51 protein-coding genes, 1 pseudogene and 1 riboswitch (1 of these 53 only partly in view) are annotated in these 57,671 nt (G+C 56.0%); of the genes and pseudogenes, 33 read left to right on the top strand and 19 right to left on the bottom strand.

What is annotated here, in order from left to right:
- On the top strand, positions 1 to 622 hold the 3' portion of the coding sequence (gene araC / locus IM267_RS16085; protein WP_028015490.1) for an arabinose operon transcriptional regulator AraC. The gene continues 224 nt to the left of window position 1, outside the view; only the last 622 of its 846 coding nucleotides appear in the window; its start codon lies off the left edge, out of view; the stop codon is at positions 620 to 622.
- Between the two features lie 128 nt (positions 623 to 750).
- Positions 751 to 1,518 carry a DedA family protein gene (locus IM267_RS16080; RefSeq protein WP_017383796.1) on the top strand — a complete coding sequence of 256 codons (768 nt, stop codon included), beginning with the start codon at positions 751 to 753 and terminating at the stop codon, positions 1,516 to 1,518.
- Between the two features lie 28 nt (positions 1,519 to 1,546).
- On the opposite strand, the gene thiQ is transcribed toward IM267_RS16080, so the two are convergent.
- From thiQ to sgrR, 4 genes are all read right to left on the bottom strand, one after another.
- Positions 1,547 to 2,245, bottom strand: coding sequence for a thiamine ABC transporter ATP-binding protein ThiQ (gene thiQ, locus IM267_RS16075; RefSeq protein WP_107534683.1), 699 nt, complete (start codon positions 2,243 to 2,245; stop codon positions 1,547 to 1,549).
- Positions 2,229 to 3,839, bottom strand: a complete 1,611-nt coding sequence (thiP, locus tag IM267_RS16070; RefSeq protein ID WP_193033807.1) for a thiamine/thiamine pyrophosphate ABC transporter permease ThiP — start codon at positions 3,837 to 3,839, stop codon at positions 2,229 to 2,231. The genes thiQ and thiP overlap by 17 nt, the downstream gene beginning before the upstream one ends.
- Entirely contained in the window at positions 3,815 to 4,798 is a 984-nt protein-coding gene (thiB, locus tag IM267_RS16065; RefSeq protein WP_193033806.1) for a thiamine ABC transporter substrate binding subunit, read from the bottom strand. Before thiB ends, thiP begins: the two co-directional genes overlap by 25 nt.
- A gap of 31 nt (positions 4,799 to 4,829) precedes the next feature.
- Positions 4,830 to 4,930, bottom strand: a riboswitch (TPP riboswitch).
- Positions 4,931 to 4,966: 36 nt separating this feature from the next.
- On the bottom strand, positions 4,967 to 6,622 hold the full coding sequence (sgrR, locus tag IM267_RS16060) for an HTH-type transcriptional regulator SgrR (RefSeq protein WP_193033805.1): 1,656 nt from the start codon (positions 6,620 to 6,622) through the stop codon (positions 4,967 to 4,969).
- Between the two features lie 88 nt (positions 6,623 to 6,710).
- Between sgrR and sgrT the strand changes: the two genes are divergently transcribed.
- Positions 6,711 to 6,863 carry a glucose uptake inhibitor SgrT gene (sgrT, locus tag IM267_RS16055; RefSeq protein ID WP_003856388.1) on the top strand — a complete coding sequence of 51 codons (153 nt, stop codon included), beginning with the start codon at positions 6,711 to 6,713 and terminating at the stop codon, positions 6,861 to 6,863.
- A 120-nt stretch (positions 6,864 to 6,983) separates the two neighbouring features.
- Positions 6,984 to 8,162, top strand: a complete 1,179-nt coding sequence (locus tag IM267_RS16050; protein ID WP_193033804.1) for a sugar efflux transporter — start codon at positions 6,984 to 6,986, stop codon at positions 8,160 to 8,162.
- A 280-nt stretch (positions 8,163 to 8,442) separates the two neighbouring features.
- On the opposite strand, the gene leuD is transcribed toward IM267_RS16050, so the two are convergent.
- The 5 genes from leuD to leuL all read right to left on the bottom strand — a co-directional run bounded on the left by leuD (position 8,443) and on the right by leuL (position 13,302).
- Positions 8,443 to 9,048: a 3-isopropylmalate dehydratase small subunit gene (gene leuD / locus IM267_RS16045; protein ID WP_045141617.1), complete on the bottom strand. Its 606-nt coding sequence runs from the start codon at positions 9,046 to 9,048 to the stop codon at positions 8,443 to 8,445.
- Positions 9,049 to 9,058: 10 nt separating this feature from the next.
- Complete coding sequence (gene leuC, locus IM267_RS16040; RefSeq protein ID WP_063450670.1) at positions 9,059 to 10,459, bottom strand: 3-isopropylmalate dehydratase large subunit; 1,401 nt, start codon at positions 10,457 to 10,459, stop codon at positions 9,059 to 9,061.
- 2 nt (positions 10,460 to 10,461) lie between these two features.
- Entirely contained in the window at positions 10,462 to 11,553 is a 1,092-nt protein-coding gene (gene leuB, locus IM267_RS16035) for a 3-isopropylmalate dehydrogenase (RefSeq protein WP_063450669.1), read from the bottom strand.
- A complete protein-coding gene (leuA, locus tag IM267_RS16030) occupies positions 11,553 to 13,124 on the bottom strand; it encodes a 2-isopropylmalate synthase (protein WP_063867449.1) in 1,572 nt (523 codons plus the stop codon). The genes leuB and leuA overlap by 1 nt, the downstream gene beginning before the upstream one ends.
- A 91-nt stretch (positions 13,125 to 13,215) precedes the next feature.
- The gene (gene leuL / locus IM267_RS21565; protein WP_057979999.1) at positions 13,216 to 13,302 is read right to left on the bottom strand and encodes a leu operon leader peptide; all 87 of its coding nucleotides are present in this window, start codon (positions 13,300 to 13,302) and stop codon (positions 13,216 to 13,218) included.
- A gap of 627 nt (positions 13,303 to 13,929) precedes the next feature.
- Here leuL and leuO point away from each other — a divergent pair.
- From leuO to mutT, 23 genes are all read left to right on the top strand, one after another.
- Positions 13,930 to 14,874 (top strand): transcriptional regulator LeuO, encoded by a 945-nt coding sequence (gene leuO, locus IM267_RS16020; RefSeq protein ID WP_063867450.1) that lies wholly within the window; start codon positions 13,930 to 13,932, stop codon positions 14,872 to 14,874.
- Positions 14,875 to 15,251: 377 nt separating this feature from the next.
- On the top strand, positions 15,252 to 16,976 hold the full coding sequence (ilvI, locus tag IM267_RS16015) for an acetolactate synthase 3 large subunit (RefSeq protein WP_193033802.1): 1,725 nt from the start codon (positions 15,252 to 15,254) through the stop codon (positions 16,974 to 16,976).
- A gap of 1 nt (position 16,977) precedes the next feature.
- Positions 16,978 to 17,472: an acetolactate synthase small subunit gene (ilvN, locus tag IM267_RS16010; protein ID WP_001252742.1), complete on the top strand. Its 495-nt coding sequence runs from the start codon at positions 16,978 to 16,980 to the stop codon at positions 17,470 to 17,472.
- Between the two features lie 175 nt (positions 17,473 to 17,647).
- On the top strand, positions 17,648 to 18,652 hold the full coding sequence (gene cra, locus IM267_RS16005) for a catabolite repressor/activator (RefSeq protein WP_003856369.1): 1,005 nt from the start codon (positions 17,648 to 17,650) through the stop codon (positions 18,650 to 18,652).
- A gap of 590 nt (positions 18,653 to 19,242) precedes the next feature.
- Entirely contained in the window at positions 19,243 to 19,701 is a 459-nt protein-coding gene (gene mraZ, locus IM267_RS16000; RefSeq protein ID WP_014830641.1) for a division/cell wall cluster transcriptional repressor MraZ, read from the top strand.
- 2 nt (positions 19,702 to 19,703) lie between these two features.
- Positions 19,704 to 20,645, top strand: coding sequence for a 16S rRNA (cytosine(1402)-N(4))-methyltransferase RsmH (rsmH, locus tag IM267_RS15995; RefSeq protein ID WP_107534689.1), 942 nt, complete (start codon positions 19,704 to 19,706; stop codon positions 20,643 to 20,645).
- Positions 20,642 to 21,007 (top strand): cell division protein FtsL, encoded by a 366-nt coding sequence (gene ftsL, locus IM267_RS15990; protein WP_063450662.1) that lies wholly within the window; start codon positions 20,642 to 20,644, stop codon positions 21,005 to 21,007. The genes rsmH and ftsL overlap by 4 nt, the downstream gene beginning before the upstream one ends.
- 15 nt (positions 21,008 to 21,022) lie before the next feature.
- Complete coding sequence (ftsI, locus tag IM267_RS15985) at positions 21,023 to 22,789, top strand: peptidoglycan glycosyltransferase FtsI (RefSeq protein ID WP_063450661.1); 1,767 nt, start codon at positions 21,023 to 21,025, stop codon at positions 22,787 to 22,789.
- Positions 22,776 to 24,263, top strand: coding sequence for a UDP-N-acetylmuramoyl-L-alanyl-D-glutamate--2,6-diaminopimelate ligase (gene murE / locus IM267_RS15980; RefSeq protein ID WP_193033801.1), 1,488 nt, complete (start codon positions 22,776 to 22,778; stop codon positions 24,261 to 24,263). Before ftsI ends, murE begins: the two co-directional genes overlap by 14 nt.
- On the top strand, positions 24,260 to 25,618 hold the full coding sequence (gene murF, locus IM267_RS15975; protein ID WP_193033800.1) for a UDP-N-acetylmuramoyl-tripeptide--D-alanyl-D-alanine ligase: 1,359 nt from the start codon (positions 24,260 to 24,262) through the stop codon (positions 25,616 to 25,618). The genes murE and murF overlap by 4 nt, the downstream gene beginning before the upstream one ends.
- Complete coding sequence (gene mraY, locus IM267_RS15970) at positions 25,612 to 26,694, top strand: phospho-N-acetylmuramoyl-pentapeptide-transferase (RefSeq protein ID WP_003856353.1); 1,083 nt, start codon at positions 25,612 to 25,614, stop codon at positions 26,692 to 26,694. Before murF ends, mraY begins: the two co-directional genes overlap by 7 nt.
- 2 nt (positions 26,695 to 26,696) lie before the next feature.
- Positions 26,697 to 28,013: a UDP-N-acetylmuramoyl-L-alanine--D-glutamate ligase gene (gene murD, locus IM267_RS15965; RefSeq protein ID WP_107534692.1), complete on the top strand. Its 1,317-nt coding sequence runs from the start codon at positions 26,697 to 26,699 to the stop codon at positions 28,011 to 28,013.
- Positions 28,013 to 29,257, top strand: coding sequence for a cell division protein FtsW (gene ftsW / locus IM267_RS15960; RefSeq protein ID WP_063450657.1), 1,245 nt, complete (start codon positions 28,013 to 28,015; stop codon positions 29,255 to 29,257). The genes murD and ftsW overlap by 1 nt, the downstream gene beginning before the upstream one ends.
- A complete protein-coding gene (murG, locus tag IM267_RS15955) occupies positions 29,254 to 30,318 on the top strand; it encodes an undecaprenyldiphospho-muramoylpentapeptide beta-N-acetylglucosaminyltransferase (RefSeq protein ID WP_193033799.1) in 1,065 nt (354 codons plus the stop codon). The genes ftsW and murG overlap by 4 nt, the downstream gene beginning before the upstream one ends.
- A gap of 59 nt (positions 30,319 to 30,377) precedes the next feature.
- The gene (gene murC, locus IM267_RS15950; protein ID WP_063450655.1) at positions 30,378 to 31,853 is read left to right on the top strand and encodes a UDP-N-acetylmuramate--L-alanine ligase; all 1,476 of its coding nucleotides are present in this window, start codon (positions 30,378 to 30,380) and stop codon (positions 31,851 to 31,853) included.
- A complete protein-coding gene (locus tag IM267_RS15945; RefSeq protein ID WP_193033798.1) occupies positions 31,846 to 32,766 on the top strand; it encodes a D-alanine--D-alanine ligase in 921 nt (306 codons plus the stop codon). Before murC ends, IM267_RS15945 begins: the two co-directional genes overlap by 8 nt.
- Before the next feature lies 1 nt (position 32,767).
- Positions 32,768 to 33,607 (top strand): cell division protein FtsQ, encoded by an 840-nt coding sequence (gene ftsQ, locus IM267_RS15940; RefSeq protein WP_063450653.1) that lies wholly within the window; start codon positions 32,768 to 32,770, stop codon positions 33,605 to 33,607.
- On the top strand, positions 33,604 to 34,860 hold the full coding sequence (gene ftsA, locus IM267_RS15935; RefSeq protein ID WP_003856340.1) for a cell division protein FtsA: 1,257 nt from the start codon (positions 33,604 to 33,606) through the stop codon (positions 34,858 to 34,860). Before ftsQ ends, ftsA begins: the two co-directional genes overlap by 4 nt.
- A gap of 60 nt (positions 34,861 to 34,920) precedes the next feature.
- On the top strand, positions 34,921 to 36,072 hold the full coding sequence (gene ftsZ / locus IM267_RS15930; RefSeq protein WP_003856338.1) for a cell division protein FtsZ: 1,152 nt from the start codon (positions 34,921 to 34,923) through the stop codon (positions 36,070 to 36,072).
- Between the two features lie 101 nt (positions 36,073 to 36,173).
- Positions 36,174 to 37,091 (top strand): UDP-3-O-acyl-N-acetylglucosamine deacetylase, encoded by a 918-nt coding sequence (gene lpxC, locus IM267_RS15925; protein WP_006810110.1) that lies wholly within the window; start codon positions 36,174 to 36,176, stop codon positions 37,089 to 37,091.
- A 281-nt stretch (positions 37,092 to 37,372) separates the two neighbouring features.
- Positions 37,373 to 37,876: a secA translation cis-regulator SecM gene (gene secM / locus IM267_RS15920; protein ID WP_074161027.1), complete on the top strand. Its 504-nt coding sequence runs from the start codon at positions 37,373 to 37,375 to the stop codon at positions 37,874 to 37,876.
- 58 nt (positions 37,877 to 37,934) lie between these two features.
- On the top strand, positions 37,935 to 40,640 hold the full coding sequence (secA, locus tag IM267_RS15915; RefSeq protein ID WP_063450652.1) for a preprotein translocase subunit SecA: 2,706 nt from the start codon (positions 37,935 to 37,937) through the stop codon (positions 40,638 to 40,640).
- 56 nt (positions 40,641 to 40,696) lie between these two features.
- Positions 40,697 to 41,098 (top strand): 8-oxo-dGTP diphosphatase MutT, encoded by a 402-nt coding sequence (mutT, locus tag IM267_RS15910; RefSeq protein ID WP_193033797.1) that lies wholly within the window; start codon positions 40,697 to 40,699, stop codon positions 41,096 to 41,098.
- A 25-nt stretch (positions 41,099 to 41,123) separates the two neighbouring features.
- Here mutT and yacG read toward each other — a convergent pair whose 3' ends face one another.
- From yacG to coaE, 3 genes are read right to left on the bottom strand one after another with little or no spacing between them, the layout of a single operon-like run.
- Entirely contained in the window at positions 41,124 to 41,318 is a 195-nt protein-coding gene (gene yacG, locus IM267_RS15905) for a DNA gyrase inhibitor YacG (RefSeq protein WP_003856332.1), read from the bottom strand.
- Positions 41,319 to 41,327: 9 nt separating this feature from the next.
- Positions 41,328 to 42,071 (bottom strand): cell division protein ZapD, encoded by a 744-nt coding sequence (gene zapD, locus IM267_RS15900; protein WP_193033796.1) that lies wholly within the window; start codon positions 42,069 to 42,071, stop codon positions 41,328 to 41,330.
- A complete protein-coding gene (gene coaE, locus IM267_RS15895; RefSeq protein ID WP_193033795.1) occupies positions 42,071 to 42,691 on the bottom strand; it encodes a dephospho-CoA kinase in 621 nt (206 codons plus the stop codon). The genes zapD and coaE overlap by 1 nt, the downstream gene beginning before the upstream one ends.
- Before the next feature lie 228 nt (positions 42,692 to 42,919).
- Here coaE and IM267_RS15890 point away from each other — a divergent pair, with 228 nt between their 5' ends.
- Complete coding sequence (locus IM267_RS15890; protein WP_131636674.1) at positions 42,920 to 43,963, top strand: GMP reductase; 1,044 nt, start codon at positions 42,920 to 42,922, stop codon at positions 43,961 to 43,963.
- Positions 43,964 to 43,996: 33 nt separating this feature from the next.
- Here the strand turns inward: IM267_RS15890 and hofC are convergent, their stop codons facing one another.
- From hofC to nadC, 4 genes are all read right to left on the bottom strand, one after another.
- On the bottom strand, positions 43,997 to 45,181 hold the full coding sequence (gene hofC, locus IM267_RS15885; RefSeq protein WP_193033794.1) for a protein transport protein HofC: 1,185 nt from the start codon (positions 45,179 to 45,181) through the stop codon (positions 43,997 to 43,999).
- On the bottom strand, positions 45,171 to 46,550 hold the full coding sequence (gene gspE, locus IM267_RS15880; protein WP_193033793.1) for a type II secretion system protein GspE: 1,380 nt from the start codon (positions 46,548 to 46,550) through the stop codon (positions 45,171 to 45,173). Before gspE ends, hofC begins: the two co-directional genes overlap by 11 nt.
- 12 nt (positions 46,551 to 46,562) lie before the next feature.
- A complete protein-coding gene (gene ppdD / locus IM267_RS15875) occupies positions 46,563 to 47,000 on the bottom strand; it encodes a prepilin peptidase-dependent pilin (RefSeq protein ID WP_131636677.1) in 438 nt (145 codons plus the stop codon).
- A 175-nt stretch (positions 47,001 to 47,175) separates the two neighbouring features.
- Complete coding sequence (gene nadC, locus IM267_RS15870) at positions 47,176 to 48,069, bottom strand: carboxylating nicotinate-nucleotide diphosphorylase (protein WP_063867463.1); 894 nt, start codon at positions 48,067 to 48,069, stop codon at positions 47,176 to 47,178.
- 87 nt (positions 48,070 to 48,156) lie between these two features.
- Between nadC and ampD the strand changes: the two genes are divergently transcribed.
- Both ampD and ampE read left to right on the top strand, forming a co-directional pair.
- Positions 48,157 to 48,720: a 1,6-anhydro-N-acetylmuramyl-L-alanine amidase AmpD gene (gene ampD, locus IM267_RS15865; protein WP_193033792.1), complete on the top strand. Its 564-nt coding sequence runs from the start codon at positions 48,157 to 48,159 to the stop codon at positions 48,718 to 48,720.
- Complete coding sequence (gene ampE, locus IM267_RS15860; protein WP_064910129.1) at positions 48,717 to 49,571, top strand: beta-lactamase regulator AmpE; 855 nt, start codon at positions 48,717 to 48,719, stop codon at positions 49,569 to 49,571. Before ampD ends, ampE begins: the two co-directional genes overlap by 4 nt.
- An 18-nt stretch (positions 49,572 to 49,589) precedes the next feature.
- Here ampE and IM267_RS15855 read toward each other — a convergent pair whose 3' ends face one another.
- The 3 genes from IM267_RS15855 to aroP form a co-directional block, all read right to left on the bottom strand.
- On the bottom strand, positions 49,590 to 50,540 hold the full coding sequence (locus IM267_RS15855; RefSeq protein ID WP_193033791.1) for a family 43 glycosylhydrolase: 951 nt from the start codon (positions 50,538 to 50,540) through the stop codon (positions 49,590 to 49,592).
- Positions 50,541 to 50,550: 10 nt separating this feature from the next.
- Complete coding sequence (locus IM267_RS15850) at positions 50,551 to 51,948, bottom strand: glycoside-pentoside-hexuronide (GPH):cation symporter (RefSeq protein ID WP_193033790.1); 1,398 nt, start codon at positions 51,946 to 51,948, stop codon at positions 50,551 to 50,553.
- Positions 51,949 to 52,112: 164 nt separating this feature from the next.
- On the bottom strand, positions 52,113 to 53,483 hold the full coding sequence (gene aroP / locus IM267_RS15845) for an aromatic amino acid transporter AroP (RefSeq protein ID WP_063450640.1): 1,371 nt from the start codon (positions 53,481 to 53,483) through the stop codon (positions 52,113 to 52,115).
- A gap of 536 nt (positions 53,484 to 54,019) precedes the next feature.
- Here aroP and pdhR point away from each other — a divergent pair.
- The 3 genes and pseudogenes from pdhR to IM267_RS21325 form a co-directional block, all read left to right on the top strand.
- The gene (pdhR, locus tag IM267_RS15840; protein ID WP_006173806.1) at positions 54,020 to 54,784 is read left to right on the top strand and encodes a pyruvate dehydrogenase complex transcriptional repressor PdhR; all 765 of its coding nucleotides are present in this window, start codon (positions 54,020 to 54,022) and stop codon (positions 54,782 to 54,784) included.
- A 123-nt stretch (positions 54,785 to 54,907) separates the two neighbouring features.
- Complete coding sequence (aceE, locus tag IM267_RS15835; RefSeq protein ID WP_063867468.1) at positions 54,908 to 57,571, top strand: pyruvate dehydrogenase (acetyl-transferring), homodimeric type; 2,664 nt, start codon at positions 54,908 to 54,910, stop codon at positions 57,569 to 57,571.
- A 14-nt stretch (positions 57,572 to 57,585) separates the two neighbouring features.
- Positions 57,586 to 57,671: pseudogene (locus tag IM267_RS21325) on the top strand (hypothetical protein); the annotation flags it as partial.

Raw genomic sequence — 57,671 nt, 5'->3', positions numbered from 1 at the left:
GCCGGGGGAGATCCACCACTACGGGCGTCACCCGGATGCCAAAGAGTGGTATCACCAGTGGGTCTATTTCCGCCCGCGCGCCTACTGGCAGGAGTGGCTCTCATGGCCGGCTATTTTCGCGCAAACCGGTTTTTATCGTCCGGATGAGGCGCATCTGGCGCAGTTTCGTGAGCTGTTCGCACAAATTATTGAGGCGGGGCAGGCGGGCGGGCGCTATGCCGAGCTGCTGGCGATCAACCTGCTTGAGCAGGTGCTGCTGCGCCGCATGGAGGCGATCAACGAATCGCTTAACCCACCACTGGACAACCGCGTCCGTGATGCCTGTCAGTATATCAGCGACCATCTGGCCGACAGCCAGTTTGATATTGCCAGCGTTGCCCAGCACGTCTGTCTTTCGCCGTCCCGCCTGTCACACCTGTTCCGCCAGCAGCTTGGCGTGAGCGTGCTCAGCTGGCGCGAGGATCAGCGCATCAGCCAGGCGAAACTGCTGCTCAGCACCACCCGAATGCCTATCGCCACCGTCGGACGTAACGTGGGCTTTGAAGATCAGCTCTATTTCTCTCGCGTGTTTAAGAAGTGCACCGGCGCCAGCCCCAGTGAATTTCGCGCGGGATGTGAATAATCGGTAAAAAAAGCTAAACATACAGGTGAACTCAGAAAGCACCCTGTAAACTATTCAGACAATTGTTGCCTTGACGCGGTGCAGGGCGCTAAGCAGAATCGCTGATTCGTTTTCTGACCGGAATAGTTATGCAGGCATTGCTGGAACATTTTATTACCCAGTCCGTTATGTATTCGCTCATCGCCGTGGCGCTGGTGGCGTTTCTGGAATCGCTGGCGCTGGTCGGGCTGATCCTGCCCGGCACCGTGATGATGGCGGGGCTTGGGGCGCTTATCGGCAGCGGTGAGGTCAATTTCTGGCAGGCGTGGATGGCCGGGATTATCGGCTGTTTGCTGGGGGACTGGATCTCCTTCTGGCTGGGCTGGCGCTTTAAGAAGCCGCTGCACCGCTGGTCGTTCATGAAGAAGAACAAAGCGCTGCTGGATAAAACCGAGCATGCGCTGCATCAGCACAGCATGTTCACCATCCTCGTGGGGCGCTTCGTTGGCCCAACGCGTCCGCTGGTGCCGATGGTTGCCGGGATGCTGGACCTGCCCGTCGCGAAATTCGTGGTGCCGAACATCATTGGCTGCGTCTTCTGGCCGCCGTTCTACTTCCTGCCGGGTATTCTGGCAGGCGCGGCCATTGATATTCCTGACGGTATGCAAAGCGGTGAGTTCAAATGGCTGCTGCTGGGAACGGCGGTGCTGCTGTGGCTGGCGGTCTGGCTCTGCTGGCGGCTATGGCGCAGCGCGAAAGCCAGCGTCGATCGCCTGACGCGCTATCTCCCGCGCACGCGCCTGCTCTGGCTTGCCCCGCTGACGCTGGGCGTGGCGGTGGTGGCGCTGGTCGCGCTGATTCGTCACCCGCTGATGCCGGTGTATGGTGAGATCCTGTTGAAGGTGGTAAGCCGTTAAACGCCGGGCGGCACTGCGTTTGCCCGGCCTACGGTTTTATACCCAGTAATCCTGACGCGATTTCTTTCCCGCTCATTAAGGCGTCGGTCGTGCCATCCCACAAAATCCGTCCCTCCGCGATCACTACCGATCGCGGCGCGATGCGTGCGGCATCTTCAATGCTGTGCGAGACCATCAGCATCGTGATCTGCTGGCGCTGGCAAACCTCCTCAACCAGCGATAGCATCTCCTGTCGCAGGGCCGGATCAAGGGCCGAGAAGGGTTCGTCGAGCAGCAGCAGCGGCTGTTCGCGCACCAGACAACGCGCCAGCGCCACGCGCTGACGCTGGCCGCCGGAAAGCTCGCCGGGCAGTCTGGTAATCAACGCGGACAGGCCCATTTGTTCGGCAATCGCCGCCAGCTTCTGACGCTGCGCAGCGTTGAGCTTTAACCCCGGATCGATTCCCAGCGCGATGTTCTGCCACACCGTAAGGTGATTAAACAGATTGTTTTCCTGAAACAGCATCGACACCGGGCGCTTAGCCGGCGGAGCGTAGGTATACTCGCCATTATCAATGACTATCGACCCGCTGGCAGGCTGCAAAAAACCGGCAATCAAATTGAGCAGGGTACTTTTTCCGGCCCCGCTTGGGCCAAGCACCGCAATTCGCTCCCCCTGACGAACGGAAAGGGTAAAACGCATGGGCAGGTGCTCGTAAAGCCAGGTTACATCAGTCAGTTTTAACATCACGCCCCGGAAGTTTTTCGATAACGGTAAATAAGGCAAAGCACAGCAGTAACAGGAGCAGCGCCGTGACGGCACCGTCCTGGCTGCGGTAGGAGCCAATTTGTTGATAAAGCCAGAACGGCAGCGTGCGGAAATCCTCGTTGCCAAAGAGGGCCACCACGCCAAAATCCCCAATCGACAGCACGCAGGCGAAGGCCATCGCCTGGGCGAGCGGCCGTTTCAGGGCGCGTAGTTCGACCACTTTCAGCCGCCGCCAGCCCATAATGCCAAGGGACTGGCACAGGGCGCTGTATCGGCTGTTAACATCCCGCATCGGGTTTTCCAGCACCTTCAGCGCATACGGGATGGCCATTAAGGCGTTGGTAAAAATGACGATGCCGTCGGCGCTTTCCGGCAGGCCGATGGTGCTGTTAAACAGTAAAAAGAAGCCGGTCGCCAGCACGATGCCCGGCATCGCCAGGATCAGCATACCCGTCAGCTCCAGCGCGTGTCCGGCTTTGCGGGCATGGCGCGCGTACAGCTCGCGGCTGCTCCAGAGCAGCATCATGGTCAGGATCACGCACAGGAGCCCGGCTGCCAGCGCGATGTGCAACGAGGTCCTCGTGGCCTGCCACAGGACCGGCTGTTGCAGTACCGACACCACATTCCTGTTGAGGCCATCGGCGATCACGGCCAGCAGCGGCGGCAGCAGAAGCAGGAGCGCCAGCGCGATCAGCATCACGTCCGCGATGCGGCTGTGCAGGCTGTCCTGCGGATCGCGCCAGCCGGAAAGGGTATTGCTTCCTGCGGGGATCGCTTTGCTCAGCCGCTGGCTGAGTAATACCAGCGCCAGGCAGCACACCATCTGCACGATCGCCAGCAGCGCGGCGCGCCCCGGATCGTAGTCGTAGCTTAACGCCTGATAGATCGCCAGCTCAATGGTGGTGGCCTGCGGGCCGCCGCCGAGCGAAAGGACGGTGGCAAAGCTGGCGAAGCAGAGCATAAAGATCAGCGCGGCAACCGGGGCGATCTGGCGTCGCAGCCACGGCCATTCGACAAAACGGAAGAACGACCAGCCGCGCATGCCAAGCTGGGCCGCAATCTGACGCTGCTCGCCGGGAATGTTCTCCAGCGCCTGTAAAAACAGGCGCGTCGCCATCGGCATATTGAAAAAAATATGCGCCAGCAGAATGCCCTTCAGGCCGTAAGGGGAGAAGGTCCATTCCAGACCAAGCAGGTTGAAGAGAGAGGCCAGCCAGCCCTGGCGACCGTATACGCTCAGAATCCCGAACACCGCCACCAGTACGGGCAGGATCAGCGTCATGGCACACAGGCGCAGCAGGGCCAGCCTGCCGGGAAAACGTCTGCGATAGAGGGCGCGGGCGAGGAAAATGGCCGGGATGACTGACAGCAGCGCGGAGAGAAACGCCTGCCAGAAGGAGAACCGGATGACGTGCCAGAGATAGCTATCGTGCCAGAGCGCGAGCAGATCGCTCTCTGGCGCGTTAAACCACAGCGCGAGAAACGCGCCCAGACTGACGACCACCATCAGTATGGCGGCAATCAGTCCGGGCACTAACCAGCCGGGGATCAACGGCTGACGGCGCGTTGCCATTCGCTTATCCATGCGGCGCGCTGAGCGGCAACCTGCTGCGGCGTAAATTCAAGCGCGGTATGCGGTTTGTCCAGCTTCTCAAAGCCTGCCGGCAGCGCCGCGTCGGTAACCGGGTACATCCAGTTGCCCGTCGGAATGGCGTTCTGGAATGCCGGGGAGACCATAAATTTCAGGAATTTTTCGGCCAGTTCCGGCTGCTTGCTGGCAGCGGTCCGCGCCGCCACTTCCACCTGGAGATAATGCCCTTCGGCAAAGTTCGCGGCGGCGTAGTTATCTTTCTTCTCGGCAATAATGTGGTAGGCCGGAGAGGTGGTGTAACTCAGCACCAGGTCGCTTTCGCCTTTCAGGAACAGGCCATAGGCTTCGCTCCAGCCTTTCGTGACCGTAACGGTTTTCGCAGCCAGCTTCTGCCACGCCTCCGGCGTTTGGTCGCCGTAGACTTTCTGCATCCACAGCAGCAGGCCCAGACCCGGCGTGCTGGTGCGCGGATCTTCATAAATCACGCGCCATTTCTGGTCGCTTTCGACCAGCTCTTTCAGGCTCTTCGGCGGATTCTTCAGCTTGTTTTTATCGTAGACGAACGCAAAGTAGCCGTAATCGAAGGGAACGAAGGTGTCGTTTTTCCAGCCGCCCGGCACGTTGACGGCATCTGCCGCTACGCCGCTTTTGGCAAACAGTCTGGTTTGCGTGGCGGCTTCCAGCAGGTTGTTATCCAGCCCGAGCACCACGTCGGCCTTGCTATTTTTGCCTTCCATGCGAAGACGGTTGAGCAGCGACACGCCATCTTCCAGCGCCACGAACTTCAGCTCGCAGTTGCAGTCGGCTTCAAAGGCTTTTTTCACCACCGGGCCGGGGCCCCAGTCGGCGGAGAAGGAGTCGTAGGTATAGACCGTCAAAACAGGTTTAGCAAAAACAGGCAGCGCAAACAGCGCCAGCAGAGGAAGAACGTTTTTTAACACTTTGCACCTCAGGGTTGAGTGGCAAAGGATTTTGAGAAACAGCCTCAAATCCCTTCGCCGGCGTTATCCGGATCAGGTTCGACGGGTATTATCTCAGCGCACATCAGTGATGCAGCACCCCGTTGAGAACGGCGCTATTGTAATGATTTGGTGAATATTACGAAAGCGTTATGGCTCCGGCGGCGCAAACCACGCGGATTTAAAATCAAACCAGCCCAGGGTGTTCATCCGCAGGCCGCGCATGCTGCGCTGCCCCTGGATCAGCAGCCAGTGGTGAATTAACGGTACGATCGTCTGCCCGGCCAGCAGCTCCTGGCACCAGGCGGCCAGATCCATCTCTCCTGCCCGCCACCTTGCGGCGTCCTGCTGCCAGTCCCGGCTGATGCAGTGCTGAATAAGAGGCACTTCATACAGGTGTGAAAAGAGCGAGAAATCCAGCGGCAGCGTGAAGTTCGCGCTATTGAGCCAGATATCGCTGACCACATCCCCGCGGTGCCATTCATCATAGTCCACTTCCTGTATCGCCAGCGTCACCCCCTCGGCTGCCAGCAGCTTACTCATGATCCTTGCGATAAACCGGTGCTCAATGTGATCGCGATAGTAGCTGAGGGTGATGGTCTCCAGTCCGGCAGGTTTCTCGCTGCGGACCGGCTGTGCATGGTGCCAGCGCGGAAGCAGGCCATAGGCCGGGAACCACCAGGTCTGGTATTGCTCTTCAGCGTGATAAATCAGGTTAGCGGGAGCCAGAATATGACTGATCCACTTGCGGACGTCGTGATTCGCCCCGCGATGACTGCGGCTGTCAAAAAGCAGATAGTAGCAGCCCTCTTCCAGGCGACTTTCGAACGCCTTTTCGCTGGTTGTTGGCCCTTCCAGGGTGAGGCCTGCGCTCAGCTCTTCGTTGAGGTCCGGTAACACCCAGACGTTCACTTCGTCGATCAACGCCCGATAGCCAAAATAGTCATCGAAGGCGCGGATCTTCAGCTGATTGCTGTTATTGCGCGTAACGGAGTAGGGGCCCGTACCAATCGGCTGGCTGGAAAAATTGTTCAGGGATCGCCACTCGGCAGGCAGGATCATCGAGGGCACGTAGCCCAGAAGCCACGGAAGCCAGTTGTCCGGCTGCGATAGCTCAATATCCAGCGTCCAGGCCGTTGGGGAGTGGATCCGCGTGATATGCGAATAGAGCGGCAGCGTGCGGGCGCGCTCTAAAGAGGCGATGACGTCACGCATCTCCAGCTCGCGTCCATGGTGGAAATGAATGCCGGGTCGTAAAAAGAAGCGCCAGTGCAGCGAGGAAAGCTGCTGCCAGTGGTGCGCGATATCCGCTTCCAGTTCCCCGTTTTCCTCATTTATTTTCGTCAGGCCGCTGAATATCTGCCGGGCCATGTGGGTTTCAGAGCGACGCAGGGCCGTACCGGGCAGCAGATTTTTCATTGGGCGGTAGTAAAGCACCCGCAGAATGTGGCGTCCCTGGCGAAAGCTGCGTCCCAGGTGTGAGACCAGCATCTGGCGCACGGCGGCTTTGTCGCCCACCAGCTGGACCAGCTGATCGATGCGGTCCTGCTCCAGCAAATCCTCCGCCCGCTGCTGCTGCAACGCCAGGCCGGTATAAAGGAACGTCAGGCGCGAGCGCTTGCCGCGTCCCGCCTCCGCTTCCCAGCTGAGCCAGCCGTGCTGTTGCATGGTGTTGAGGAGGGTGCGCATATGACGCCGGGAGCAGTTAAGCAGCTCGGCCAGTTCATTCAGCGTGGTCTCCTGCGACTGCCCCTCGCAGCACTGCCACAGGCGGATGAATTGTTGTTGCAGACGACCGGAAGGCATAAAAGGGGAACTCCTGACAAAAAACCAGCAATTTATTTATCCCTATATTAGGCCAATAATTCTTCCCGATGAAGCGAGGAGGTAAATTATGAAGAGGTCTACCGCACGTCAGTTTTATCAGCACTATTTTTCAGCGACAAAGGGAGTGTCCTGGCTGGCCCGCCAGTGCGCAGAGCAGCGGCTGAGAATCCTGGAAGATCTGATGCAGTGGGACGTTACGAAACCGACCTCTTCTCGCTAACTCGCCTCGATCATGTGTGACTGAGTATTGGTGCTAATCACCCGCCAGCAAAATGTTTTTGCTGGCTTTTTTCGTTTACTATTTCACCCAAATTCGATTCGCTTTCACAAGGACTTGCGCATGCTCTGGTTGATGACTATGGGGCGACGCCTGAACGGCGTGTACGCCGCTTTTATGCTGGTGGCCTTCATGATGGGCGTGGCCGGTGCGCTACAGGCACCGACGCTGAGCCTGTTTCTCAGCCGTGAGGTGGGGGCGCAGCCGTTTTGGGTGGGTCTGTTCTATACCGTCAACGCCATTGCCGGGATCCTCGTCAGCCTGTGGCTGGCGAAACGATCCGACAGCCAGGGCGATCGCCGCAAACTGATCCTCTTTTGCTGCGCCATGGCCGTGGGCAACGCGCTGCTGTTTGCCTTTAACCGCCATTACCTGACCCTCATCACCTGCGGCGTGCTGCTGGCTTCTCTGGCAAACACCGCCATGCCGCAGCTGTTCGCTCTGGCCCGGGAGTACGCCGACAACTCGGCGCGGGAAGTGGTGATGTTCAGTTCGGTGATGCGTGCCCAGCTCTCTCTCGCGTGGGTCATCGGCCCTCCGCTGGCGTTCATGCTGGCGCTGAACTACGGTTTCACCGCCATGTTCTCCTTCGCCGCGGGGATTTTTGCCATCAGCCTGGCGCTGATTGCCTTTGCGCTGCCGTCGGTGGCGCGCGTGGAGCAGGCGTCGGACAAACCCATCACGCAGGTAAGCGGCTGGCAGGATAAAAACGTCCGCATGTTGTTTATCGCCTCCACGCTGATGTGGACCTGCAACACCATGTACATCATCGACATGCCGCTGTGGATCAGCAGCGATCTGGGGCTGCCGGACAAGCTTGCGGGGATCTTAATGGGTACCGCTGCCGGGCTGGAAATTCCGGCAATGATTCTGGCGGGATATTACGTCAAGCGCTTCGGAAAACGCAAAATGATGGTGATGGCGGTTGCCGCCGGGGTGATGTTCTATATCGGGCTGATCTTCTTCCACTCGCACAACGCGCTGCTGGCGCTGCAACTGTTTAATGCCGTGTTTATCGGGATTGTCGCCGGGATAGGCATGCTCTGGTTCCAGGATTTAATGCCTGGACGCGCTGGCTCGGCGACCACGCTGTTTACCAACAGTATTTCGACCGGCGTGATCCTGGCGGGTGTAATTCAGGGGGCGCTGGCGCAAAGCTATGGCCATGCATCCGTGTACTGGGTGATTGCGGCGATTTCGATTGTCACGCTGATGTTGACGTGCCGGGTTAAAGACGTTTGATTCTGGAAGGCGGCTTCACGAAATGAAACGATTTTCTGACAGGTGCAAAGAAGGCGCATAGAGTGCGTGACGGGTGCTTGAGGCTGTTTGCCTCAGGCTTTCGCAAGAGGCAAACAGTGGAGAGTCCCACATCAAAAAACTGATGGGGAGACCAACTTCACAACGATCATTGCGAGGTTAGTCTCTTCATTGCCGAAAAGCAATAAGGAGGCTGGAATGCCAAAACGTACTTGCCTCAACGCACCCTTATCAATGGCCCGCGCCCTGCGGGCCATTGCTTCTACCCCATAAACGCAGGCTGTTTTTTCTCGTAGGCGGAGATAGCCTCTTCGTGTTGCAGCGTCAGGCCAATGCTGTCCAGACCGTTCAGCATGCAGTGGCGACGGAACGCGTCAATGCTGAAGCTATAGGTTTTATCCCCGGCTTTCACCACTTCCGCTTCCAGATCCACCTCAAACGAAATCCCCGGATTCGCCTGCACCAGCGCAAACAGTTCATCGACCTGCTCGTCGCTCAGCGTCACCGGCAGCAGCTGGTTGTTGAAGCTGTTGCCGTAGAAGATATCCGCGAAGCTCGGGGCGATAACCACCTTAAAGCCGTAGTCGGTCAGCGCCCAGGGCGCGTGTTCACGCGACGATCCGCAGCCAAAGTTTTCCCGCGCCAGCAGAATCGACGCGCCTTTGTATTCCGGAAAGTTCAGGACGAACTCCGGGTTGGGCACTTCGCCTTTATCGTCAAGGAAACGCCAGTCGTTGAACAGGTGCGCGCCAAAGCCCGTGCGCGTCACTTTCTGCAAAAACTGCTTAGGAATGATCGCGTCCGTATCGACGTTCGCGGCGTCCAGCGGGACAACACGGCCCGTATGTTGGGTAAATTTCTCTGCCATGATTGTCTCCTTATTTCAGGCTGCGAATATCGGCGAAATGACCGGTGACTGCCGCGGCGGCGGCCATTGCCGGGCTGACCAGGTGGGTGCGTCCACCCCGGCCCTGTCGGCCTTCGAAGTTACGGTTGCTGGTGGATGCGCAACGCTCGCCCGGATTCAGGCGGTCGTTGTTCATCGCCAGACACATGGAGCAGCCCGGCAGGCGCCACTCGAAGCCTGCATCGATAAAGATCTTATCCAGACCTTCCGCTTCCGCCTGGGCTTTTACCGGACCGGAACCCGGCACAACCAGCGCCTGCACGCCGGGCGCCACTTTGCGGCCTTTAGCAATCTCTGCCGCCGCGCGTAAATCTTCGATACGGGAGTTGGTGCAGGAGCCGATGAACACCTTATCAATGCTCACGTCGGTCAGCGGTACGCCGGGTTTCAGCCCCATATAAGCCAGCGCTTTTTCCGCACTGGCGCGTTCGACCGGATCGGCGAAGGAAGCCGGGTCAGGAATGCTGTCGTTGACGGAGATGACCTGACCCGGGTTGGTGCCCCAGGTGACCTGGGGGGCGATCTCTTCCGCCTGCAACGTCACCACGGTATCAAAAACTGCCCCCTCATCCGTTTTGAGGGTTTTCCAGTACGCGACCGCGTCGTCAAAATCCTGTGCTTTCGGGGCATGCAGACGCCCCTTCACATAGTTGAAGGTGGTTTCGTCTGGTGCAACCAGCCCTGCCTTGGCACCCATCTCAATGGCCATATTGCACAAGGTCATACGACCTTCCATGCTCAGCGCCTGGATAGCGTCACCGCAAAATTCAACCACGTGACCGGTGCCGCCTGCGCTGCCGGTTTTGCCGATAATCGCCAGCACGATATCTTTCGCGGTGATACCCGGTGCGGCTTTGCCCTTCACCTCAATCTTCATGGTTTTGGCGCGGCCCTGTTTCAGGGTCTGCGTCGCCAGAACGTGTTCAACTTCAGAGGTGCCAATCCCGAACGCCAGCGCGCCAAAAGCGCCGTGCGTCGCGGTATGGGAGTCGCCGCAGACTATGGTCATGCCCGGCAGCGTAATACCCTGCTCAGGTCCCATCACGTGGACGATCCCCTGATACGGGTGGTTCAAATCGTACAGCTCCACGCCAAATTCGTTGCAGTTCTTGATCAGCTCCTGCATCTGGATGCGCGCCATCTCGCCGGAAGCATTAATGTCTTTGGTCTGGGTGGAGACGTTGTGATCCATCGTGGCAAAGGTTTTACCCGGCTGACGCACCGGGCGCTTGTGCGCACGCAGTCCGTCGAAGGCCTGAGGGGAGGTCACTTCGTGCACCAGATGGCGGTCAATGTACAGCAGCGGGGTTTCGTCTGGCGCCTCGTGGACAACGTGCGCATCAAACAACTTCTCATATAACGTTTTAGCCATGATTACACCCCTTCAGCGACATAGCGGGCAATGATGTCGCCCATTTCATCGGTACTGACTGCCGCCGTGCCGCGTGCTAAATCACCGGTACGGACGCCTTCTTCTAACGCGCGGTTAATGGCGTTTTCAATTGCGGTTGCTGCATCGCCTGCATCCAGGCTGTAGCGCAGCAGCAGGGCCAGCGAAAGAATTTGCGCAATCGGGTTGGCAATGTTTTTGCCGGCGATATCCGGCGCGGAGCCGCCCGCCGGCTCGTACAGGCCAAAGCCTTCTTCGTTCAGGCTGGCAGAAGGCAGCATGCCCATCGAGCCGGTAATCATTGCGCACTCATCCGAGAGAATATCGCCGAACAGGTTGGAACACAGCAGGACGTCAAACTGTGACGGGTCCTTGATCAGCTGCATCGTCGCGTTGTCGATGTACATGTGCGACAGCTCAACGTCCGGGTACTGCTTAGCCACTTCGCTGACGATTTCGCGCCACAAAATAGACGACTGGAGTACGTTTGCCTTATCAATGGAGGTCACCTTGCGGCGGCGTTTGCGCGCCGACTCAAAGGCGATATGGGCGATACGTTCAATTTCAAAACGGTGATAGACCTCGGTATCAAACGCTTTTTCATGCTGACCGCTGCCTTCGCGGCCTTTTGGCTGACCGAAGTAGATGCCGCCGGTCAGCTCACGCACGCACAGGATGTCGAAACCGTTGGCCGCGATATCCGCGCGCAGCGGACAAAACTCTTCCAGCCCCGGGTACAGCTTCGCCGGACGCAGGTTGCTGAACAGCTTGAAATGTTTACGCAGCGGCAGCAGCGCGCCGCGCTCAGGCTGCCCGGCCGGCGGCAGGTGTTCCCACTTCGGGCCGCCCACGGAGCCAAACAGCACGGCATCGGCATTTTCACAGCCTTCCACGGTCGCATTTGGCAGCGGCGTACCGTGGTTATCAATCGCAATACCGCCCACATCGTAGTGGCTGGTGGTAATTTTCATCGCAAAACGCGAGCGAACGGCTTCCAGTACTTTCAGCGCCTGTGCCATCACTTCCGGGCCAATACCGTCACCCGGCAACACGGCAATATGGTAATTCTTCGACATCACACGGTTTCCTTGTTGTTCTCTTTATTCTGAGCTTTGCGTTGCAACTCTTTTTCGACTTCGGCGGCGCGCCAGATGTTGTTCAGGACATGCACCATCGCTTTTGCGGAGGATTCGACAATATCTGTCGCCAGACCCACACCGTGGAAGCGGCGACCGTTGTAGTTGACGACGATATCAACCTGACCCAGGGCGTCTTTGCCGTGCCCTTTTGCCGTCAGGTCGTATTTCACCAGCTCTACGTCGTACTCGGTAACGCGGTTAATCGCCTGGTAAATGGCATCCACAGGGCCGTTACCGTTGGCGGCTTCCGCTTTAATTTCCTCGCCGCAGGCCAGCTTGACGGAGGCGGTAGCGATATCGCTTGAGCCTGACTGCACGTTGAAGTAGTCCAGACGGAAATGCTCTGGTTCTTCCTGCTGCTTGTTGATGAATGCCAGCGCTTCCAGGTCGTAATCGAATACCTGGCCTTTCTTGTCGGCCAGCTTCAGGAAGGCGTCGTACAGCTGATCCATGTTGTAATCACTGTCCTGATAGCCCATTTCTTCCATACGGTGTTTCACCGCCGCGCGGCCAGAGCGTGAGGTCAGGTTCAGCTGAACCTGGTTCAGACCGATGGATTCCGGGGTCATGATTTCGTAGTTTTCACGGTTCTTCAGCACGCCGTCCTGGTGAATACCGGAGGAGTGGGCGAACGCGCCGGTTCCAACAATCGCCTTGTTGGCCGGGATCGGCATGTTGCAAATCTGGCTCACGGTCTGGCTGGTGCGCCAGATTTCGTTGTGATTAATGCGGGTGTGCACGTTCATAATGTCTTTGCGCACCTTGATCGCCATGATCACTTCTTCCAGCGAGCAGTTGCCGGCACGTTCACCAATGCCGTTCATTGCGCCTTCAACCTGACGCGCGCCGGCGTGGACGGCGGCGATGGCATTACCCACCGCCAGACCCAAATCATCGTGGGTGTGCACGGAAATGATGGCTTTATCAATATTTGGCACGCGGTCGTACAGGCCGGTAATGATGTTGGCGAACTCAAACGGCATGGTGTAGCCGACGGTGTCCGGGATGTTGATGGTTCTGGCACCGGCATTGATGGCGGCTTCCACCACGCGGGCCAGATCGTCAATCGGCGTGCGGCCAGCATCTTCACAGGAAAATTCAACGTCATCAGTGTAGTTACGCGCGCGTTTGACCATGTAAACCGCGCGTTCGATCACGTCATCCAGCGTACTGCGCAACTTGGTCGCAATGTGCATAGGTGAGGTGGCAATGAACGTATGAATACGGAAGGCTTCTGCAACTTTCAGGGATTCCGCGGCCACATCGATATCTTTCTCAACGCAGCGCGCCAGACCGCACACGCGGCTGTTTTTGATGGTGCGGGCGATGGTCTGCACTGACTCAAAATCACCCGGCGACGAGACAGGAAAACCGACCTCCATTACGTCTACACCCATGCGTTCCAGGGCCAGCGCAATTTGCAGTTTCTCTTTAACACTCAGGCTCGCCTGTAACGCCTGTTCACCGTCACGTAAAGTAGTATCGAAAATAACGACTTGCTGGCTCATGGGTTAGGTCCTTGTCAGTCTTAGGGCGCCTTGCTACGAGCATAAAAAAACCCGCGCAGTGGCGCGGGTTTTTAGTTTTACTGAAGACGATTCAACGCTGAATTTCGCCCGCCAGTCTACCGCGCACAGTGGATGCGTTTAGTAGTAGTAGACCGGTGAAACGAAGGGTGCGAATCATGAATCGTGCTCCAGGTGAATGCGTTATGCTTTTAGTGGTACTGGATACGCTGACGCATGTCAACCCCTCACAGGCAAAACGGCTATTCAGTACAGGGTAAGTACGTTAGCTAATTGTGCTGGTTTTGGCATGGCTAACCGACTTTATTGTCTATTATTGGACTGAAGATTCATCTCTGGAATAATTTGAATATAATTGGTAGCAATTGAACACAGTATTTTTACCGACATGCTGTGAAAAGAAATCTGTTTCATCTTGTTGATTTATAAGTGGCGTGAATGAGTTGCGGGTGAGTAAATGATCAATATTGATATCAGTTTGTTAATGAAAGCGCGGCCTATGCCATTAATAGTTTAATAATACTTAAGTCGTTATTCACGAGGGCGGTGATTGTGTATTTGTCTGGTTTATGGTTTCATGCCTGCATTAAAGTTTAAGATATCATTTGAATGTTTTTAGCGCTTCGTTTTTGGGCGGCGTAATGCCACGCCAGAAACGAGGGCTCTTTATATATTCCGAATTTTAAATAATTCTCTTTCGCTTGTTGTATATGCATGGTAAATCATATTTTTCGAACTTATTACTGTACTTTGGCAAAGGGAATTTAGCGTGACGGTGGAGTCAGAAATGCCAGAAAATAATATTAACCAACCACAGTCTTATGATGGGGTTAAGCCTCAGTTACGCACAGTGGATCTTAACTTGTTAACGGTATTTGATGCAGTGATGCAGGAGCAGAATATTACACGAGCAGCGCAATCTCTGGGAATGTCTCAACCTGCCGTGAGTAATGCCGTAGCCAGACTTAAGGTGATGTTTAACGACGAGTTATTTGTACGTTATGGACGGGGGATACAGCCCACGGCGCGTGCATTCCAGCTATTCGGTTCGATTCGTCAGGCGCTACAGCTGGTTCAAAATGAGCTTCCCGGTTCGGGCTTTGAACCCTTAAGCAGTGAGCGAGTTTTCCATCTCTGTGTTTGCAGTCCGTTAGACAATTATTTGACGTCTGTTATATATAATAAAGTTGAACAGATCGCCCCAAATATTCACCTCGTTTTTAAATCATCATTAAATCAAAACACTGAACACCAGCTTCGTTATCAGGAAACAGAGTTTGTTCTGGGCTATGAAGAGTTCCGCCGTCCAGAATTTGCCTGCGTTCCATTGTTCAAAGATGAAATGGTATTAGTTGCCAGTAAAAAACATCCCCGTATGAATTCGCCGCTGCGTGAAAGCGATGTTTACAGCGAGCAGCACGCCGTTGTTGCGCTTGACCGATATGCCTCATTCAGTCAGCCGTGGTATGACACTGCCGATAAACAAGCCAGCGTGGCCTATCAGGGGATGGCCATGGTCAGCGTATTAAACGTCGTTTCTCAGACCCATTTAGTCGCCATCGCACCGCGCTGGCTTGCTGAAGAGTTCTCCGATTCGCTGGACCTGCAAATTTTACCTCTGCCGCTCAAGCTTAATAGCCGTACCTGTTACCTTTCATGGCATGAAGCCGCGGGTCGGGATAAAGGGCATCAGTGGATGGAAGAGCTGCTGATCGCTATTTGTCGTCGCTAAATTCGGGTGAATAAACCGCATGGCACCGTGCGGTTTATTCTGTGATTTTTCATGCGGGCAAAATTTTGTTCTGCTTTCATTTTTCTCACTCACTCAGACATGCTCAAAAATAGATGATTTCCTGATCCCTCCTCTTTTTAAGAGATGAATTATTATTGTCTCCACGCATTCCAGACGAATACACCATATTCGTATCTGACACCTGTTTATTCTGCTTTTCTTACTCATTCCCGTTTCCGGTTTGCTAATTGCCTGCCTCATAACGAGCGGTTAAGGTAGCAATCACTCTGCAAATTATAAGATGGGTTAACCCTGTCAGAAGACGGCGCGGAAATGAATTCTGTAGACCGTCTATAACAAAAGCCTGGAGGCAAAGCATGGAGATGTTGTCTGGCGCGGAAATGGTCGTCCGATCGCTTATCGATCAGGGCGTGAAGCAGGTGTTCGGCTATCCTGGAGGCGCAGTTCTCGATATCTATGACGCGCTGCACACGGTAGGCGGTATCGATCATGTTCTGGTGCGTCATGAACAGGCCGCTGTGCATATGGCTGACGGTCTGGCCCGCGCCACGGGCGAAGTGGGTGTTGTGCTGGTCACTTCCGGGCCGGGGGCGACCAATGCCATTACCGGCATCGCGACGGCGTATATGGATTCCATTCCGCTGGTCATTCTTTCCGGACAGGTGGCGACGTCACTGATTGGCTATGATGCGTTTCAGGAGTGCGACATGGTGGGGATCTCACGCCCCGTGGTGAAGCACAGCTTTCTGGTTAAGCAAACTGAAGACATCCCCGGCGTACTGAAAAAAGCCTTCTGGCTGGCCGCCAGCGGTCGTCCCGGGCCCGTGGTCGTCGATCTGCCAAAAGATATTCTCAACCCGGCGAACAAACTGCCTTACCTGTGGCCTGAGTCGGTGAGCATGCGTTCGTATAATCCAACGACGCAAGGGCACAAAGGACAGATTAAGCGTGCGCTGCAAACCCTGCTGGCTGCGAAAAAGCCGGTAGTCTATGTGGGCGGCGGCGCCGTCAATGCGGCCTGTGAAACGCAACTACGCGAACTGATCGGGAAGCTTAATCTTCCTGTCGCGTCATCGCTGATGGGGCTGGGGGCATTCCCGGCTACCCACCGTCAGGCGCTGGGCATGCTGGGTATGCATGGCACCTATGAAGCCAATATGACAATGCACAACGCTGACGTGATTTTTGCCGTCGGCGTGCGTTTTGACGATCGCACCACCAATAACCTGGCGAAATACTGTCCGAATGCGACGGTGCTGCACATTGATATCGATCCTACCTCTATCTCTAAAACGGTGCCGGCGGATGTGCCGATCGTGGGTGACGCCCGTCAGGTGCTGGAGCAGATGTTAGATCTGCTGGCGCAGGAATCCGCGTCTCAACCGCTGGACGAGATCCGCGACTGGTGGCAGCAAATCGAGCTATGGCGGAGCCGTCAGTGCCTTAAATACGACACGCACAGTGAGAGCATCAAGCCGCAGGCGGTGATCGAAACGATCTGGCGTCTGACGAACGGCGATGCGTATGTGACGTCTGACGTGGGCCAGCATCAGATGTTCGCTGCGCTGTATTACCCGTTTGATAAACCGCGTCGCTGGATCAACTCAGGCGGGCTGGGCACGATGGGCTTTGGCCTGCCCGCCGCGCTGGGGGTAAAGCTGGCGCTGCCGAACGAAACGGTCATATGCGTGACGGGTGACGGCAGTATTCAGATGAATATTCAGGAGCTTTCTACCGCGCTGCAATATGAGCTGCCAGTGCTGGTGCTGAACCTGAATAACGGTTACCTCGGGATGGTGAAGCAGTGGCAGGATATGATTTATTCCGGCCGTCACTCTCAGTCTTATATGAGGTCACTTCCGGATTTTGTCCGTCTGGCTGAAGCCTATGGCCATATTGGCATGCGGGTAACCGATCCGTCAGAGCTGGAAGCGAAGCTCGGCGAAGCGCTTGAGCACGTTAAAAACAATCGCCTCGTCTTCATGGACGTGATCGTTGACGGCTCAGAACACGTTTATCCGATGCATATTCGCGGCGGTGGTATGGATGAAATGTGGTTAAGCAAAACGGAGAGAACCTGATATGCGCCGGATATTATCTGTATTACTGGAAAATGAGTCGGGCGCACTGTCGCGCGTCATTGGGCTTTTTGCGCAGCGTGGCTACAACATTGAAAGCCTGACCGTTGCACCGACCGACGATCCCACGCTCTCCCGCATGACGATCCAGACCGTCGGCGATGCGAAAGTGCTTGAGCAGATCGAAAAGCAGCTGCATAAGCTGGTGGACGTGTTGCGCGTCAGCGAGCTGGGGCAGGGGGCTTACGTTGAACGTGAAGTGATGCTGGTGAAAATCCAGGCCAGCGGTTATGGCCGTGAAGAGGTCAAACGCAACACGGATATCTTCCGTGGGCAGATCATCGACGTCACGCCTTCTATATATACTGTGCAGCTTGCCGGAACGAGCGATAAGCTGGACGCATTCCTGGCGTCTGTCAGGGATGTGGCAAAAATAGTTGAAGTTGCGCGCTCTGGCGTTGTTGGCCTCTCGCGCGGCGATAAAATTATGCGTGAGTAGCGCAAAAGGTTCGCCTCTTTCAGCCCGGTAGCCAAAGCCGGGCTTTTTTTTGCGTAATCCGCCGACAACGCAGACAAAAGCGGTTGCCGTGAAGGCTATTCTGCGTTTAGATGTTAAAATATTTAACCATAACCTTGACAGGGCCATGGACTTTTTTCTTTTTTGAGAGGCAATTGTGAAACTGGATGAAATCGCCCGGCTCGCCGGCGTGTCGAGAACCACGGCCAGCTATGTGATTAACGGTAAAGCAAAGCAGTATCGTGTCAGCGATAAGACCGTTGAAAAAGTGATGGCAGTCGTTCGTGAGCATAATTACCATCCGAATGCTGTCGCCGCAGGTTTACGTGCCGGGCGCACCCGCTCGATTGGCCTGGTGATCCCGGACCTGGAAAACACCAGCTACACCCGCATCGCCAACTATCTGGAACGTCAGGCTCGCCAGCGTGGCTATCAGCTGCTGATTGCCTGCTCCGAGGATCAGCCCGACAACGAAATGCGTTGCATTGAGCATCTGCTGCAACGTCAGGTTGACGCCATCATCGTGTCGACCTCTTTACCACCGGAGCATCCTTTCTATCAGCGCTGGGCGAACGATCCGTTCCCTATTGTGGCGCTGGATCGTGCGCTTGACCGTGAGCATTTCACCAGCGTTGTGGGTGCCGATCAGGACGATGCAGAAATGCTGGCTGCCGAGCTGCGTACCTTCCCGGCTGAAACGGTACTGTATCTTGGCGCGTTGCCTGAACTCTCCGTGAGCTTCCTGCGTGAACAAGGGTTCCGTACCGCATGGAAAGACGATCCGCGTGACGTTCACTATCTGTATGCCAACAGCTATGAGCGCGAAGCGGCTGCTCAGCTGTTCGAAAAATGGCTGGAAACGCACCCCATGCCGCAGGCCCTGTTTACCACCTCGTTTGCCCTGTTGCAGGGGGTCATGGACGTCACATTACGTCGCGATGGCAAGCTGCCATCCGATCTGGCGATTGCGACCTTCGGCGATAACGAACTGCTCGACTTCCTGCAATGTCCGGTGCTGGCCGTGGCCCAGCGCCACCGCGACGTCGCCGAGCGGGTGCTGGAGATCGTTCTGGCAAGCCTGGATGAACCCCGTAAGCCGAAACCCGGGCTGACGCGCATCAAACGTAATCTCTATCGGCGCGGAATTTTGAGCCGTCATTAATATCTCAGTGGGGGGAGTGAAAACTGCCCCCTAACTGTACATTTATTACGTAAATTAAAATCCGGATAAAAATTAAGATTATTCCTTATGAAAGATAGCCTGCTATTTTTCTGAATCTTTTTTGGCTTATAAAAGACCCTTTATTGCTTTATAAAAGATTTTCTTTGTATTGTTTTGTTACAAACAGGCGCCAGCCGATGAATATTCAGCCATTTTTTAAAACGTCTCCAGCCCTTACGGCACCTGAAGGGCACCTTATCGCCTTATCGCTCATCTGAGGCTGTCATCACCCGCCAATATGCCTTAAAATGCTGCCCGCGTCGCAAACTGACACTTTATATTTCCCTGCGATGATATTGAGTGAGTCTTAACGCTCGTGTGCATATTCGGTTTTTTTCTTACAAATATTCATAACGTTAATTTTGCCTCGCCAGTTGTGTAGTTATTAGCCAGGTCACTCTTGCTCTGTAAATACGGTGCTTTCGCCCCGGTATAGAGAGAGTCCTGGCTTGACAAGCTTTTCCCTCGCTCCGTAAACTCCTTCAGGTGGGAATTTGTGGGTTAAAGTGGTGAGGAGGGGTGAGGCTGGCATGTTCCGTGGAGCAACGTTAGTCAATCTCGACAGTAAAGGGCGTTTATCGGTACCAACCCGATACCGCGACCAGCTGATTGAGAACGCTTCGGGTCAACTGGTTTGCACCATTGACATCAACTCCCCCTGCCTGCTGCTTTACCCTTTGCCTGAATGGGAAATCATTGAGCAAAAGCTGTCGCGACTGTCGAGCATGAACCCGCAGGAACGCCGCGTGCAGCGGCTGTTATTGGGTCATGCCAGTGAATGTCAGATGGATAGCGCCGGGCGATTATTGATTGCGCCGGTGTTGCGGCAACATGCTGGTCTGACAAAAGAAGTGATGCTGGTCGGGCAGTTCAACAAGTTTGAACTGTGGGACGAAACGACCTGGTATCAACAGGTCAAGGAAGATATCGACGCTGAGCAATCTGATTCCGCAACATTGTCGGAACGGTTGCAGGACTTGTCACTATAAATATGATGGAAAATTATAAACATACAACGGTGCTGCTGGACGAGGCCGTTAACGGCCTGAATATTCGTCCGGACGGCATCTATATCGATGGCACTTTTGGTCGCGGTGGTCACTCGCGTTTGATCCTCTCTCAGCTTGGAGCGGAAGGACGCCTGCTGGCAATTGACCGCGATCCGCAGGCGATTGCCGTTGCGCAAACCATCGATGACCCTCGCTTTTCCATCGTGCATGGACCTTTCTCTGCGCTTGCGGATTATGTTGCCGAGCGCGACCTGACCGGCAAAATCGACGGGATCCTCCTCGATCTTGGCGTCTCTTCACCACAGCTTGATGATGCAGAACGCGGCTTCTCCTTTATGCGCGACGGTCCGCTGGATATGCGTATGGACCCCACCCGCGGTCAGTCTGCCGCCGAGTGGTTACAAACCGCCGACGAAGCGGATATCGCCTGGGTGATTAAAACCTTCGGCGAAGAGCGTTTTGGCAAACGTATCGCGCGCGCCATCGTTGAGCGCAACCGTATTGAGCCAATGACTCGCACTAAAGAGCTGGCAGAAGTCATCGCGGCGGCAACGCCGGTGAAGGATAAGCACAAACATCCTGCGACCCGTACCTTCCAGGCGGTTCGCATCTGGGTAAACAGTGAACTGGAGGAAATAGAGCTGGCGCTAAAAAGCTCGCTCGACGTGCTGGCCCCGGGTGGGCGGTTATCCATCATCAGCTTCCATTCGCTGGAAGATCGCATCGTGAAGCGCTTTATGCGTGAACAGAGCCGCGGTCCACAGGTTCCAGCGGGGCTGCCGATGACGGAAGAACAACTCAGGAAACTGGGCGGCCGTCAGTTACGAGCATTAGGCAAGTTGATGCCGGGCGAAGAAGAGGTGGCAGAGAATCCACGTGCCCGTAGTTCAGTGCTGCGCATTGCAGAGAGGACGAACGCATGATCGGCAGAGTGACAGAGACCCTAAGCAAAGTTAAGGGATCGTTAGGAAGCAACGAGCGCCATGCCTTGCCTGGCGTGATCGGCGACGATCTTTTGCGGTTTGGGAAGCTGCCACTCTGCTTGTTCATTTGCATCATTGTGACGGCAATCATGGTGGTCACTACCGCGCACCATACCCGTTTATTGACTGCGCAGCGCGAGCAGATGGTGCTGGAACGCGATGCGCTGGATATTGAATGGCGAAACCTGATCCTTGAAGAAAATGCGCTCGGCGATCACAGCCGGGTTGAACGGATCGCAACGGAAAAGCTGCAATTGCAGCATGTTGATCCTTCGCAGGAAAATATCGTAGTACAAAAATAAGGGAAAACGCGACGCATGAAAGCAGCGGCAAAAACGCTAAAACCAAAACGTCAGGAAGAACAGGCCAACTTTGTCAGTTGGCGTTTTGCGTTGCTTTGCGGCTGCATTTTACTGGCGCTGGGTTTCCTGCTGGGCCGCGTGGCGTGGCTGCAAATCATCGCGCCCGACATGCTGGTGCGTCAGGGTGATATGCGTTCTCTGCGCGTGCAGGAAGTCTCTACCTCTCGTGGGATGATCACCGACCGCTCCGGCCGTCCGCTGGCGGTAAGCGTGCCGGTGAAGGCGATCTGGGCCGATCCGAAGGAACTGCACGACGCCGGCGGGATCTCGCTGGATAACCGCTGGAAGGCGCTCGCAGACGCGTTAAAAATGCCGCTGGACCAGCTGGCTTCCCGCGTGAATGCCAACCCGAAAGGGCGCTTTATCTATCTGGCCCGTCAGGTAAACCCTGATATGGCTGACTATATTAAAAAGCTGAAGCTGCCGGGCATTCATCTTCGTGAAGAATCCCGCCGCTACTATCCTTCCGGCGAAGTAACCGCTCACCTCATTGGCTTCACTAACGTCGACAGCCAGGGGATCGAGGGCGTTGAAAAAAGCTTCGATAAATGGCTGACCGGCCAGCCCGGCGAGCGAATCGTACGTAAAGACCGTTATGGCCGCGTCATTGAAGACATTTCCTCGACAGACAGCCAGGCCGCGCACAACCTTGCTCTGAGTATTGATGAGCGCTTGCAGGCGCTGGTCTACCGCGAGCTGAACAACGCCGTCGCGTTTAACAAAGCGGAATCGGGCAGTGCCGTGCTGGTGGATGTGGCGACAGGTGAAGTGCTGGCGATGGCCAGTAGCCCTTCATACAATCCAAATAATTTTGCCGGTACAGCAAAAGATGCGATGCGTAACCGCTCAATCACCGATGTGTTTGAACCCGGCTCAACCGTAAAACCGATGGTGGTGATGACGGCTCTACAGCGAGGCATCGTCAACGAAAATACCGTTCTGAATACGATCCCTTACCGAATTAACGGTCACGAAATCAAAGACGTGGCGCGGTACAGCGAACTGACCCTGACCGGGGTCTTACAGAAGTCGAGTAACGTCGGTGTGTCAAAGCTGGCGTTAGCGATGCCGTCCTCAGCGTTAGTAGATACTTACTCACGTTTTGGGCTGGGAAAGGCGACCAATTTGGGGTTGGTCGGAGAACGCAGTGGCTTATATCCTCAAAAACAACGGTGGTCTGACATAGAGAGGGCCACCTTCTCTTTCGGCTACGGGCTAATGGTAACCCCGTTACAGTTAGCGCGAGTCTACGCAACGATTGGCAGCTATGGCATTTATCGCCCGCTGTCGATCACCAAAGTTGATCCACCGGTTCCGGGTGAGCGTGTTTTCCCTGAATCTATCGTGCGTACCGTTGTGCATATGATGGAAAGCGTTGCGCTGCCTGGCGGTGGCGGCGTGAAGGCCGCGATTAAGGGCTACCGTATCGCCATTAAAACCGGTACGGCTAAAAAAGTGGGGCCGGACGGCCGCTATATCAACAAATACATTGCCTATACCGCAGGCGTAGCGCCTGCAAGCAATCCGCGTTTTGCGCTGGTGGTTGTCATTAACGATCCGCAGGCGGGTAAGTACTACGGCGGCGCCGTCTCCGCGCCTGTATTCGGGGCTATTATGGGCGGCGTGTTGCGCACCATGAACATAGAACCGGATGCGCTGGCGACGGGCGAAAAAAGTGAATTTGTAATTAATCAAGGCGAGGGAACAGGTGGCAGATCGTAATTTGCGCGACCTTCTTGCTCCGTGGGTGCCAATGCTACCTGCGCGAGCACTGCGAGAGATGGTACTGGACAGCCGCGTAGCGGCTGCTGGCGATCTTTTTGTGGCAGTGGTAGGTCATCAGGCGGACGGGCGTCGTTATATCCCGCAGGCGATTGCGCAAGGTGTTGCTGCCGTTATTGCAGAGGCCAAAGATGAGGCAACAGACGGTGAGATCCGTGAAATGCACGGCGTGCCGGTCATCTATCTCAGCCAGCTGAATGAGCGTCTCTCCGCGCTGGCAGGACGTTTTTACCACGAACCTTCCGACCAGTTAAAGCTGGTTGGCGTGACAGGAACCAACGGAAAAACCACCACAACCCAGCTGATGGCGCAGTGGGCGCAACTGCTGGGCGAAACCGGCGCCGTCATGGGCACGGTGGGGAACGGTCTTCTGGGCAAAGTCAGCCCGACGGAAAACACCACCGGCTCGGCGGTTGACGTGCAGCGTGTGCTGGCGGGCCTTGCAGAGCAGGGGGCGACCTTTGCCGCGATGGAAGTCTCTTCCCATGGCCTGGTACAACATCGCGTGGCGGCGCTGAAATTTGCCGCCTCCGTCTTTACCAACCTGAGCCGCGATCACCTTGATTATCACGGTGATATGGAACACTACGAAGCGGCGAAATGGCTGCTCTATTCCACTCACCACCACGGACAGGCGATCATTAACGCCGACGACGAAGTCGGTCGCCGCTGGCTGGAAAAACTGCCGGATGCGGTAGCGGTGTCGATGGAAGATCATATTAACCCGAACTGCCGTGGCCGCTGGCTGAAGGCGGTCGAGGTGAACTACCACGATAGCGGGGCGACGATCCGCTTTGCTTCCACCTGGGGCGACGGTGAGATCGAAAGCCGCCTGATGGGGGCCTTCAACGTCAGCAACCTGCTGCTGGCGCTGGCGACGCTGCTGGCGCTGGGTTACCCGATGGCGGATCTACTGAAAACGGCTGAGCGTCTGCAACCGGTTTGTGGCCGAATGGAAGTGTTCAGCGCGCCGGGCAAGCCGACGGTGGTGGTGGATTACGCCCACACGCCGGATGCGCTGGAAAAAGCGCTGGAAGCGGCGCGTCTGCACTGCGCAGGCAAGCTCTGGTGCGTATTTGGCTGCGGCGGCGATCGTGACAAGGGCAAACGACCGCTGATGGGCGCGATTGCCGAGCAGTTCGCGGATATTCCGGTGGTGACCGATGACAACCCGCGTACCGAAGAGCCGCGTGCCATCATCAACGACATTCTGGCCGGCATGCTGGATGCGGGCCGCGCGCGCGTGGTCGAAGGCCGTGCGGAGGCCGTGACTAACGCCATTATGCAGGCGCAGGAGAATGATGTGGTTCTGCTGGCCGGTAAGGGTCATGAAGATTATCAGATAGTCGGCAATCGTCGTCTGGATTACTCGGACCGCGTGACGGCAGCGCGTCTGCTGGGAGTGGTGGCATGATTAGCATTACCTTAAGCCAGGCCGCTGCGGTATTGCAGGGGGCACTGCATGGTCAGGATCTGACCATCGAGGCCGTGACCACCGACACCCGTAAAGTGACTGCGGGCTGCCTGTTTGTGGCGCTGAAGGGCGAACGTTTTGACGCCCACGATTTTGCACAGCAGGCCAAAGATAACGGTGCCGGCGCGCTGCTGGTCAGCCGCAAGCTCGATATCGATCTGCCGCAGATTGTGGTGAAAGATACGCGCCTGGCGTTTGGCGAGCTGGCGGCATGGGTTCGCCAGCAGGTGCCGACCCGCGTAGTGGCGCTGACGGGCTCGTCGGGAAAAACCTCCGTTAAGGAGATGACGGCGGCCATCCTCAGCCAGTGCGGCAACACGCTTTACACGGCGGGCAACCTTAACAACGACATCGGCGTGCCGATGACGCTGCTGCGCCTGAGCAAAGAGCATGAATATGCGGTGATTGAGTTAGGGGCTAACCACCAGGGCGAAATCGCCTGGACCGTGAGCCTGACGCGTCCGGAAGCGGCGCTGGTGAATAACCTGGCGGCGGCACACCTTGAAGGTTTTGGTTCGCTGCAAGGCGTGGCGAAAGCGAAAGGTGAAATCTATACCGGCCTGCCGGATGACGGCATCGCCATCATGAACGCCGATAACAACGACTGGCTGAACTGGCAGAACATCATCGGATCACGCAAGACCTGGCGCTTCTCGCCAAACGCGGCAAACAGCGATTTTTCGGCGACCAACATTCATGTGACGTCACACGGTACTGAGTTCACCCTCTCTACCCCAACGGGCGACATTGACGTGCTGCTCCCGCTGCCGGGTCGTCATAACATCGCCAACGCGCTTGCCGCGGCAGCGCTGTCGATGGCGGTAGGTGCTTCACACGATGCGATCAAAGCAGGTCTGGCAAACTTAAACGCCGTGCCGGGTCGTCTGTTCCCAATTCAGTTGGCTGAAAACAAACTGCTGCTGGATGACTCCTACAACGCCAACGTCGGCTCCATGACGGCGGCCGTGCAGGTACTGTCTGAAATGCCGGGCTATCGGGTGATGGTTGTGGGCGATATGGCCGAGCTGGGTGATGAAAGCGAAGCCTGCCATATTCAGGTTGGCGAAGCGGCGAAAGCGGCAGGACTTGACCGCGTACTGAGCGCCGGCACGCTGAGCAAGGCTATTTCTGATGCCAGTGAAGTTGGCGAACATTTTGCCGATAAATCTGCACTGATTGAACGCCTGAAGGCGCTGATTGCAGAAAAACAAATTGTGACTGTTTTAGTTAAAGGTTCACGTAGTGCCGCCATGGAAGAGGTTGTGCACGCATTACAGGAGAACGGGACATGTTAGTTTGGCTGGCCGAACATTTGGTCAAATATTATTCAGGCTTTAACGTCTTTTCCTATCTGACGTTTCGCGCCATCGTCAGCCTGCTGACTGCGCTGTTCATCTCGCTGTGGATGGGCCCGCGCATGATTGCCCGTCTGCAAAAACTCTCTTTCGGCCAGGTTGTGCGTAACGACGGTCCGGAATCGCATTTCAGCAAGCGCGGTACGCCGACCATGGGTGGGATCATGATCCTGACCGCCATTGTGGTGTCCGTTCTGCTGTGGGCTTATCCGTCTAACCCGTACGTCTGGTGCGTGCTGACGGTTCTGGTTGGCTACGGGATCATCGGCTTCGTGGATGACTACCGCAAAGTCGTGCGTAAAGACACCAAAGGCCTGATCGCCCGCTGGAAGTATTTCTGGATGTCGGTGATTGCGCTGGGCGTGGCGTTCGCGCTGTACCTGGCGGGTAAAGATACCCCGGCCACCGAGCTGGTGGTGCCGTTCTTCAAAGACGTGATGCCGCAGCTGGGGCTGTTCTACATCCTGCTGGCCTATTTTGTCATCGTCGGCACCGGTAACGCCGTCAACCTGACCGATGGTCTGGATGGCCTGGCCATCATGCCAACCGTTTTTGTCGCTGGCGGTTTCGCGCTGGTAGCGTGGGCGACCGGTAACATGAACTTTGCTAACTACCTGCACATTCCGTACCTGCGTCACGCGGGTGAGCTGGTGATCGTCTGTACGGCGATTGTCGGGGCGGGTCTCGGCTTCCTGTGGTTCAACACCTATCCGGCGCAGGTCTTTATGGGCGACGTCGGTTCGCTGGCCCTGGGTGGCGCGCTGGGCATTATCGCCGTGCTGCTGCGTCAGGAGTTCCTGCTGGTGATCATGGGGGGTGTGTTTGTGGTTGAGACCCTGTCGGTGATTTTGCAGGTCGGTTCCTTCAAGCTGCGCGGTCAGCGCATCTTCCGTATGGCACCGATTCACCACCACTATGAACTGAAAGGCTGGCCGGAGCCGCGCGTCATTGTGCGCTTCTGGATTATTTCGCTGATGCTGGTGCTGATTGGCCTGGCAACGCTGAAGGTACGTTAATCATGGCAGATTACCAGGGCAAAAAAGTCGTTATCATCGGGTTGGGCCTGACCGGGCTCTCCTGCGTGGACTTTTTCCTTGCGCGTGGCGTGACGCCGCGCGTGATGGATACGCGTGTCTCTCCGCCGGGTCTGGACAAGTTGCCGGAGCAGGTTGAACGCCACCTGGGTGGTCTGAATGATGAGTGGCTGCTGGCCGCGGATCTGATTGTTGCCAGCCCGGGCATGGCGCTGGCGCATCCTTCGCTGAGCGCCGCGGCGGATGCCGGGGTTGAGATCGTTGGCGATATCGAACTGTTCTGCCGGGAGGCGCAGGCCCCGATCGTTGCCATTACCGGTTCAAACGGTAAAAGCACCGTCACCACGCTGGTGGGTGAGATGGCGAAAGCGGCGGGTAAAAATGTCGGCGTGGGCGGTAACATTGGTCTGCCCGCGTTGATGCTGCTCGATAAAGGGTGTGAGCTGTTTGTACTGGAGCTTTCCAGTTTCCAGCTGGAAACTACCTCAAGTCTGCATGCGGCGGCGGCGACGATCCTTAACGTCACCGAAGATCATATGGACCGCTACCCGTTCGGCTTGCAGCAGTACCGCGCGGCCAAGCTGCGCGTCTATGAAAATGCCAACGTTTGCGTGGTGAACGCCGATGATGCGCTCACCATGCCGGTGCGCGGCGCGGACGATCGCTGCATTAGCTTCGGTATTAACATGGGTGACTATCACCTCAACCGTCAGCAGGGCGAAACCTGGCTGCGGGTGAAAGGTGAGAAGGTGCTGAACGTGAAAGAGATGATACTTTCCGGCCAGCATAACTACACCAATGCCCTGGCGGCGCTGGCGCTTGCGGATGCCGTTGGCCTGCCGCGATCGTCCAGCCTGAAAGCGCTGACCACCTTTACCGGTCTGGCGCACCGCTTCCAACTGGCGCTGGAGCATAACGGCGTGCGCTGGATTAATGATTCCAAAGCCACCAACGTGGGCAGCACCGAAGCCGCGTTGAACGGCCTGCACGTTGACGGCACGCTGCATCTACTGCTGGGCGGCGACGGTAAATCGGCCGACTTCTCATCGCTGAAGCCGTATCTCGGCGGCGATAACGTGCGCCTGTACTGCTTTGGCCGCGACGGTGGCGAGCTGGCGGCGCTGCGTCCTGAGGTTGCCGAGCAAACCGAGACCATGGAGCAGGCGATGCGCCTTATTGCCCCGCGCGTGAAGCCCGGCGATATGGTGCTGCTGTCGCCTGCCTGCGCCAGCCTCGACCAATTTAAGAATTTCGAACAGCGGGGCGATCTCTTTACCCGCCTGGCGAAGGAGTTAGGCTGATGCGTTTTTCACTCCCTCGCCTGAGAATGCCGCGCCTGCCAGGATTTGGCATCCTGGTGTGGCTGTTTGAGGCGCTGAAAGGCTGGGTGATGGCTTCCCGGGATAAAGATTCCGACAGCCTGATCATGTATGACCGTATGCTGTTCTGGCTCACGCTGGGGCTGGCAGCAATCGGCTTTATCATGGTCACCTCGGCGTCAATGCCCGTTGGACAACGTCTGGCAAACGATCCGTTCCTGTTTGCCAAGCGTGACGGGCTGTACATCATTCTGGCGTTCTGCCTGGCGATGATCACCTTACGCCTGCCGATGACGTTCTGGCAGCGGCACAGTACGGCCATGCTGATTGCGTCGATTATTATGCTGCTGATTGTACTGGTGGTCGGGAGCTCCGTTAACGGGGCATCGCGCTGGATCGCCTTTGGTCCACTGCGTATTCAGCCTGCGGAGTTTACCAAGCTCTCTCTGTTCTGCTACCTGGCGAACTACCTGGTGCGTAAAGTTGACGAGGTTCGTAACAACCTGCGCGGCTTCTTAAAACCGATGGGCGTGATTCTGGTGCTCGCGATCCTGCTGCTGGCGCAGCCTGACCTCGGTACGGTAGTCGTACTGTTTGTCACAACGCTGGCGATGCTATTCCTGGCGGGCGCAAAGCTGTGGCAGTTCATCGCCATTATCGGAATGGGGATCTCGGCGGTTGTGCTGCTGATCCTGGCCGAGCCATACCGTATCCGCCGCGTAACCTCGTTCTGGAACCCGTGGGAAGATCCGTTCGGCAGCGGCTATCAGCTGACGCAGTCGCTGATGGCGTTTGGCCGCGGCGAAGTCTGGGGGCAAGGCCTGGGCAACTCGGTGCAAAAACTGGAGTATTTACCGGAGGCGCACACCGACTTCATCTTCTCCATTATTGGGGAAGAACTGGGTTATATCGGTGTGGTATTGGCGCTATTAATGGTATTCTTCGTCGCTTTCCGCGCCATGTCGATTGGCCGTAAAGCGCTGGAGATCGATCACCGCTTCTCCGGTTTCCTGGCCTGCTCAATTGGTATCTGGTTTAGCTTCCAGGCGCTGGTAAACGTTGGGGCCGCAGCGGGTATGCTGCCAACCAAAGGCCTGACGCTGCCGCTGATCAGTTATGGTGGTTCGAGTCTGTTGATCATGTCGACGGCCATCATGTTTTTGTTACGCATAGATTATGAAACGCGTCTGGAGAAAGCCCAGGCGTTTACACGAGGTTCACGATGAATCAACCGAAGCGGTTAATGGTGATGGCAGGCGGTACCGGCGGACACGTGTTCCCGGGGCTGGCGGTTGCGCACCATTTAATGGATCAGGGCTGGCAGGTACGCTGGCTGGGAACCGCAGACCGCATGGAAGCCGACCTGGTACCGAAGCACGGTATCGAGATCGACTTTATTCGTATTTCCGGCCTTCGTGGCAAAGGGATTAAGGCGCTGCTGCTGGCCCCGGTGCGTATTTTCAACGCCTGGCGTCAGGCGCGCGCCATTATGAAGTGTTTTAAGCCTGACGTCGTACTGGGTATGGGCGGTTACGTTTCCGGTCCTGGTGGGCTGGCGGCGTGGTCGCTGGGGATCCCCGTTGTTCTGCACGAGCAGAACGGTATTGCCGGTTTGACCAACAAATGGCTGGCGAAAATTGCCACCAAAGTGATGCAGGCTTTCCCAGGAGCATTCCCGAAAGCAGATGTCGTAGGGAACCCGGTGCGCGTAGACGTGCTGGCGCTGGCGCTGCCAGAGGTGCGTCTGGCCGGTCGCGAAGGACCGGTGCGTGTGCTGGTGGTTGGCGGTTCACAGGGCGCACGTATCTTAAACCAGACGATGCCGCAGGTTGCGGCAAAACTGGGTGATGCCGTGACCATCTGGCACCAGAGCGGGAAGGGCGCACAGCAGACCGTTGAGCAGGCCTACGCGACAGAAGGTCAGCCGCAGCATAAGGTCACTGAATTTATTGATGACATGGCCGCAGCCTATGCCTGGGCCGATGTCGTGGTCTGTCGTTCGGGCGCGCTGACGGTGAGCGAAATCGCTGCCGCCGGCCTGCCTGCGCTGTTCGTGCCGTTCCAGCACAAAGACAGACAGCAGTACTGGAATGCGCTGCCGCTGGAGAAAGCGGGCGCGGCGAAAATTTTTGAGCAGCCACAATTTACCGCTGAGGCGGTCGCCACTACCCTGGCGGGCTGGAACCGGGATGTATTACTGGAGATGGCGCAACGCGCGCGCGCGACCGCTATCCCGGATGCAACGGAACGGGTGGCAAAAGAAGTGAGCCTGGCAGCCCAGGCATAATTCTCGCAGCGCGTGTTGCGCTGCACGATTTTTTTGAAGTAGTCGATGGCGTTTAGAGAATGAATACACAACAACTGGCAAAACTGCGTTCTATCGTGCCCGAGATGCGTCGCGTCCGGCACATTCACTTTGTCGGCATCGGTGGTGCCGGCATGGGCGGTATTGCCGAAGTGTTAGCTAACGAAGGCTATCAGATCAGCGGGTCTGACCTGGCGCCAAACCCTGTTACGCAGCAGCTGGCGTCGCTTGGGGCGACTATCTATTTCAATCATCGCCCGGAAAACGTGAGCGATGCGAGCGTGGTGGTGGTATCCAGCGCCATTTCCGCCGATAACCCGGAAATCGTTGCGGCGCATGAGGCGCGCATTCCGGTGATCCGTCGCGCGGAAATGCTGGCGGAACTGATGCGTTTCCGTCACGGCATTGCAGTGGCCGGTACGCATGGCAAAACCACTACCACGGCGATGGTTTCCAGCATTTATGCGGAAGCGGGTCTCGATCCGACGTTCGTCAACGGCGGTCTGGTGAAAGCCGCTGGCGTACATGCGCGTCTGGGTCACAGCCGTTATCTGATTGCGGAAGCGGATGAGAGCGACGCGTCGTTCCTGCATCTGCAACCCATGGTGGCGATCGTCACCAATATCGAAGCTGACCATATGGATACCTACCAGGGCGACTTCGAGAACTTAAAGCAAACCTTCATTAATTTTCTGCACAATCTGCCGTTTTATGGCCGTGCGGTAATGTGCGTGGACGATCCGGTGATCCGCGAGCTGCTGCCGCGCGTCGGGCGTCAAATCACCACCTATGGTTTCAGCGAAGACGCTGACGTACGCGTAGAAGATTACAAGCAGATTGGTGCGCAGGGGCATTTCACCCTGGCACGTCAGGACAAAGACCTGCTGCGTGTCACCCTGAACGCGCCGGGACGCCACAACGCCCTGAATGCGGCTGCGGCCGTGGCGGTTGCGACAGAAGAAGGCATTGACGATGAGGCGATCCTGCGCGCGCTGGAAAGCTTCCAGGGAACGGGCCGTCGCTTCGACTTCCTCGGTGAATTCCCACTGGAGCCGGTAAACGGTAAGCCAGGTTCTGCGATGCTGGTAGACGACTACGGTCACCATCCGACCGAAGTGGACGCCACCATCAAAGCGGCACGCGCGGGTTGGCCAGAAAAGAATCTGGTTATGATCTTCCAGCCGCACCGTTACACGCGTACCCGCGATCTGTACGACGATTTTGCCAACGTGCTTTCGCAGGTCGATACCCTGCTGATGCTGGACGTTTATGCCGCAGGCGAAAATCCGATTCCGGGTGCGGACAGTCGTTCTTTATGTCGTACCATCCGTGGACGAGGTAAAGTGGATCCTATTCTGGTTCCCGACCCGGCACAGGTAGCAGAAATGCTTGCCCCGGTCCTGACAGGCAACGATCTGATCCTGATTCAGGGTGCGGGAAATATCGGCAAAATCGCCCGTACCTTAGCTGAAATCAAACTGAAGCCGCAAACTCAGGAGGACGAGCGTCATGGCTGATAAGATTGCTGTCCTGTTTGGCGGCACCTCCGCCGAACGCGAGGTTTCTCTGAATTCGGGCGCTGCCGTGCTGGCGGGCCTGCGTGAAGGGGGCGTCGACGCGCACCCGGTTGATCCGAAAGACGTAGACGTTACGCAGCTGAAAGCGATGGGCTTCGATAAAGCCTTCATCGCGTTGCACGGTCGCGGCGGTGAAGACGGCACGTTACAGGGGCTGCTGGAGCTTATCGGTATGCCGTATACCGGCAGCGGCGTGATGGCATCTGCCATCTCCATGGATAAACTGCGCAGCAAACTGCTGTGGCAGGGCGCGGGCCTGCCCGTTGCGCCATGGGTTGCACTGACGCGTCGCGAATATGAATTAGGCCTGTCGGACAGCATTAATACACGCATTGCCGCGCTGGGCTTACCGGTTATTGTTAAGCCGAGCCGCGAAGGGTCGAGCGTGGGAATGTCCAAAGTGGATAAAGCTGGCGATTTAGCGTCCGCTTTAGCATTGGCATTTCAACACGATGAAGAAGTATTGATTGAAAAATGGCTCAGCGGGCCGGAATTTACCGTCGCGATGCTTGGCGAAGAAATTTTACCGTCAATTCGCATCCAACCTGCGGGAGTCTTCTATGATTATGAGGCGAAGTATCTCTCTGATGAGACGCAATATTTCTGTCCTGGGGGCCTTGAAGCAGAACGCGAAGCCGAATTACAGTCTCTGGTGCTTAAAGCCTGGAATGTTCTCGGATGCCGTGGCTGGGGACGCATCGACGTGATGCTCGACGGTGACGGGCAATTTTATCTGCTGGAAGCAAACACGTCGCCGGGTATGACCAGCCATAGCCTTGTGCCAATGGCGGCGCGTCAGGCAGGAATGAGTTTCTCGCAGTTAGTCGTACGTATTCTGGACCAGGCGGGCTGATATGTCTCAGGCTGCATTGAACACGCGCAACCGCGAGGAAGAAGAATACACTTCTTCGCGCCGGAGTAATGGTACGCGTCTTGCAGGTATCATCTTCCTGCTCGGAGTGCTGTGCACCGTGTTTATCAGCGGCTGGATGGTGCTGGGCTGGATGGAAGACGCGCAGCGGTTGCCGCTGTCGAAGCTGGTGGTGACCGGGGAGCGTCACTATACGCGTAACGATGACATTCGCCAGTCTATTCTGGCACTGGGGTCGCCTGGCACCTTTATGACGCAGGACGTCAACATTATTCAGAGTCAGATTGAACGTCTGCCCTGGATTAAACAGGCGAGTGTCAGAAAGCAATGGCCTGATGAATTGAAGATTCATCTGGTTGAATATGTGCCGATTGCGCGTTGGAATGATCAGCATATGGTTGACGTCGACGGAAATTCGTTCAGCGTCCCGAGCGATCGTGTCAACAAGCAGAATTTACCGATGTTGTATGGCCCGGAAGGCAGCGAAAACGAAGTCTTGCAGGGTTTTCGTGAGATGGGGCAGGTGCTGGCTAAGGATCGTTTTGCGTTAAAAGAAGCTGCGATGACGGCGCGCCGCTCCTGGCAGCTGACGCTTACGAACGGCATTAAGCTCAACCTTGGCCGCGGCGACACAATGAAACGTCTGGCGCGTTTTGTAGAACTTTACCCGGTTTTACAGCAGCAGGCGCAGACGGATGGCAAACGGATAAGCTACGTTGATTTGCGCTATGACTCAGGCGCAGCAGTCGGTTGGGAGCCGGCTCCGGTCGAGGAACCTAATCAGCAACAGAATCAGGCACAGGTACAGGCAGAACAACAATGATCAAGTCGACGGACAGAAAATTGGTAGTAGGACTGGAGATTGGCACCGCGAAGGTTGCCGCTTTAGTAGGGGAAGTTCTGCCCGACGGTATGGTCAATATCATTGGCGTGGGCAGCTGCCCGTCCCGTGGTATGGATAAAGGTGGGGTAAACGACCTTGAGTCGGTGGTGAAATGCGTTCAGCGCGCCATCGACCAGGCTGAATTGATGGCAGATTGCCAGATTTCCTCTGTCTATCTGGCCCTTTCTGGTAAGCACATCAGCTGCCAGAATGAAATCGGTATGGTGCCGATTTCTGAAGAAGAAGTGACGCAGGAAGACGTTGAGAACGTTGTCCACACGGCGAAATCCGTGCGCGTTCGCGACGAGCACCGAGTGCTGCATGTGATCCCGCAGGAATACGCGATCGACTACCAGGAAGGCATCAAGAATCCGGTCGGTCTGTCGGGCGTGCGTATGCAGGCAAAAGTGCACCTGATCACATGTCACAACGATATGGCGAAGAACATTGTAAAAGCCGTTGAACGTTGTGGCCTGAAAGTTGACCAACTTATTTTCGCCGGTCTTGCCGCGAGCTATTCCGTGCTGACCGAAGACGAACGTGAACTGGGCGTCTGTGTGGTGGATATTGGTGGTGGTACAATGGACATGGCTGTCTATACCGGCGGTGCGTTGCGCCACACCAAAGTGATCCCGTATGCCGGGAATGTAGTGACCAGCGATATCGCTTACGCCTTTGGTACGCCACCGAGCGACGCAGAGGCGATTAAAGTGCGCCATGGTTGCGCGCTGGGCTCTATCGTCGGCAAAGACGAAAGCGTTGAAGTGCCGAGCGTAGGTGGGCGACCGCCGCGCAGCCTGCAACGCCAGACCCTGGCAGAGGTGATTGAGCCGCGCTATACCGAGCTGCTCAACCTGGTCAACGAAGAGATTTTGCAGTTACAGGAACAGCTTCGCCAGCAGGGTGTGAAACATCATCTCGCGGCGGGGATTGTATTAACCGGCGGGGCAGCGCAAATTGAAGGTCTTGCGGCCTGCGCTCAGCGCGTGTTCCATACGCAGGTGCGTATCGGTGCGCCGCTGAATATTACCGGTTTAACGGATTATGCTCAGGAGCCGTACTATTCAACGGCGGTGGGCCTGCTGCACTACGGGAAAGAGTCCCATTTAAGTGGTGAAGCAGAGGTGGAAAAACGCGTCTCGGTGGGGTCGTGGGTCAAACGACTTAACACCTGGTTGCGAAAAGAATTTTAATTTTTTAAGAGACCGGAGAGAATTAGCGGTCTCGGGCGACAGGCACAACGGAGAGAAACTATGTTTGAACCAATGGAATTAACCAACGACGCGGTGATTAAAGTCATCGGCGTCGGTGGCGGCGGCGGTAACGCCGTAGAGCATATGGTGCGCGAGCGCATTGAAGGTGTTGAATTCTTCGCGGTGAACACCGATGCACAGGCACTGCGTAAAACGGCTGTTGGCCAGACCATTCAGATCGGTGGTGGCATCACCAAAGGTCTGGGAGCAGGGGCTAACCCGGAAGTGGGCCGTAACGCGGCTGAAGAAGATCGTGAAGCGCTGCGCGCTGCACTGGACGGTGCTGACATGGTCTTCATCGCAGCGGGTATGGGCGGCGGTACAGGTACCGGTGCAGCACCCGTTGTGGCGGAAGTCGCAAAAGATTTAGGTATTCTGACCGTTGCTGTCGTGACCAAGCCTTTCAACTTTGAAGGCAAGAAGCGTATGGCTTTCGCGGAGCAGGGTATCACCGAGCTGTCCAAGCACGTGGACTCTCTGATTACCATCCCGAACGACAAGCTGCTGAAAGTGCTGGGTCGCGGTATTTCTCTGCTGGACGCCTTTGGCGCAGCAAACGACGTGCTGAAAGGCGCGGTTCAGGGTATCGCTGAACTGATTACCCGTCCTGGCCTGATGAACGTTGACTTTGCTGACGTTCGCACCGTGATGTCCGAAATGGGCTACGCGATGATGGGTTCTGGCGTGGCAAGCGGCGAAGACCGTGCGGAAGAAGCGGCTGAAATGGCGATCTCTTCTCCACTGCTGGAAGATATCGACCTGTCCGGTGCGCGCGGCGTGCTGGTCAACATTACCGCTGGCTTTGACCTGCGTCTGGATGAGTTCGAAACCGTGGGTAACACCATCCGTGCGTTCGCCTCTGACAACGCGACCGTGGTAATCGGTACGTCACTTGATCCGGAAATGAACGACGAGCTGCGTGTGACTGTTGTCGCCACCGGTATCGGTATGGACAAGCGTCCTGAGATCACCCTGGTAACCAACAAACAGACTCAGCAGCCGGTGATGGATCGTTACCAGCAGCACGGTATGGCGCCTCTGACTCAGGAGCAAAAACCAGCGGCAAAAGTGGTGAACGACCCGACTCCACAAACGGCAAAAGAGCCAGATTATCTGGATATCCCGGCGTTCCTGCGTAAGCAAGCTGACTAAGAATTGGCTGGAATTTGGGGATTTGCGCTCTTTGTGCTAAACTGGCCCACCGTTAGTGATATACACTCTCGGTTGGATAGTTAATTTGGCGAGATTATACGATGATCAAACAAAGGACACTTAAACGTATCGTTCAGGCGACGGGTGTCGGTTTACATACCGGCAAGAAAGTCACACTGACGTTACGCCCTGCGCCGGCCAATACCGGGGTCATCTATCGTCGCACCGACTTGAATCCACCGGTAGATTTTCCGGCCGATGCCAAATCTGTGCGTGATACTATGCTCTGTACTTGTCTGGTGAACGAGCATGACGTGCGGATTTCTACCGTAGAGCACCTGAACGCCGCCCTGGCGGGTCTGGGTATCGACAACATTATTGTTGAAGTCGATGCGCCAGAAATCCCGATCATGGACGGGAGTGCTGCTCCGTTCGTTTATTTGCTGCTGGATGCCGGCATCGAAGAACTGAACTGCGCGAAGAAATTTGTTCGCATTAAAGAGACCGTTCGCGTCGAAGATGGCGACAAATGGGCTGAATTCAAACCGTACAATGGTTTCTCGTTGGACTTCACCATCGATTTTAACCACCCGGCGATTGATTCCAGCACCCAGCGCTACGCGATGAACTTCTCTGCGGATGCGTTTATGCGTCAGATCAGCCGAGCGCGTACTTTCGGCTTCATGCGTGATATCGAATATTTGCAGTCCCGCGGCCTGTGCCTGGGCGGCAGCTTCGATTGTGCCATCGTTGTTGACGATTATCGCGTACTGAACGAAGACGGCCTGCGTTTTGAAGATGAATTTGTTCGTCACAAAATGCTGGATGCGATCGGCGACCTCTTCATGTGTGGTCACAATATCATTGGTGCCTTTACCGCGTTTAAATCCGGTCATGCACTGAACAACAAACTGTTGCAGGCAGTCCTGGCAAAACAGGAAGCCTGGGAATATGTGACCTTCGAAGACGAAGCTGAACTGCCGCTGGCGTTCAAAGCACCGACTATGGTCCTGGCGTAACGGTTAAACCCGTTTCGTAAGAAAAGCGACTGGTTCACCTGGTACTCTCTCCGACCAGGGAAGCCAGTCGTTTTTATTTCTGCCTTTCTTTGATTTGCCCCTCTCACCCCTGGCGCGTGTCAGGTGCCGAATAACGGTGTGTTCGCTGCATTATTGACCGTTTTTACCTGCTGCAAGGTGTCATTCCTGCTGCCGTGTATTGGCTTTAGTGGTAATATCTGGGCGCTAAAAAAAGAATAACTGAATTCAGCCTGCACCGGCGGGCGAACGTGGTGGAGCAAGTGAGCGGAATACTGACGCGCTGGCGACAATTTGGCAGACGTTACTTCTGGCCGCATCTCTTATTAGGGATGGTCGCGGCGAGTCTCGGCTTGCCTGTGCTCAGCAACAGTGCAGACGCGGCAACGCCAGCACGTTCCACGACGACCAAACACGATCTCACCACGCGGGTTAATTTTACTAATCTCGCCTGGCTTGAAGCCAGCCGTCGTCCCAATTTCTCCGTTGATTACTGGCAGCAACACGCCATTCGCACGGTCATCCGCCATCTGTCGTTCGCGATGGCGCCGCAGACGATGCCTGTTGCTGAAGAAACGCTGCCGGTTCAGGCCCAGCATCTTGCCCTGCTCGATACGCTTAATGCGCTGCTGACGCAGGACAATCAGCCGCCTGTGGCCGTAAGCCAGACGGCACAAACCGATTTTGTTCCCCCTTCCTCCTTCTCTGTTTCGACATGGATTAGCCAGGTTCACGGCATCCGTGCCGGGCCTCTGCGCCTCAGCTAAATTAATCTTTTTCAATACCTTAATTTATCTGCCCGTCTGGGGCGTTTGAGAATTTATTATGCTAATCAAATTATTAACCAAAGTTTTTGGTAGTCGTAACGATCGTACCCTGCGCCGTATGCGCAAAGCTGTAAACGTCATCAACGGTATGGAACCGGCGATGGAGAAGCTCTCTGATGATGAGCTGAAGGCGAAAACAGCGGAGTTCCGCGCGCGCCTGGAAAAAGGCGAAACCTTAGAAAGCCTGATCCCGGAAGCCTTTGCCGTCGTTCGTGAGGCGAGTAAGCGTGTGTTTGGCATGCGTCACTTCGACGTACAGCTGCTGGGCGGCATGGTGCTCAATGAGCGCTGCATCGCGGAAATGCGTACCGGTGAAGGTAAAACTCTGACCGCTACGCTGCCGGCCTACCTGAACGCGCTGACCGGGAAAGGCGTTCACGTTGTTACCGTCAACGACTACCTGGCGCAGCGTGACGCCGAAAACAACCGTCCACTGTTCGAATTCCTGGGCATGACCGTCGGCATTAACATGTCCGGCCTGCCAGCACCTGCCAAGCGTGAAGCCTATAACGCGGATATTACTTACGGAACGAACAACGAATACGGCTTCGACTACCTGCGCGACAACATGGCGTTCAGCCCGGAAGAGCGCGTCCAGCGTAAGCTGCACTATGCGCTGGTGGATGAGGTTGACTCCATTCTGATCGATGAAGCGCGTACCCCGCTTATCATCTCCGGCCCGGCCGAAGACAGCTCCGAGATGTACCGTAAAGTCGACAAAATCATTCCACACCTGCTGCGTCAGGAGAAAGAAGACTCCGATACCTTCCAGGGTGAAGGTCACTTCTCCGTGGATGAAAAAGCGCGCCAGGTGAACCTGACCGAACGCGGTCTGGTGAAAATCGAAGAGCTGCTGGTGGCTGAAGGCATTATGGAAGAGGGCGAGTCCCTGTATTCCCCAAGCAACATCATGCTGATGCACCACGTGACCGCCGCACTGCGCGCGCACGCGCTGTTCACCCGCGACGTTGACTATATCGTGAAAGACGGTGAAGTCATCATCGTCGATGAACACACCGGTCGTACCATGCAGGGCCGTCGCTGGTCCGATGGCCTGCACCAGGCCGTGGAAGCGAAAGAAGGCGTGGACATTCAAAACGAAAACCAGACGCTGGCATCCATCACCTTCCAGAACTACTTCCGTCTGTACGAGAAGCTGGCGGGGATGACCGGTACCGCAGATACCGAAGCGTTTGAGTTCAGCTCTATTTACAAGCTGGATACCGTGGTGGTGCCAACCAACCGTCCAATGATCCGTAAGGACATGCCGGACCTGGTGTACATGACCGAAGCGGAAAAAATTCAGGCGATCATCGAAGATATTCGCGATCGCACTGCGAAGGGGCAGCCGGTTCTGGTGGGGACTATCTCCATCGAGAAATCCGAAGTGGTGTCTAACGAGCTGACCAAAGCGGGCATTAAACACAACGTACTGAACGCTAAGTTCCACGCAAAAGAAGCGGATATCGTAGCTCAGGCGGGTTATCCGGCTGCCGTGACCATCGCCACCAACATGGCGGGTCGTGGTACCGATATTATGCTCGGCGGTAGCTGGCAGGCTGAAGTCGCAGAGCTGGAAAACCCAACGCCAGAGCAAATCGCGCAGATCAAAGCCGACTGGCAGGTGCGTCACGACGCGGTGCTGGCATCCGGTGGTCTGCACATCATTGGTACCGAGCGTCACGAATCTCGTCGTATCGATAACCAGCTGCGTGGCCGTGCGGGCCGTCAGGGTGATGCCGGTTCTTCCCGTTTCTACCTGTCTATGGAAGATGCGCTGATGCGTATTTTCGCCTCCGACCGCGTGTCCGGCATGATGCGTAAACTGGGCATGAAGCCAGGTGAAGCCATTGAGCACCCGTGGGTGACTAAAGCGATTGCCAACGCCCAGCGTAAAGTGGAAAGCCGCAACTTCGATATTCGTAAGCAGCTGCTGGAATATGATGACGTGGCCAACGACCAGCGTCGTGCAATCTACACCCAGCGTAACGAACTGCTGGACGTGTCTGACGTGAGCGAAACCATCAACAGCATTCGTGAAGATGTGTTCAAAGCCACTATCGACGCGCACATTCCGCCGCAGTCTCTGGAAGAGATGTGGGATATCGAAGGCTTGCAGGAACGTCTGAAAAATGACTTCGACCTCGAGCTGCCAATCAAAGAGTGGCTGGACAAAGAGCCTGAGCTGCACGAAGAGACGCTGCGCGAGCGTATCTACGAAACCGCGCTGGACGTTTACAAGCGTAAAGAAGAAGTGGTTGGCGCTGAGATGATGCGTCACTTCGAGAAAGGCGTTATGTTGCAGACGCTGGATTCCCTGTGGAAAGAGCACCTTGCGGCAATGGACTACCTGCGTCAGGGTATCCACCTGCGTGGTTATGCGCAGAAAGATCCGAAGCAGGAGTACAAGCGTGAATCCTTCGCCATGTTTGCTGCCATGCTGGAATCGCTGAAGTATGAAGTCATCAGCACCCTGAGCAAAGTTCAGGTGCGTATGCCGGAAGAGGTGGAAGCGATGGAGCAGCAGCGCCGTGAAGAAGCTGAGCGTCTGGCGCAGATGCAGCAGCTGAGCCACCAGACCGATGAAAGCGAAGCCGCAGCGGCAATCGCCGCGCAGACGGGCGATCGTAAGGTCGGTCGTAACGATCCGTGCCCATGCGGTTCCGGCAAAAAATACAAGGCGTGCCACGGCCGCCTGAGCTAAGACATAACCACTCGAAAAGGCGCAGACTTCTGCGCCTTTTTTATGGACGTGACACGATGAAAACACTGCAAATTGCTGTCGGGATCATTCGCAACCCGCAAAATCAGATCTTTATAACCCAACGCGCCGCCGATGCGCACATGGCGAACAAATGGGAATTTCCGGGCGGGAAAATTGAATCCGGTGAAACACCGGAGCAGGCGCTGGTGCGCGAGCTTCAGGAAGAGGTCGGCATTACTCCGCTTGGCGCAACGCTGTTTGATAAGCTGGAATACCAGTTTCCGGACAGGCACATCACGCTGTGGTTCTGGCTGGTGGAAAGCTGGGATGGGGAACCATGGGGTAAAGAGGGGCAACCGGGTGGCTGGGTTACGCTTCACGCGAGTGATGCCGAAAAATTTCCTCCGGCAAATGCGCCCGTCATATCCCGGCTAACGGGCAACCTGAAGGCCTGCTAAGCGAAGCGCCAGCAGGCTTTGAACGCTACTGCTGGTTCTCGCTCCAGTCATCGCTATCGGAGAGATCGCCTTCGCTGGGAATGCGTTTCTCTTCCGCCGCCCATTCGCCCAGGTCTATAAGCTGACAGCGCTTGCAGCAGAACGGGCGAAACGGACTCACTTCTCCCCAGACGACAGTTTTCCCACAGGTTGGGCAGTTTACGGTGGTTACGTCAGACATCGGCACTCCTTAACAACAGGCCAGTTCAAAATCGAGGCGTTCCGGCACGGTGCCATGTTCAGTGTCCAGCGGCATGAAGCGGATCGCGAAACGGCTTTTATGCCCGGAAATTTGCGGGTAAAGCTGCTCGCCAAGAGCCAGATTCAGACGCAGAAGATCGGCGTCGTCGCCGTTGTCCTGATAGAAACCGTTGAGACTGGTTTGCTTGCGGAACGGGGCAGAGTTACGCACAAGATCGAGGATCAGCGATAACGTCTGGTTCATCGGCTCCAGGCTGCCCAGCCAGCTGTTTACCTGACGATCGCGCTGCTCCTGCGGCATGTGCAACCACATATGCAGCGTTGGCAGGTCAAAGCTACAGCACCCGCCCGGTATGCTCAGGCGCTGGCGCACCAGCGCAATGAGACGGTCCTCTCGTAAAAACTGCCCAACGCGCGGCGCAGCCATCAGCGTTGTGCTGCTGTTTTTCAGCTGCTGGCGTAGAGCGTCGATGCGACTTTGATCGACGCCCGGGACTTCGGCCCAGGCCTGCAATTTACGCTGCTGGCGCTCCAGCTCTTTCAACAGCTCCGTGCGGACATCGCCGCGTTCAATCACATCCAGCAGATCGCCCACGTTGCGGAAAAAATGCAGCGCGGTGGCGTGATCGTTGACGGGCAGATGTTGTGAAAGCTGTTGAATAAGGAATTCTATGCGTAGCCAGGTACGCATTTTTTCGTTAAGCGGGTGCTCAAAAAGGATATGAGTCGACATTATGGTTTTTCCTGTGCAACGGCCTGCGCGGCGAAGGTCAGATACTGCGCGTGCAGACGAGCAACATCCGATGCAATGGCATCTGGTGCGCCGTTATTATCAATAACATCATCCGCAACGGCGAGGCGCGCTTCGCGCGTGGCCTGTGCGGCAAGAATTTGTTCAGCATGCTCGCGTGAAACGTGGTCACGCGCCATGGTTCTCTGGATTTGCGTTTCGCGGGAAACGTCAATCACCAGCGTTCTGTCTGCTTTATTATGAAGCTGATTTTCAACCAGTAACGGGACCACCCACAACACATAGGGCGAACGGGCTGCGGCAATTTGACGCTGGGTTTCCTGGTGGATAATGGGGTGGAGCAGGGCATTAAGCCAGGCTTTTTCCACAGGATCGGAAAATATGCACTCGCGCAGCTGCCGACGATTCAGGGTGCCGTCAGCCTGTATAACACTGCGACCAAAATGCGCTTCGATGGCGTTTAAGGCGGGTGTATTGGGTTCTACCACCTGACGGGCAATGATGTCGGCATCGATAATCGTGATGCCGAGACGAGCAAACGCCTGCGCAACGGTGCTTTTACCACTACCGATGCCGCCGGTTAATGCGACGATATACCCCATTAAATCGGATCCTGGGAATTATTCATTTTTAAAATCAGTTGCTTAAAATTCAAACTTACAACAGCCAATGTTTAGCTCTCTTTACCCGCTTTTTACCAGGTAAATTTATAGGATTGTAGCGTAAAAAAAGAGAATTTCGCAGTCTTGCGGAGCAGGTATTAGTGCGTATGATAGCGTCACTGGAGTTGTGCTTTTAATAAATTTGCCTCTAACCCCAGGAATCCGCACATGCGTATCGAAGAAGATCTGAAGTTAGGTTTTAAAGACGTTCTTATCCGCCCTAAACGCTCTACACTGAAAAGTCGCTCAGACGTTGAACTTGAACGTCAATTCACCTTTAAGCATTCCGGTCAGACGTGGTCTGGCGTGCCGATTATCGCGGCCAACATGGACACGGTCGGGACCTTCGAGATGGCGACCGCACTGGCGCAATTCGACATCCTTACTGCGGTACACAAACACTACAGCCCTGAGGAGTGGAATGCGTTTGTCGCCTCTGCTACTGCTGACGTGGTGAAGCATGTGATGGTCTCGACCGGTACGTCTGATGCCGACTTCGAGAAAACCAAACAGATCCTGAACGCGAATCCTGCGCTGAATTTTGTCTGCATTGACGTGGCAAACGGGTATTCCGAGCATTTCGTCCAGTTCGTCAGCAAGGCGCGTGAAGCCTGGCCAACCAAAACCATCATCGCGGGCAACGTGGTGACCGGTGAAATGTGTGAAGAGCTGATTCTCTCCGGTGCCGACATTGTGAAAGTGGGCATTGGCCCGGGGTCCGTATGCACCACGCGCGTGAAAACCGGTGTGGGTTATCCGCAGCTGTCTGCGGTCATTGAATGCGCTGACGCCGCGCACGGTCTGGGCGGCCAAATCATCAGCGACGGTGGCTGCACCATGCCGGGCGATGTCGCGAAAGCCTTTGGCGGCGGCGCAGACTTCGTGATGCTCGGCGGCATGCTGGCAGGCCACGAAGAGAGCGGCGGTACCGTGGTGGAAGAAAACGGCGAGAAATTCATGCTGTTCTACGGTATGAGCTCTGAATCTGCGATGACCCGTCACGTGGGTGGCGTAGCCAAATACCGTGCGGCGGAAGGCAAAACCGTTAAGCTGCCGCTGCGTGGCCCGGTCGAGAACACGGCGCGCGATATTCTCGGCGGTCTGCGCTCCGCCTGTACCTACGTTGGGGCTTCCCGCCTGAAAGAGCTGACTAAACGCACGACGTTTATCCGCGTTCAGGAGCAGGAAAACCGCGTATTTAATAGCCTCTGACGGCTACGGCTGGCGCGCGTCCGTGCGCCAGCGCTACCCCACGCTCATTGCATCCCCCAGATGAAAAATCGGCAGATACATTGCCACCACCAGCGTGCCGATAATCAGTCCCGTCACGACAAGTAACAGAGGCTCAAGCAGCGCCGCCAGATTGTCCGCCTGCTGAAATGTCTGCTCCGTATGGTGACGGGCCAGATTCATCAGCATTACATCAAGCGAACCCGATATTTCGCCGGTGCGAATGAGCTGAATACACAGTGGCGTAAAAACAGAGGCCTTCTGGAAGGAGGACCACACGGGCATGCCCTGTTCGATATTGCTGCGTATCGCGCGAAGTTTCTCCTGCCAGTAGCCACGCTCAACGATCTCCTCCACGCTTTCCAGCCCTTGTAAAAAGGTAATGCCGGCCTGCTGGGTTAATGACAGCACGGTAAAAATTTGTCCCAGCTTTTGTCCGCGCGTCAGCGTGCCCATTACCGGTACGTGTAACAAGACATACTGCCAGTGCGGGTGCTGCCGCAGTTTACAGGCGATGATAGCCAATATGATGAGCAGGGCGACAAGGGTAAGAATATGCGTCTGAACAAAGGTCGCCAGCCCCATGACTGCCTGCGTGAGCAAAGGGAGCGGGGTGTTAAACGTTTTGTAGATTGCAGCAAACTCAGGCAACACCAGCGTGACCATGGCCAGCACCACGAAAACGGCCAGCGTCAGAATGATCGTTGGATAGCGCAGCGCTTTCTTTACCTTTGCATTGAGCTGCTGCTGGGATTTCTGCTGCTGCGCAAGCTGACGGCAGCACGCTTCGAGCTTTCCCGTTAGCTCACCCGTTTTCACCATGGAGACATACAGAGGGCTGAACACCTCTGGCCATTTCTTCATGGCCTCTGACAGGGCACAGCCTTCACTGAGGTCATCAGCAAGACTGTGCAGCAGCGCCTGCCACTGTTTCAAAGGATGCTGTTCCGCCAGCATTTGCAGGCTTTGGGACAGCGTGAGTCCGGCCTGTAACAGCGTGGCGAGCTGGCGAAAAATCTCGTAGCAGTGCTGCACCTGCCATCGGTGGCGTCCCTGACAGCGCTTGAGCGCCAGCGGGTGCAGCTGTTTAAGCACCAGTGCGGTGAAAGCTGCGTCACGGTCGATGGCCCAGAGGGTGCCCGTTTGCACGTCCCCCTCGGGGGTAAGAGCACGCCAGCGCCAGAGCGAATTAGCAGCCATCGGGCATTCCCAGTACGCGCAACAGCTCTTCGAGCGTGGTCAGCCCTTGCTCCACGGCCATGCAGCCATGCTCAAACAAAGAGGCCATTCCCGCCTGTCGTGCGCTGGAGCCGATCACCTCCGTACTTGCTCCGCTGGCAATGGCCTGACGGAGCGCATCGTCGATGACCAGCACTTCAAAAATGGCTACGCGACCGTAAAAACCGTGATAGCAGCGATCGCAGCCGGTGGGTTGCCAGCGAGGAAGCGGACGGGGCCACAGCGTGCGCGGCAGTTCGGCGTGGCGGCTGGTTTCCTGCCGGCAGTACGGACATAAACGGCGTACCAGCCGCTGGGCAATTACCATCGAGAGCGCCGAGGAGATCATCCAGCGTGCGACGCCCATCTGTTGCAGCCTGACCAGCGTTTCAGTCGTCGAGTTAGTATGAAGGGTGGACAGCACCAGATGCCCGGTTTGCGCGGCCTTAATCGCAATTTCTGCCGTTTCGCCGTCGCGAATTTCACCCACCATAATGATGTCAGGATCCTGCCTGAGCAGCGCGCGCAGCACGCTCTGAAAGGTCAGCCCCGCGCGCGGATTAATCTGCGTCTGGTTTAAGCCTGCAAGGGGAATTTCCACCGGATCTTCCACGCTGCAAATATTGACGTCAGGGGTATTCCGGGCCTGCAACGCGCTGTACAGCGTCACCGTTTTCCCGCTACCGGTCGGGCCGGTGACCAGAATTAAACCCTGAGGGCTGTTAAGCACTCCGGCAAAACGGGCCTGCTGGTCTGCGCTCATTCCCAGCTGTTCAAGTTCCAGAGCTTGCTGTACCTGATGAAGCAGGCGGAGCACGATTTTTTCTCCACCGCTACAGGGAAGGGTTGCGATACGAAAAGAGACGGGGACGCTTGCCAGCTCCACCGTAAACTGACCGTCCTGCGGCAGCCGACGCTCTGCAATATCCAGCTGGCCCAGCACCTTCAGGCGTGCGGCAAGCGTCGTCTCGAGGGCGGCAGGGATCGGCGGCTGCGGGTAGAGAACGCCGTCAATTCGCAACCGGATCTGGTAGCCGTTGTCGGTCGGTTCAATATGGATGTCGGAGGCACGCTGGTTTACTGCCTGCTGCAACGTTGTGTTGAGCACATCTGCGGCTGAGTTTGGCGCTATGCCCGGCAGATGGGATAATGAGACGGGCTGTAGCCGTTTTTCCATCCGCTCGGCCGTCCAGCACTCGATATCAATACGCTTCTGTGTGGCGAAGCGTAACGCCTCCATCAGCTCAGAGGCAGGGTTACCCACTACCGCAATGCTGATCGTGTCGGTGTCGCTTGCGAGCAGCAGTGCATGATGGCGCTGACAGAGTGTCATAAGCTGTTCGGTATTCATTGCCCACTCCTGTCAGTTGGTGTCGAAGCGGAAAACATCTTCACAGGCTTGTCTGAGCGCACTGTCGGACGCAATTTTGCAGTCGCGCGTCCAGCCCGTCATACCGTTACCGTCGCTCCAGATCGGCGTCATCAGCACTTCGAGTCCGTTAAGACTTTCCTGCCCTGTTAACGATACGACCCCCTTCGCCACGCTCATCGCCGAAACGTAACGCGTGGTTGTCGGAGAGGGAATGCCATTGGTGCCTGCGTCGCAGCGATCCACGCCCCCCCGATCCAGGGCGCAAAGCTCAATGGCGGTACGGTAGGGAATGAACGTTTGCAGCATATCGGTGAGCGCCGCTTTTCGCAGGTAGTTCTGGTAGGCCGGGACGCCAATCGCGCTCAGGATGGCAATAATGCCAATGACGACCATTAGCTCAATCAGCGTAAATCCTTGTTGTCTGTTCATGTCTGCTCCTTACGTTAGGTGGCGCTACTCTGGCAGTGCCGGGACGCAGAAACGAGGGGCAAAAGCGTGAACGTGAAGGGGCTTTCAGGGAAATGATTCAGCGTTGCAGAGATGGACAGCGTAATTGCGAGCGGTTTCGTATTTCCCCCCTCCGGGCGGAGAGGGGAAGGGCAAATTATTTGAAGCGCATCGAGAGGTCGAGGGCGCGTACGTGCTTGGTCAGCGCGCCAACGGAGATGTAGTCGACGCCGGTTTCAGCAAATTCGCGGAGGGTGTCGAACGTCACGTTGCCGGACACCTCCAGCTGCGCCTGGCCGTTTGTGCGTTTGACCGCTTCACGCATCTGCTCCGTGTCGAAGTTATCGAGCATGATGATGTCAGCCCCCGCCTTAATGGCCTCGTCCAGCTCGTCCAGATTTTCCACTTCTACTTCGACCGGCACATCCGGATGCAGCCAGAAGGCTTTTTCTACTGCCTTGCGCACCGAGCCGGAGGCAATAATGTGGTTCTCTTTGATCAGGAAGGCGTCGGATAACCCCAGACGATGGTTTGCGCCGCCGCCGCAGAGCACGGCGTATTTCAGCGCGGTGCGCAGGCCCGGCAGGGTTTTACGGGTGTCCAGCAGCTGCGTGCGGGTACCTGCCAGCAGGTCAACGTAGCGGCGCACTTCACTGGCGACGCCAGAGAGCGTTTGCACAAAGTTGAGCGCGGTGCGTTCGCCGGTCAGCAAGACGCGGGCCGGACCGTCCAGCTCGAAAAGGGGCTGATTCGCACTGACCGCATCACCGTCGTCAACGTGCCATGTTACCTGCACCTCGTCGCCCGCCAGCTGGGTAAAGACCTCCTCAACCCAGCGTTTGCCGCAAAATACGCCGTCTTCGCGGGTGATGATGACCGCGTGCGAGCGTGTCTCTTTTGGCAACAATTGGGCGGTAATATCGTTATCGGCGCTGACGTCGCCGCCCAAGTCTTCTTTCAGAGCATGGGCAACGCTTGTCGGAATATCACTATTAATACGTTCCAGAAGCGCGTCACGTCGGTGGTCGGGGTTATAGCGGCGAGGCGGCATGATAAAACTCCAAATTGGTAACGAATCATAATATTGAAACATGCTACTCTGAACCGAGTAACAGCACCATAGATAAGGAGTTCCAGCATGTTGTTAGAAAACGGATGGCTGGTGGACGCGCGACATGTACCGTCGCCGCACCACGATTGCCGCCCGGAGGATGAAAAACCCACACTGCTGGTGGTTCATAATATTAGTCTCCCGCCGGGTGAATTTGGCGGTCCGTGGATCGACGCGTTATTCACTGGAACGATAGATCCCGATGCCCACCCTTTCTTTGCTGAGATTGCACACCTGCGCGTATCGGCGCACTGCCTGATCCGTCGTGACGGCGAAGTGGTTCAGTATGTTCCCTTTGATAAGCGAGCCTGGCATGCGGGCGTGTCGATGTACAAAGGACGCGAGCGCTGCAACGATTTTTCCATTGGAATAGAGCTGGAAGGCACCGACACCACGCCTTACACCGATGCGCAATATCAGAAACTGGCTGCTGTGACGCAAACGTTAGTCGGGCTTTATCCCGCCATTGCAGACAATATTACGGGGCACAGCGACATCGCCCCCGAAAGAAAAACTGACCCCGGCCCGGCGTTTGACTGGTCCCGGTTTCACGCCATGCTTACCACGTCGTCAGATAAGGAGATAACATGACGTTGTTTACCATGCTGCTGGTTATGATCGCCGAACGCCTGTTTAAGCTCGGCGAGCACTGGCATCTGGATCACCGGCTGGAAGTGTTATTCCGCCGCATCAGGCATTTTTCCATGCTACGCACGCTGCTGATGACGGCCGGTGTGATGGTCATTACCTTCCTGCTGCTGCGCGCGCTTTACGGTCTCTTTTTCAACGTGCCGCTGCTGGTGGTGTGGATCCTGCTGGGCGTGCTGTGCATCGGCGCGGGCAAGGTGCGTATGCACTATCATGCCTACCTGAAAGCCGCCTCACGGGACGATGCCCACGCGCGCGGCGCGATGGCAAGCGAGCTGACGATGATCCACGGCGTGCCGCCGGACTGCGATGAACGCGAGTTCCTGCGCGAGCTGCAAAACGCGCTGCTGTGGATCAACTTCCGTTATTACCTGGCGCCGCTGTTCTGGTTTGTGGTGGGCGGCCCGTGGGGGCCGGTTCTGCTGATGGGCTATGCGTTCCTGCGCGCCTGGCAGACCTGGCTTGCCCGTTATCTGACCCCGCATGAGCGTTTGCTTTCCGGCATTGATGCCATTCTGCACGTGCTTGACTGGATCCCGGTGCGTCTGGTGGGCGTGGTCTATGCCCTTATCGGTCACGGCGAAAAAGCGCTGCCCGCGTGGTTTGCCTCCCTTGCGGACCGCCATACGTCGCAGTATCAGGTGTTAACCCGCCTGGCGCAGTTCTCGCTGGCGCGTGAGCCGCACGCGGACAAAGTCGAAACGCCAAAAGCAGCCGTCTCGATGGCGAAGAAAACGTCGTTTGTAGTGGTGGTGGTTGTGGCGCTGTTGACGATTTACGGCACGCTGGTCTAAGCCAGCGCGCCGAAGCCGTTACAGCGTATCCGCAGGCGGGATGCCGAAATCAGGCATCCCGTTTTCGTCCCAGCGGACGCGCTTCAGGCGAGTGTGGCGATTGGGATCGTACAGCGGATCGCCTTCAATTTCAGTGTAGTTTCGCGCGTGGTAGACCAGCACATCGTCGCCCTCAGGGGTCTGCGTAAAGCTATTATGGCCTGGCCCATACTGCCGGTTTTCATAGCTGGTGACGAACACCGGGCGCGGGGATTTCTGCCAGTTAGCCGGGTTTTGCGGATCGGCGTTCACGTCTATCCACAGTAATCCCATGCAGTAGTTCTCGTCGGTGGCGCTGGCGGAGTAGCTGATAAACAGCTTATCGCCGTGGAACAGCACTGCCGGGCCTTCGTTAACCCAGAACCCGCGGCACTCCCAGTCATATTCCGGCTTGCTGAGCATCACCGGTTCGCCCTTCAGCGTCCACGGATTTTTCATTTCACACAGGTAAAGATTGGAGTTACCGGAAATATCCGGGTCTTTTTGCGCCCACAGGTACCAGCGTTTGCCCTGATGAACAAAGGTGGTGGCGTCCAGCGCGAAGGTGTCGAAAGGCGTTTTGATTTGCCCTTTTTCCACCCACGACCCGGTGAGCGGATCGCCGTCGGCGCACGCCAGCGCAAACATGCGGTGCTGGAACATCCCCAGCTTGTCGAGCGCCTGCGTATGCGTGGCGGCAAAATAGATGTACCACTTGTCGTCAATGTGGTGCAGTTCAGGTGCCCAGATTAGCTGGCTCATCGGGCCGGCGTCAGGCTTGCGCCAGACCACCACCTCTTCGGCATCGCGTAAACCTTCCAGCGAGTCCGCGCGGCGGATCGCCAGCCGATCGTACTCCGGCACGGAGGCGATAAAGTAATATTGCCCGTCGTGGCGCAGGATGTACGGGTCGGCGCGTTGTTCAATAAACGGGTTTGGCCAGGTTTGCATTCGGCTTTCCTTATTTAGTCTCAGCGGCGCTGATTTCCTGATACTCGTTCAGCTCGCGATAGTTAATGCGGCGCTTCTCCAGGTCTTCCTGGATCCGCTTCATCGTCTCCCGGTCAACCTTCAGCAGACGCACCACGCCAGCGGTAATGAGATACCCGACGCCCGGAATGACGGTAAAGAGCAGCACGATGCCGTTGATGGCATCCGCGCTCTGCGCTTTCGCCCCCGCGTCGTAACCGTACCAGGAGAGCAGGAAGCCCACCATCGCCCCGGCAATCGCCAGGCCCAGCTTGAGGAAGAAGATGTTGCCGGAGAAGCTGATCCCGGTGATGCGCTTCCCGGTTTTCCACTCGCCGTAGTCATCCACGTCGGCCATCAGGGACCAGTGCAGCGGGGAGGGGATCTGGTGCAGGATGTTCAGCAGGATGTAGAGCACCACGATGGTGACGGTGGCTTTCGGGTCGAAGAAGTAGAAGGCGCAGGAGAAGATCGCCAGCGCGATGTTGGTCCAGAAGAAGACCTTCAGCTTACACCAGCGGTCGGTCAGCACTTTCGCCAGCATGCTGCCAAACATCATGCCGACAACGCCCAGGCTGATAAACAGCGTGGCAAAATGGGTGCTTTGACCCATTACCCAGGTAACGTAATACATGGTTGCCGCCATGCGGATAAAGCCCGGGCAGACGTTGCACAGCGTGAGCAGCAGAATACGCACCCACTGATCGTTCTTCCACACGTCCTTCAGATCATTTTTCAGCTCGTCATGGGTTTGCACCGCCGGTCGTACGCGCTCGCGCACGGTGGCGAAGCAGAACAGGAACATGCAGGTACCCACCAGCGCCAGCACGGTCATCGCCATCTGGTAGCCTTTGGCTTTGTTATCCCCGCCGAACCAGTCGGCCATCGGCAGCAGCGTTAAGGAGAGCAGCAGCGTGGCGATACCGACCATCACAAAACGATAGGACTGGCAGGCAACGCGCTCTTTCGGGTCGTTGGTGATCACGCCCCCGAGCGAGCAGTACGGGATGTTGATGGCGGTATAGGTCAGCGACAGCAGGAAATAGGTGACGAACGCATAGATAACCTTGCTGTTATAGCTCCAGTCGGGCGTGGTAAACATCAGGATGCTGAACAGCGCATAGGGGAAGGCAATCCACAGCAGCCATGGACGAAACCGGCCATATTTACTGCGGGTACGGTCGGCAATCGCGCCCATGATCGGGTCCGTTACGGCATCGATGACGCGTACAGAAAGCAGCAAAACGCCAACCAGCGCAGGCGCAAGACCAAAAATATCCGTATAAAAATAGTTAACAAATAACATGATGGCGCCAAAGATAATGTTGCATCCGGCGTCACCCATGCCATAGCCGATCTTTTCTTTTACTGACAGTTTGTTGTTATCCATCGACAGCTCTCCGGGTTTCGGTATGGAGAGAATTATTCGCTGGCAAACGAATATATGCGTTGCAGTATAAGGGCGGTGATATGGATGATTTTGCTGTTGGCGTGAATTTGTGAGGAAGGTAACAAGACGCTGCGCCCGGCAGGATGGGCGCAGCGAGAAAACACTTAGTGCGCTTTCACCGTTTTGGCATTTTTCTGCTTCACCAGATAGCCCACGCCGAGGATCGCAATCCAGACCGGGATCAGGTAAACGGAAATCGCCATGCCGGGGGTGATGAGCATGATAACCAGCACGGCCGCCATGAACACCAGGCAAACCCAGTTCCCCAGCGGATAGAGCAGGGCAGGGAAGCGAGTGGTTACGCCCTGCTGCTGCTTGGCGCGGCGGAACTTGATGTGCGCGAGGCTAATCATCGCCCAGTTGATCACCAGCGCGGAAACCACCAGCGCCATCAGCAGGCCGAAGGCCGATTCCGGGGCCAGGTAGTTAATCAGCACGCACAGCGCCGTCACGACCGCCGACACGATAATGGTGTTAACCGGTACGCCACGTTTATCAACGGTAAGCAACGCTTTCGGCGCGTTGCCCTGCTGCGCCAGGCCAAACAGCATACGGCTGTTGCAGTAAACACAGCTGTTATAAACAGAGAGCGCGGCGGTCAGCACCACGACGTTGAGCGCGTTCGCTACGAAGGTGTCGCCCAGCTCGTGGAAGATCAGCACGAACGGACTGGTATCCGCCGTGACGCGCGTCCATGGCAGCAGGGAGAGCAGTACTGCCAGGGAGCCCACATAGAAGATCAGAATACGGTAGATAACCTGGTTAGTGGCTTTCGGGATACTCTGCTCCGGGTTGTCGGCTTCGGCGGCGGTAATACCCACCAGCTCCAGACCGCCGAAGGAGAACATAATGATCGCCATCATCATCACCAGGCCGGTCATGCCATGCGGCAGGAAGCCACCCTGTTCCCAGAGGTTGCGTACGGTGGCCTGCGGGCCGCCGTTGCCGCTGAAGAGCAGCCAGCCGCCGAAGATGATCATCGCCACCACGGCAATGACTTTGATAATCGCAAACCAGAACTCCATCTCGCCGAACACTTTTACGTTGGTCAGGTTAATGGCGTTGATGATAACGAAGAAGGCCGCGGCTGACGCCCAGGTGGGGATCTCCGGATACCAGAACTGAATGTACTTCCCGACCGCGGTTAGCTCGGCCATGGCAACCAGAACGTACAGAACCCAGTAGTTCCAGCCGGAGGCGAAGCCCGCAAAGCTACCCCAGTATTTGTAGGCAAAGTGGCTGAACGAGCCTGCGACCGGCTCCTCGACGACCATTTCACCCAGCTGGCGCATAATCAGAAAAGCAATGAAACCCGCAATCGCGTAACCCAAAATAATGCCTGGACCGGCAGACTGGATTACGGATGCGCTGCCCAGAAACAGGCCAGTACCAATAGCACCGCCCAGGGCGATGAGCTGAATATGGCGGTTTTTAAGGCCGCGCTTTAGCTGATCGCCATGCTGTTGAGCTTCCATTTGAAACCTCGTGTGTGGTTGTTATGTTCACGCTGTGCGTGTGTAATTATGAAAGTCCATATTCTGTATTTATTTCTTTACGGTTAACGATACCGAAAAAAGCGGAGATGGCTTCCGTTAGCGCCAGAATAGTGGTAAGCGCAGCCGAATGCACCTGCTTTATGAAGGGATGAAGACGACTTGAATAAAAAGAAACCAATTGTAAATCGGTACGTTAACCCTTCATACCCAACCTATAGAATAGAAATGCTTCAAAAGCGGGCGAATTTTCATATTTTGCCCTGTTGAATCGCTTCAGATTGCAATAACCCTCGTTTAATTATGGTTAAAACTGCCTCTTTGGGAGTAACCATTTCATTTGTGCAAAGTTACATTCCTGAAACGTTAGTTCTGTAAGGTTGTTAAAATCTGCCGGGTTTACTGATTTCAATCAAAACCAATATGGACAGAAGGTGAATACTTTGTTACTTTAGCGATACGAACATGAAATTGGTAAGACCAATTGACTCCGGGCAAAAAGGCGTAAGACAGGGAATATGGCCTACAGCAAAATTCGCCAACCAAAACTTTCCGATGTGATTGAGCAGCAGCTGGAGTTTTTAATTCTCGAAGGGACACTGCGCCCGGGCGAGAAGCTCCCGCCAGAACGCGAGCTGGCCAAACAGTTCGACGTTTCACGTCCCTCTCTGCGTGAGGCGATTCAACGTCTCGAAGCAAAGGGCCTGTTGCTCCGTCGCCAGGGTGGCGGAACCTTTGTGCAAAACAGCCTGTGGCAGAGCTTCAGCGATCCGCTGGTCGAACTTCTCTCTGACCACCCAGAATCCCAGTTTGATCTGCTTGAGACCCGTCACGCGCTGGAAGGTATTGCGGCCTATTACGCCGCCCTTCGCAGCACTGATGAAGATCGCGTGCGTATTCGCGAGCTGCATCAGGCCATTGAACGGGCACAGCAGTCCGGCGATTTAGACGCCGAGTCCAGCGCCGTCGTCCAGTATCAAATTGCCGTCACCGAAGCAGCACACAACGTGGTGCTCCTCCATCTGCTACGCTGCATGGAGCCGATGCTGGCCCAGAACGTTCGTCAGAATTTTGAATTGTTGTATGCCCGTCGGGAGATGCTCCCGCTGGTAAGCAACCATCGCACCCGAGTATTCGAGGCGATAATGGCCGGGGAACCGGAGCAGGCGCGTGAAGCGTCGCACCGCCATCTGGCTTTCATTGAGGAAATCTTGCTGGACCGCAGCCGTGAACAATCGCGTCGCGAACGTTCATTACGCCGCATACAGCAACGAAAGGATTAAGCGCCAGGTACTTTTAGAGCGCGGCAACTAAACGCAGAACCTGTCTTATTGTGTTTTCTGGGGAAAATACAATGGGACAGGTTCCAGACAAATCAACGTATTAGATAGATAAGGAATACCCCCATGTCAGAACGTCTCCAAAATGACGTGGATCCGATCGAAACTCGCGACTGGCTACAGGCGATCGAATCGGTCATCCGTGAAGAAGGTGTTGAGCGCGCTCAGTATCTGATTGATCAGCTGCTTTCTGAAGCGCGCAAAGGCGGCGTGAAAGTGGCTTCAGGTGCAGGGGCTAACAACTACGTAAACACGATTGCCGTCGAAGACGAACCGGAATACCCGGGCAATCTGGATCTGGAACGCCGTATCCGTTCTGCTATCCGCTGGAACGCCATCATGACCGTTCTGCGCGCATCCAAGAAAGACCTGGAGCTGGGTGGCCACATGGCGTCCTTCCAGTCTTCAGCGACCGTTTACGAAGTGTGCTTCAACCACTTCTTCCGTGCAGCTAACGAGAAAGATGGCGGCGATCTGGTGTACTTCCAGGGCCACATCTCTCCGGGCATCTATGCGCGTGCCTTCCTGGAAGGTCGTCTGACTGAAGAGCAGATGAACAACTTCCGTCAGGAAGTTCACGGTAAAGGTCTGTCTTCTTACCCGCACCCTAAACTGATGCCTGAGTTCTGGCAGTTCCCGACCGTTTCTATGGGTCTGGGCCCAATCGGTGCGATCTACCAGGCTAAATTCCTGAAGTATCTGGAACACCGTGGTCTGAAAGACACCTCTGAGCAAACCGTTTACGCCTTCCTGGGCGACGGTGAAATGGATGAGCCAGAATCTAAAGGTGCGATCACCATCGCAACCCGTGAGAAGCTGGACAACCTGTGCTTCATCATCAACTGTAACCTGCAACGTCTGGATGGTCCGGTAACCGGTAACGGCAAGATCATCAACGAGCTGGAAGGCATCTTCGCGGGCGCTGGCTGGAACGTGATCAAAGTCATGTGGGGCGGTCGTTGGGATGAGCTGCTGCGTAAAGACACCAGCGGTAAGCTGATCCAGCTGATGAACGAAACCGTTGACGGCGACTACCAGACCTTCAAATCCAAAGACGGTGCGTACGTACGTGAGCACTTCTTCGGTAAATACCCTGAAACCGCAGCACTGGTTGCAGACTGGACTGACGAGCAGATCTGGGCCCTGAACCGTGGCGGTCACGATCCGAAGAAAGTCTACGCTGCACTGAAAAAAGCGCAGGAAACCAAAGGTAAAGCGACTGTAATCCTGGCCCACACCATCAAAGGTTACGGCATGGGTGATACCGCAGAAGGTAAAAACATCGCTCACCAGGTTAAGAAAATGAACATGGACGGCGTGCGTTACATCCGCGACCGTTTCAACGTTCCAGTGACCGATGAGCAGGTAGAAAACCTGTCTTACATCACCTTCCCGGAAGGTTCTGAAGAGCACAAGTACCTGCACGAACGTCGTCAGGCGCTGAAAGGCTACCTGCCTGCTCGTCAGCCTAACTTCACCGAGAAGCTGGAACTGCCAGCGCTGGAAGACTTCTCTCAGCTGCTGGAAGAGCAGAATAAAGAGATCTCCACCACCATCGCTTTCGTTCGTGCCCTGAACGTGATGCTGAAGAACAAGTCGATCAAAGATCGTCTGGTTCCAATCATCGCCGACGAAGCGCGTACTTTCGGTATGGAAGGTCTGTTCCGTCAGATCGGTATCTACAGCCCGAACGGCCAGCAGTACACCCCGCAGGACCGTGAGCAGGTTGCTTACTACAAAGAAGACGAGAAAGGTCAGATCCTTCAGGAAGGTATCAACGAGCTGGGTGCAGGCGCATCCTGGCTGGCTGCTGCGACCTCTTACAGCACCAACAACCTGCCGATGATCCCGTTCTACATCTACTACTCCATGTTCGGGTTCCAGCGTATCGGTGATCTGTGCTGGCAGGCAGGCGACCAGCAGGCTCGCGGCTTCCTGATCGGTGGTACTTCTGGTCGTACGACCCTGAACGGTGAAGGTCTCCAGCACGAAGATGGCCACAGCCATATTCAGTCTCTGACTATCCCGAACTGTATCTCTTACGATCCGTCCTACGCGTACGAAGTGGCAGTCATCATGCATGACGGCTTGCAGCGCATGTACGGCGAAGCGCAAGAGAACATTTACTACTACATCACCACCCTGAACGAAAACTACCACATGCCGGCAATGCCAGCAGGTGCCGAGGAAGGTATCCGTAAAGGTATCTACAAACTCGAAACCATTGAAGGTAGCAAAGGTAAAGTTCAGCTGCTGGGCTCCGGCTCTATCCTGCGTCACGTTCGTGAAGCAGCGCAGATCCTGGCGAAAGACTACGGCGTCGGTTCCGACGTGTACAGCGTTACCTCCTTCACTGAACTGGCGCGTGATGGCCAGGATTGTGAGCGCTGGAACATGCTGCACCCACTGGAAACCCCACGCGTTCCGTACATCGCTCAGGTGATGAACGACGCGCCAGCGGTGGCGTCTACTGACTATATGAAACTGTTCGCTGAGCAGGTTCGTACTTACGTTCCAGCTGATGATTATCGCGTACTGGGTACTGACGGCTTCGGTCGTTCTGACAGCCGCGAAAACCTGCGTCATCACTTCGAAGTTGATGCTTCCTACGTGGTGGTAGCAGCACTGGGCGAACTGGCTAAACGTGGCGAAATCGATAAGAAAGTGGTTGCGGACGCAATTACCAAATTCAACATCGATGCAGATAAAGTTAACCCGCGTCTGGCGTAAGAGGTAAAAGAATAATGGCTATCGAAATCAATGTACCGGACATCGGGGCTGATGAAGTTGAAATCACCGAGATCCTGGTCAAAGTGGGCGACAAAGTTGA

The organism is Enterobacter cloacae complex sp. P15RS (assembly GCF_014895905.1).
In the GTDB taxonomy this organism is placed as follows: Bacteria; Pseudomonadota; Gammaproteobacteria; order Enterobacterales; family Enterobacteriaceae; genus Enterobacter; species Enterobacter quasihormaechei.
This window is presented reverse-complemented; position numbering and strand designations above follow the sequence as displayed.

Bases quoted from the DNA above. Each gene is read 5' to 3' on its own strand.
- IM267_RS16080 (WP_017383796.1), top strand. From the start codon at position 751: ATGCAGGCATTGCTGGAACATTTTATTACCCAGTCCGTTATGTATTCG.
- thiQ (WP_107534683.1), bottom strand. From the start codon at position 2,245: ATGTTAAAACTGACTGATGTAACCTGGCTTTACGAGCACCTGCCCATG.
- thiP (WP_193033807.1), bottom strand. From the start codon at position 3,839: ATGGCAACGCGCCGTCAGCCGTTGATCCCCGGCTGGTTAGTGCCCGGA.
- sgrR (WP_193033805.1), bottom strand. From the start codon at position 6,622: ATGCCTTCCGGTCGTCTGCAACAACAATTCATCCGCCTGTGGCAGTGC.
- sgrT (WP_003856388.1), top strand. From the start codon at position 6,711: ATGAAGAGGTCTACCGCACGTCAGTTTTATCAGCACTATTTTTCAGCG.
- IM267_RS16050 (WP_193033804.1), top strand. From the start codon at position 6,984: ATGCTCTGGTTGATGACTATGGGGCGACGCCTGAACGGCGTGTACGCC.
- leuD (WP_045141617.1), bottom strand. From the start codon at position 9,048: ATGGCAGAGAAATTTACCCAACATACGGGCCGTGTTGTCCCGCTGGAC.
- leuC (WP_063450670.1), bottom strand. From the start codon at position 10,459: ATGGCTAAAACGTTATATGAGAAGTTGTTTGATGCGCACGTTGTCCAC.
- leuB (WP_063450669.1), bottom strand. From the start codon at position 11,553: ATGTCGAAGAATTACCATATTGCCGTGTTGCCGGGTGACGGTATTGGC.
- leuA (WP_063867449.1), bottom strand. From the start codon at position 13,124: ATGAGCCAGCAAGTCGTTATTTTCGATACTACTTTACGTGACGGTGAA.
- leuL (WP_057979999.1), bottom strand. From the start codon at position 13,302: ATGATTCGCACCCTTCGTTTCACCGGTCTACTACTACTAAACGCATCC.
- leuO (WP_063867450.1), top strand. From the start codon at position 13,930: ATGCCAGAAAATAATATTAACCAACCACAGTCTTATGATGGGGTTAAG.
- ilvI (WP_193033802.1), top strand. From the start codon at position 15,252: ATGGAGATGTTGTCTGGCGCGGAAATGGTCGTCCGATCGCTTATCGAT.
- ilvN (WP_001252742.1), top strand. From the start codon at position 16,978: ATGCGCCGGATATTATCTGTATTACTGGAAAATGAGTCGGGCGCACTG.
- mraZ (WP_014830641.1), top strand. From the start codon at position 19,243: ATGTTCCGTGGAGCAACGTTAGTCAATCTCGACAGTAAAGGGCGTTTA.
- rsmH (WP_107534689.1), top strand. From the start codon at position 19,704: ATGATGGAAAATTATAAACATACAACGGTGCTGCTGGACGAGGCCGTT.
- ftsL (WP_063450662.1), top strand. From the start codon at position 20,642: ATGATCGGCAGAGTGACAGAGACCCTAAGCAAAGTTAAGGGATCGTTA.
- ftsI (WP_063450661.1), top strand. From the start codon at position 21,023: ATGAAAGCAGCGGCAAAAACGCTAAAACCAAAACGTCAGGAAGAACAG.
- murF (WP_193033800.1), top strand. From the start codon at position 24,260: ATGATTAGCATTACCTTAAGCCAGGCCGCTGCGGTATTGCAGGGGGCA.
- mraY (WP_003856353.1), top strand. From the start codon at position 25,612: ATGTTAGTTTGGCTGGCCGAACATTTGGTCAAATATTATTCAGGCTTT.
- murD (WP_107534692.1), top strand. From the start codon at position 26,697: ATGGCAGATTACCAGGGCAAAAAAGTCGTTATCATCGGGTTGGGCCTG.
- ftsW (WP_063450657.1), top strand. From the start codon at position 28,013: ATGCGTTTTTCACTCCCTCGCCTGAGAATGCCGCGCCTGCCAGGATTT.
- murG (WP_193033799.1), top strand. From the start codon at position 29,254: ATGAATCAACCGAAGCGGTTAATGGTGATGGCAGGCGGTACCGGCGGA.
- murC (WP_063450655.1), top strand. From the start codon at position 30,378: ATGAATACACAACAACTGGCAAAACTGCGTTCTATCGTGCCCGAGATG.
- IM267_RS15945 (WP_193033798.1), top strand. From the start codon at position 31,846: ATGGCTGATAAGATTGCTGTCCTGTTTGGCGGCACCTCCGCCGAACGC.
- ftsQ (WP_063450653.1), top strand. From the start codon at position 32,768: ATGTCTCAGGCTGCATTGAACACGCGCAACCGCGAGGAAGAAGAATAC.
- ftsA (WP_003856340.1), top strand. From the start codon at position 33,604: ATGATCAAGTCGACGGACAGAAAATTGGTAGTAGGACTGGAGATTGGC.
- ftsZ (WP_003856338.1), top strand. From the start codon at position 34,921: ATGTTTGAACCAATGGAATTAACCAACGACGCGGTGATTAAAGTCATC.
- lpxC (WP_006810110.1), top strand. From the start codon at position 36,174: ATGATCAAACAAAGGACACTTAAACGTATCGTTCAGGCGACGGGTGTC.
- secA (WP_063450652.1), top strand. From the start codon at position 37,935: ATGCTAATCAAATTATTAACCAAAGTTTTTGGTAGTCGTAACGATCGT.
- mutT (WP_193033797.1), top strand. From the start codon at position 40,697: ATGAAAACACTGCAAATTGCTGTCGGGATCATTCGCAACCCGCAAAAT.
- yacG (WP_003856332.1), bottom strand. From the start codon at position 41,318: ATGTCTGACGTAACCACCGTAAACTGCCCAACCTGTGGGAAAACTGTC.
- zapD (WP_193033796.1), bottom strand. From the start codon at position 42,071: ATGTCGACTCATATCCTTTTTGAGCACCCGCTTAACGAAAAAATGCGT.
- coaE (WP_193033795.1), bottom strand. From the start codon at position 42,691: ATGGGGTATATCGTCGCATTAACCGGCGGCATCGGTAGTGGTAAAAGC.
- IM267_RS15890 (WP_131636674.1), top strand. From the start codon at position 42,920: ATGCGTATCGAAGAAGATCTGAAGTTAGGTTTTAAAGACGTTCTTATC.
- hofC (WP_193033794.1), bottom strand. From the start codon at position 45,181: ATGGCTGCTAATTCGCTCTGGCGCTGGCGTGCTCTTACCCCCGAGGGG.
- gspE (WP_193033793.1), bottom strand. From the start codon at position 46,550: ATGAATACCGAACAGCTTATGACACTCTGTCAGCGCCATCATGCACTG.
- ppdD (WP_131636677.1), bottom strand. From the start codon at position 47,000: ATGAACAGACAACAAGGATTTACGCTGATTGAGCTAATGGTCGTCATT.
- nadC (WP_063867463.1), bottom strand. From the start codon at position 48,069: ATGCCGCCTCGCCGCTATAACCCCGACCACCGACGTGACGCGCTTCTG.
- ampD (WP_193033792.1), top strand. From the start codon at position 48,157: ATGTTGTTAGAAAACGGATGGCTGGTGGACGCGCGACATGTACCGTCG.
- ampE (WP_064910129.1), top strand. From the start codon at position 48,717: ATGACGTTGTTTACCATGCTGCTGGTTATGATCGCCGAACGCCTGTTT.
- IM267_RS15855 (WP_193033791.1), bottom strand. From the start codon at position 50,540: ATGCAAACCTGGCCAAACCCGTTTATTGAACAACGCGCCGACCCGTAC.
- IM267_RS15850 (WP_193033790.1), bottom strand. From the start codon at position 51,948: ATGGATAACAACAAACTGTCAGTAAAAGAAAAGATCGGCTATGGCATG.
- aroP (WP_063450640.1), bottom strand. From the start codon at position 53,483: ATGGAAGCTCAACAGCATGGCGATCAGCTAAAGCGCGGCCTTAAAAAC.
- pdhR (WP_006173806.1), top strand. From the start codon at position 54,020: ATGGCCTACAGCAAAATTCGCCAACCAAAACTTTCCGATGTGATTGAG.
- aceE (WP_063867468.1), top strand. From the start codon at position 54,908: ATGTCAGAACGTCTCCAAAATGACGTGGATCCGATCGAAACTCGCGAC.